The sequence below is a fragment of the Lysinibacillus sp. FSL K6-0075 genome (assembly GCF_038592945.1).
Lineage (GTDB): Bacteria > Bacillota > Bacilli > Bacillales_A > Planococcaceae > Lysinibacillus > Lysinibacillus fusiformis_F.
This window is the reverse complement of sequence record NZ_CP151947.1, coordinates 1,958,143-2,015,813: the sequence shown is the minus strand read 5'-3', so window position 1 is coordinate 2,015,813 and position 57,671 is coordinate 1,958,143. Positions and strand designations below refer to the sequence as shown.

The 57,671-nt window shown below is 40.4% G+C and carries 58 protein-coding genes and 1 riboswitch (2 of these 59 only partly in view); of the genes, 14 read left to right on the top strand and 44 right to left on the bottom strand.

Translation table 11 applies throughout. The features are described from left to right. Nucleotides 1-389, top strand: partial view of a sporulation protein gene (locus MHB65_RS09680; protein WP_342443273.1) — the 3' portion only. The gene continues 379 nt to the left of window position 1, outside the view; 389 of the gene's 768 nt are visible here — the last part of the coding sequence; its start codon lies off the left edge, out of view; its stop codon occupies nt 387-389. A 234-nt stretch (nt 390-623) separates the two neighbouring features. Here MHB65_RS09680 and MHB65_RS09675 read toward each other — a convergent pair whose 3' ends face one another. Next, a complete protein-coding gene (locus tag MHB65_RS09675) occupies nt 624-812 on the bottom strand; it encodes a hypothetical protein (RefSeq protein ID WP_205442804.1) in 189 nt (62 codons plus the stop codon). A 209-nt stretch (nt 813-1,021) separates the two neighbouring features. On the opposite strand from MHB65_RS09675, the gene MHB65_RS09670 reads away from it, so the two are divergent. After that, a complete protein-coding gene (locus MHB65_RS09670) occupies nt 1,022-1,687 on the top strand; it encodes an HAD family hydrolase (protein WP_342443717.1) in 666 nt (221 codons plus the stop codon). Between the two features lie 48 nt (nt 1,688-1,735). Here the strand turns inward: MHB65_RS09670 and ptsP are convergent, their stop codons facing one another. From ptsP to MHB65_RS09615, 11 genes are all read right to left on the bottom strand, one after another. After that, nucleotides 1,736-3,448, bottom strand: coding sequence for a phosphoenolpyruvate--protein phosphotransferase (gene ptsP, locus MHB65_RS09665; protein ID WP_342443272.1), 1,713 nt, complete (start codon nt 3,446-3,448; stop codon nt 1,736-1,738). Next, nucleotides 3,445-3,711 carry an HPr family phosphocarrier protein gene (locus MHB65_RS09660; RefSeq protein WP_205442799.1) on the bottom strand — a complete coding sequence of 89 codons (267 nt, stop codon included), beginning with the start codon at nt 3,709-3,711 and terminating at the stop codon, nt 3,445-3,447. The genes ptsP and MHB65_RS09660 overlap by 4 nt, the downstream gene beginning before the upstream one ends. Further along, nucleotides 3,708-4,412 (bottom strand): glucosamine-6-phosphate deaminase, encoded by a 705-nt coding sequence (locus tag MHB65_RS09655; RefSeq protein ID WP_205442798.1) that lies wholly within the window; start codon nt 4,410-4,412, stop codon nt 3,708-3,710. Before MHB65_RS09655 ends, MHB65_RS09660 begins: the two co-directional genes overlap by 4 nt. A 20-nt stretch (nt 4,413-4,432) precedes the next feature. Next, entirely contained in the window at nt 4,433-5,143 is a 711-nt protein-coding gene (locus MHB65_RS09650; protein ID WP_342443271.1) for an SIS domain-containing protein, read from the bottom strand. 58 nt (nt 5,144-5,201) lie between these two features. Then, a complete protein-coding gene (gene nagA / locus MHB65_RS09645; protein ID WP_342443716.1) occupies nt 5,202-6,377 on the bottom strand; it encodes an N-acetylglucosamine-6-phosphate deacetylase in 1,176 nt (391 codons plus the stop codon). An 88-nt stretch (nt 6,378-6,465) separates the two neighbouring features. After that, nucleotides 6,466-8,412 carry an N-acetylglucosamine-specific PTS transporter subunit IIBC gene (gene nagE, locus MHB65_RS09640; protein ID WP_342443270.1) on the bottom strand — a complete coding sequence of 649 codons (1,947 nt, stop codon included), beginning with the start codon at nt 8,410-8,412 and terminating at the stop codon, nt 6,466-6,468. Between the two features lie 178 nt (nt 8,413-8,590). Beyond that, a complete protein-coding gene (locus MHB65_RS09635) occupies nt 8,591-9,532 on the bottom strand; it encodes an ABC transporter permease (RefSeq protein WP_342443269.1) in 942 nt (313 codons plus the stop codon). Further along, the gene (locus MHB65_RS09630) at nt 9,510-10,430 is read right to left on the bottom strand and encodes an ABC transporter ATP-binding protein (protein WP_205442789.1); all 921 of its coding nucleotides are present in this window, start codon (nt 10,428-10,430) and stop codon (nt 9,510-9,512) included. The genes MHB65_RS09635 and MHB65_RS09630 overlap by 23 nt, the downstream gene beginning before the upstream one ends. A 60-nt stretch (nt 10,431-10,490) precedes the next feature. Further along, entirely contained in the window at nt 10,491-11,210 is a 720-nt protein-coding gene (locus MHB65_RS09625) for an ABC transporter ATP-binding protein (RefSeq protein WP_342443268.1), read from the bottom strand. A gap of 9 nt (nt 11,211-11,219) precedes the next feature. Then, on the bottom strand, nt 11,220-11,576 hold the full coding sequence (locus MHB65_RS09620) for a GntR family transcriptional regulator (protein ID WP_342443267.1): 357 nt from the start codon (nt 11,574-11,576) through the stop codon (nt 11,220-11,222). Further along, a complete protein-coding gene (locus tag MHB65_RS09615; RefSeq protein WP_342443266.1) occupies nt 11,573-12,349 on the bottom strand; it encodes a hypothetical protein in 777 nt (258 codons plus the stop codon). Before MHB65_RS09615 ends, MHB65_RS09620 begins: the two co-directional genes overlap by 4 nt. A gap of 184 nt (nt 12,350-12,533) precedes the next feature. Between MHB65_RS09615 and MHB65_RS09610 the strand changes: the two genes are divergently transcribed. From MHB65_RS09610 to MHB65_RS09600, 3 genes are all read left to right on the top strand, one after another. Beyond that, nucleotides 12,534-13,094 carry an AAA family ATPase gene (locus tag MHB65_RS09610; RefSeq protein WP_342443265.1) on the top strand — a complete coding sequence of 187 codons (561 nt, stop codon included), beginning with the start codon at nt 12,534-12,536 and terminating at the stop codon, nt 13,092-13,094. A gap of 118 nt (nt 13,095-13,212) precedes the next feature. Beyond that, the gene (locus tag MHB65_RS09605) at nt 13,213-13,446 is read left to right on the top strand and encodes a cyclase (RefSeq protein ID WP_342443264.1); all 234 of its coding nucleotides are present in this window, start codon (nt 13,213-13,215) and stop codon (nt 13,444-13,446) included. After that, complete coding sequence (locus MHB65_RS09600) at nt 13,443-14,126, top strand: HAD family hydrolase (protein WP_342443263.1); 684 nt, start codon at nt 13,443-13,445, stop codon at nt 14,124-14,126. The genes MHB65_RS09605 and MHB65_RS09600 overlap by 4 nt, the downstream gene beginning before the upstream one ends. Before the next feature lie 17 nt (nt 14,127-14,143). On the opposite strand, the gene MHB65_RS09595 is transcribed toward MHB65_RS09600, so the two are convergent. The 4 genes from MHB65_RS09595 to MHB65_RS09580 all read right to left on the bottom strand — a co-directional run bounded on the left by MHB65_RS09595 (nt 14,144) and on the right by MHB65_RS09580 (nt 19,784). Beyond that, nucleotides 14,144-15,694, bottom strand: a complete 1,551-nt coding sequence (locus MHB65_RS09595; protein WP_342443262.1) for a hydantoinase/oxoprolinase family protein — start codon at nt 15,692-15,694, stop codon at nt 14,144-14,146. Beyond that, nucleotides 15,687-16,790: a DUF917 domain-containing protein gene (locus MHB65_RS09590; protein WP_205442780.1), complete on the bottom strand. Its 1,104-nt coding sequence runs from the start codon at nt 16,788-16,790 to the stop codon at nt 15,687-15,689. The genes MHB65_RS09595 and MHB65_RS09590 overlap by 8 nt, the downstream gene beginning before the upstream one ends. Beyond that, on the bottom strand, nt 16,787-18,055 hold the full coding sequence (locus tag MHB65_RS09585) for a cytosine permease (RefSeq protein ID WP_342443261.1): 1,269 nt from the start codon (nt 18,053-18,055) through the stop codon (nt 16,787-16,789). The genes MHB65_RS09590 and MHB65_RS09585 overlap by 4 nt, the downstream gene beginning before the upstream one ends. Before the next feature lie 124 nt (nt 18,056-18,179). Continuing rightward, the gene (locus tag MHB65_RS09580; protein WP_342443260.1) at nt 18,180-19,784 is read right to left on the bottom strand and encodes a PucR family transcriptional regulator ligand-binding domain-containing protein; all 1,605 of its coding nucleotides are present in this window, start codon (nt 19,782-19,784) and stop codon (nt 18,180-18,182) included. 138 nt (nt 19,785-19,922) lie between these two features. Here MHB65_RS09580 and MHB65_RS09575 point away from each other — a divergent pair, with 138 nt between their 5' ends. Then, on the top strand, nt 19,923-20,777 hold the full coding sequence (locus tag MHB65_RS09575) for a pentapeptide repeat-containing protein (RefSeq protein ID WP_342443259.1): 855 nt from the start codon (nt 19,923-19,925) through the stop codon (nt 20,775-20,777). 40 nt (nt 20,778-20,817) lie between these two features. Here MHB65_RS09575 and MHB65_RS09570 read toward each other — a convergent pair whose 3' ends face one another. The 10 genes from MHB65_RS09570 to MHB65_RS09525 form a co-directional block, all read right to left on the bottom strand. Next, the gene (locus tag MHB65_RS09570) at nt 20,818-22,533 is read right to left on the bottom strand and encodes an FTR1 family protein (RefSeq protein ID WP_342443258.1); all 1,716 of its coding nucleotides are present in this window, start codon (nt 22,531-22,533) and stop codon (nt 20,818-20,820) included. Next, nucleotides 22,508-23,767 (bottom strand): iron uptake transporter deferrochelatase/peroxidase subunit, encoded by a 1,260-nt coding sequence (gene efeB / locus MHB65_RS09565; protein WP_342443257.1) that lies wholly within the window; start codon nt 23,765-23,767, stop codon nt 22,508-22,510. The genes MHB65_RS09570 and efeB overlap by 26 nt, the downstream gene beginning before the upstream one ends. 9 nt (nt 23,768-23,776) lie before the next feature. Continuing rightward, complete coding sequence (gene efeO, locus MHB65_RS09560; RefSeq protein WP_342443256.1) at nt 23,777-24,646, bottom strand: iron uptake system protein EfeO; 870 nt, start codon at nt 24,644-24,646, stop codon at nt 23,777-23,779. A gap of 162 nt (nt 24,647-24,808) precedes the next feature. Continuing rightward, nucleotides 24,809-26,008 (bottom strand): MFS transporter, encoded by a 1,200-nt coding sequence (locus tag MHB65_RS09555; protein WP_342443255.1) that lies wholly within the window; start codon nt 26,006-26,008, stop codon nt 24,809-24,811. An 11-nt stretch (nt 26,009-26,019) separates the two neighbouring features. Continuing rightward, nucleotides 26,020-26,439 carry a MarR family transcriptional regulator gene (locus MHB65_RS09550; protein ID WP_342443254.1) on the bottom strand — a complete coding sequence of 140 codons (420 nt, stop codon included), beginning with the start codon at nt 26,437-26,439 and terminating at the stop codon, nt 26,020-26,022. Nucleotides 26,440-27,108: 669 nt separating this feature from the next. Next, complete coding sequence (locus tag MHB65_RS09545; protein ID WP_342443253.1) at nt 27,109-28,050, bottom strand: nuclease-related domain-containing protein; 942 nt, start codon at nt 28,048-28,050, stop codon at nt 27,109-27,111. A gap of 157 nt (nt 28,051-28,207) precedes the next feature. Continuing rightward, nucleotides 28,208-29,215 carry an iron ABC transporter permease gene (locus MHB65_RS09540; protein ID WP_342443252.1) on the bottom strand — a complete coding sequence of 336 codons (1,008 nt, stop codon included), beginning with the start codon at nt 29,213-29,215 and terminating at the stop codon, nt 28,208-28,210. Next, nucleotides 29,208-30,209, bottom strand: coding sequence for an iron ABC transporter permease (locus MHB65_RS09535; RefSeq protein WP_205442766.1), 1,002 nt, complete (start codon nt 30,207-30,209; stop codon nt 29,208-29,210). The genes MHB65_RS09540 and MHB65_RS09535 overlap by 8 nt, the downstream gene beginning before the upstream one ends. Before the next feature lie 23 nt (nt 30,210-30,232). Then, on the bottom strand, nt 30,233-31,159 hold the full coding sequence (locus MHB65_RS09530; RefSeq protein WP_342443251.1) for an iron-hydroxamate ABC transporter substrate-binding protein: 927 nt from the start codon (nt 31,157-31,159) through the stop codon (nt 30,233-30,235). A 13-nt stretch (nt 31,160-31,172) separates the two neighbouring features. Further along, complete coding sequence (locus MHB65_RS09525; protein ID WP_342443250.1) at nt 31,173-31,961, bottom strand: ABC transporter ATP-binding protein; 789 nt, start codon at nt 31,959-31,961, stop codon at nt 31,173-31,175. Between the two features lie 147 nt (nt 31,962-32,108). On the opposite strand from MHB65_RS09525, the gene MHB65_RS09520 reads away from it, so the two are divergent. After that, entirely contained in the window at nt 32,109-33,158 is a 1,050-nt protein-coding gene (locus MHB65_RS09520; protein ID WP_342443249.1) for an NAD(P)/FAD-dependent oxidoreductase, read from the top strand. A 602-nt stretch (nt 33,159-33,760) separates the two neighbouring features. Here MHB65_RS09520 and MHB65_RS09515 read toward each other — a convergent pair. Continuing rightward, nucleotides 33,761-34,003 (bottom strand): hypothetical protein, encoded by a 243-nt coding sequence (locus MHB65_RS09515; protein ID WP_205442760.1) that lies wholly within the window; start codon nt 34,001-34,003, stop codon nt 33,761-33,763. A gap of 231 nt (nt 34,004-34,234) precedes the next feature. Here MHB65_RS09515 and MHB65_RS09510 point away from each other — a divergent pair, with 231 nt between their 5' ends. From MHB65_RS09510 to MHB65_RS09495, 4 genes are all read left to right on the top strand, one after another. Beyond that, nucleotides 34,235-34,846: a methyltransferase domain-containing protein gene (locus MHB65_RS09510; RefSeq protein ID WP_342443248.1), complete on the top strand. Its 612-nt coding sequence runs from the start codon at nt 34,235-34,237 to the stop codon at nt 34,844-34,846. Between the two features lie 153 nt (nt 34,847-34,999). Then, nucleotides 35,000-36,181, top strand: a complete 1,182-nt coding sequence (locus MHB65_RS09505; protein WP_342443247.1) for a DUF418 domain-containing protein — start codon at nt 35,000-35,002, stop codon at nt 36,179-36,181. Beyond that, nucleotides 36,141-37,253 (top strand): sensor histidine kinase, encoded by a 1,113-nt coding sequence (locus tag MHB65_RS09500; RefSeq protein WP_342443246.1) that lies wholly within the window; start codon nt 36,141-36,143, stop codon nt 37,251-37,253. The genes MHB65_RS09505 and MHB65_RS09500 overlap by 41 nt, the downstream gene beginning before the upstream one ends. Further along, entirely contained in the window at nt 37,250-37,855 is a 606-nt protein-coding gene (locus tag MHB65_RS09495) for a response regulator transcription factor (RefSeq protein WP_342443245.1), read from the top strand. The genes MHB65_RS09500 and MHB65_RS09495 overlap by 4 nt, the downstream gene beginning before the upstream one ends. A gap of 37 nt (nt 37,856-37,892) precedes the next feature. Here the strand turns inward: MHB65_RS09495 and MHB65_RS09490 are convergent, their stop codons facing one another. The 7 genes from MHB65_RS09490 to MHB65_RS09460 form a co-directional block, all read right to left on the bottom strand. Continuing rightward, a complete protein-coding gene (locus MHB65_RS09490; protein ID WP_342443244.1) occupies nt 37,893-38,579 on the bottom strand; it encodes a response regulator transcription factor in 687 nt (228 codons plus the stop codon). Next, entirely contained in the window at nt 38,557-40,035 is a 1,479-nt protein-coding gene (locus MHB65_RS09485) for a HAMP domain-containing sensor histidine kinase (protein WP_342443243.1), read from the bottom strand. Before MHB65_RS09485 ends, MHB65_RS09490 begins: the two co-directional genes overlap by 23 nt. A gap of 167 nt (nt 40,036-40,202) precedes the next feature. Continuing rightward, nucleotides 40,203-41,564 (bottom strand): PepSY domain-containing protein, encoded by a 1,362-nt coding sequence (locus tag MHB65_RS09480; protein WP_342443242.1) that lies wholly within the window; start codon nt 41,562-41,564, stop codon nt 40,203-40,205. A gap of 176 nt (nt 41,565-41,740) precedes the next feature. Beyond that, the gene (locus tag MHB65_RS09475; protein ID WP_342443241.1) at nt 41,741-42,760 is read right to left on the bottom strand and encodes a 2,3-butanediol dehydrogenase; all 1,020 of its coding nucleotides are present in this window, start codon (nt 42,758-42,760) and stop codon (nt 41,741-41,743) included. Between the two features lie 15 nt (nt 42,761-42,775). Beyond that, nucleotides 42,776-43,405, bottom strand: coding sequence for a TetR/AcrR family transcriptional regulator (locus MHB65_RS09470; RefSeq protein ID WP_342443240.1), 630 nt, complete (start codon nt 43,403-43,405; stop codon nt 42,776-42,778). Nucleotides 43,406-43,492: 87 nt separating this feature from the next. Further along, nucleotides 43,493-43,660 carry a hypothetical protein gene (locus MHB65_RS09465; protein WP_205442745.1) on the bottom strand — a complete coding sequence of 56 codons (168 nt, stop codon included), beginning with the start codon at nt 43,658-43,660 and terminating at the stop codon, nt 43,493-43,495. A gap of 62 nt (nt 43,661-43,722) precedes the next feature. Further along, nucleotides 43,723-43,845, bottom strand: a complete 123-nt coding sequence (locus tag MHB65_RS09460; RefSeq protein ID WP_279381284.1) for a hypothetical protein — start codon at nt 43,843-43,845, stop codon at nt 43,723-43,725. 29 nt (nt 43,846-43,874) lie between these two features. Next, a riboswitch (cobalamin riboswitch) is annotated at nt 43,875-44,067 on the bottom strand. Between the two features lie 1,308 nt (nt 44,068-45,375). Between MHB65_RS09460 and MHB65_RS09455 the strand changes: the two genes are divergently transcribed. Beyond that, nucleotides 45,376-45,741, top strand: a complete 366-nt coding sequence (locus MHB65_RS09455) for a VOC family protein (RefSeq protein WP_342443239.1) — start codon at nt 45,376-45,378, stop codon at nt 45,739-45,741. Between the two features lie 243 nt (nt 45,742-45,984). Further along, entirely contained in the window at nt 45,985-47,340 is a 1,356-nt protein-coding gene (locus MHB65_RS09450; RefSeq protein ID WP_205442740.1) for an NlpC/P60 family protein, read from the top strand. 39 nt (nt 47,341-47,379) lie between these two features. On the opposite strand, the gene murF (MHB65_RS09445) is transcribed toward MHB65_RS09450, so the two are convergent. Beyond that, nucleotides 47,380-48,765: a UDP-N-acetylmuramoyl-tripeptide--D-alanyl-D-alanine ligase gene (gene murF / locus MHB65_RS09445; RefSeq protein WP_342443238.1), complete on the bottom strand. Its 1,386-nt coding sequence runs from the start codon at nt 48,763-48,765 to the stop codon at nt 47,380-47,382. A 142-nt stretch (nt 48,766-48,907) separates the two neighbouring features. Beyond that, entirely contained in the window at nt 48,908-50,302 is a 1,395-nt protein-coding gene (murF, locus tag MHB65_RS09440) for a UDP-N-acetylmuramoyl-tripeptide--D-alanyl-D-alanine ligase (RefSeq protein ID WP_205442737.1), read from the bottom strand. A gap of 140 nt (nt 50,303-50,442) precedes the next feature. On the opposite strand from murF (MHB65_RS09440), the gene MHB65_RS09435 reads away from it, so the two are divergent. Beyond that, a complete protein-coding gene (locus MHB65_RS09435; protein WP_342443237.1) occupies nt 50,443-51,654 on the top strand; it encodes an ATP-grasp domain-containing protein in 1,212 nt (403 codons plus the stop codon). Between the two features lie 75 nt (nt 51,655-51,729). Here MHB65_RS09435 and MHB65_RS09430 read toward each other — a convergent pair whose 3' ends face one another. The 8 genes from MHB65_RS09430 to opuFB form a co-directional block, all read right to left on the bottom strand. Next, on the bottom strand, nt 51,730-53,922 hold the full coding sequence (locus tag MHB65_RS09430; protein ID WP_342443236.1) for a YheC/YheD family protein: 2,193 nt from the start codon (nt 53,920-53,922) through the stop codon (nt 51,730-51,732). Nucleotides 53,923-54,001: 79 nt separating this feature from the next. Next, nucleotides 54,002-54,433: a hypothetical protein gene (locus tag MHB65_RS09425; protein WP_342443235.1), complete on the bottom strand. Its 432-nt coding sequence runs from the start codon at nt 54,431-54,433 to the stop codon at nt 54,002-54,004. Nucleotides 54,434-54,583: 150 nt separating this feature from the next. Then, nucleotides 54,584-55,243, bottom strand: a complete 660-nt coding sequence (locus tag MHB65_RS09420; RefSeq protein ID WP_342443234.1) for an HAD family hydrolase — start codon at nt 55,241-55,243, stop codon at nt 54,584-54,586. Between the two features lie 537 nt (nt 55,244-55,780). Beyond that, nucleotides 55,781-56,122, bottom strand: coding sequence for a multidrug efflux SMR transporter (locus MHB65_RS09415; RefSeq protein ID WP_342443233.1), 342 nt, complete (start codon nt 56,120-56,122; stop codon nt 55,781-55,783). Nucleotides 56,123-56,136: 14 nt separating this feature from the next. Beyond that, nucleotides 56,137-56,460, bottom strand: a complete 324-nt coding sequence (locus MHB65_RS09410) for a multidrug efflux SMR transporter (protein WP_342443232.1) — start codon at nt 56,458-56,460, stop codon at nt 56,137-56,139. Nucleotides 56,461-56,485: 25 nt separating this feature from the next. Beyond that, entirely contained in the window at nt 56,486-56,704 is a 219-nt protein-coding gene (locus MHB65_RS09405) for a helix-turn-helix transcriptional regulator (protein ID WP_205442729.1), read from the bottom strand. 11 nt (nt 56,705-56,715) lie between these two features. Beyond that, nucleotides 56,716-57,354, bottom strand: coding sequence for a DUF2975 domain-containing protein (locus tag MHB65_RS09400; protein ID WP_342443231.1), 639 nt, complete (start codon nt 57,352-57,354; stop codon nt 56,716-56,718). Nucleotides 57,355-57,472: 118 nt separating this feature from the next. Next, nucleotides 57,473-57,671, bottom strand: partial view of an osmoprotectant update ABC transporter permease/substrate-binding subunit OpuFB gene (gene opuFB, locus MHB65_RS09395; protein ID WP_342443230.1) — the end only. The gene runs 1,322 nt beyond the window's last position; the window shows 199 of its 1,521 coding nt (coding positions 1,323-1,521); its start codon lies beyond the right edge, outside the window; it ends in the stop codon at nt 57,473-57,475.

Here is a 57,671-nt window from a genome sequence, read left to right as displayed (position 1 = left end):
GTGATAAGGATTATATTCGTGTTGAGCCAACAGCGCTTGCAGGACATATATTAGATGCGATTCGTGGATTGGGTTTCCGTTTACGTGAAGCTGAATGTGAACAAGCCCCTTCACGCTTCCGTGGCTACTATCCATTTGTCCAGGAATTTGAATTTGTACCAACTGGACAATTTAGAGGTCATTTAGATGAGCTAGAAGTAGTTTTCCTCTCTCAGTCCAACCATTCTGCAGAGATTTTAATGCAAATTGACCGCAAAGTCAAAGGCATTGGTAGCTTTTTTGCCGAGGCATTAGATATGGATGAAAGCTATGTTCGCACAACGATTACGATGCACGACCTACCAACACTGCAGGCGAAGCTTCAGCAAATCATTTCAAAACATGCCTAATAAACTAAAACTTCAGACGTTCACTTTTGAAGCACAAAAATTTAATTTCAACATAAATAGGGTACGAAATCACATTGATTTTCGTACCCTATTTAATAGAATTAGTTTATAAAATCACATAGCATTTGTCGTGCCTTTTTTAGAACGGGCATGTTTCTAATTCCCATTTAGAGGAACTATCAATGACGAAGAACCGAAACTAATTAATTTAATTTCTTCACTCAAGCAGTAAAATCACTTAATTAATTTTTCTGGTTTTTTTACTTTTATTGAAGCAACTTCTCCACAATCCAAACAAACCGTAAAGATTCTCTCAGAACCTATAGCAATTTTCTTATCAACTGGACGAAGATTTATGAAATCCATCGCTTCTACAAATGAATCTCCTCCACAACTTTTACATTTCATTTCCTTAATATCCATTTAAATTTTCCCCCTGCTATATCTTGTTTTTAGTACATTTATCATGAGTATTGATTTCCTTAATTGTCTATACATCGTATGCAAATATACAAAATTTTACTTAATGTATATATTTAACTCGTAAATAAGTATGTAAATTCTCTATAAATAAGCAACCCTTTTATAATTCAGCTACTTTTTTACAATCAAAAAGGATGGTGAAATGGATGGTGATTAAAGCGGCATTATTTGATTTAGACGGAACATTATTAAATAGAGATGCATCTGTCCAACTGTTCATCGAGCAGCAATATGAGCGATTAAAGGCGGTTCTCGGTTGCATTCCAAAGGAACAGTATATAACTCGTTTTATCCAATTAGATAAGCGAGGCTACGTTTGGAAGGATCGCGTCTATCAGCAATTAGTGGAGGAATTTCATCTTGTTCATATAACGTGGGAAGCACTTCTGCAAGATTACCTAAATGAATTCAAATATAGCTGTGTCCCGTTTCCTAACCTTATTTCTATGCTAGAGCAATTGAAAAGGGATCAGTTGATTTTAGGCATGATTACAAATGGCTATGGGCAATTTCAGATGGGCAATATAAAGGCATTAGCAATTGAGCAGTATTTTGATGTCATTTTAGTTTCTGAATGGGCAGGAATGAAAAAACCCAATCCTCAACTATTTTTGAACGCAATCGAAAACCTGAATGTGCTGCCTCATGAATGTGTTTTTATCGGCGATCATCCTGAAAATGATGTCAAAGCTGCTCAGCATGTAGGAATGAAGGGCATTTGGAAAAAGGATAAACAATGGGACGATGTTGAAGCGGATGCCCTCGTGGAGGATTTATTAGAAATACCTATAATCATCAACTCTTTCAGCCAGTGATGCCAAAAAAGCCCATCTACTTGTTGGTAGATGGGCTATCGTTCTATCTTATTTCAATGCTTGCTTTACTTTTTCTAGCACTTCCTCAGCTGTGGCTAACTGTAAAGCCTCCGTTGCTAAAGTCTGCATCTCTGGGACAGATAATTGCTTCAGCAAGGCGCGTGTTTTTAAAATCGATGTGGCACTCATAGAGAACTCATCTAAGCCTAAGCCTAGTAATAGAGGAACAGCTAGCTCATCGCCTGCCATTTCTCCACACATCCCTACCCATTTCTGTTCTTGATGGGCAGCATTAATGACCATTTGAATTAAACGTAAAATGGCTGGATTATACGGTTGATATAAATAGGCAACTTTTTCATTCATGCGATCTGCAGCCATTGTATATTGAATTAAATCATTTGTGCCAATGGAGAAGAAATCCACTTCTTTTGCAAAAATATCGGCCATTACGGCTGTCGATGGAATTTCAACCATCATCCCGACCTCTATAGACGAGCCTACTGCAATACCTGCCGCTATCAGCCTTTCCTCTTCTTCAAGCAAAATCGCTTTAGCCTCACGGAATTCTTGAATGGTCGCAATCATGGGGAACATAATTTTTAAGTTTCCGTAGACAGATGCTCGAAGGAGGGCACGCAATTGTGTGCGGAATAGCTCCTGCTGGTCTAGACATAGACGAATGGCACGATGACCAAGGAATGGGTTCATTTCTTCCTGCAAAGGTAAGTATGGCAAGTGTTTGTCGCCACCGATATCCAGTGTTCGAATAACAACTGGCTTGCCCTTCATTCCTTCCATGACAGTTTTATACGCTATAAATTGTTCTTCCTCTGATGGCAAATTTTCTCGGCCCATATATAAAAACTCTGTACGATACAGGCCAATTCCTTCTGCCCCATGACGTAATACACCATCCAAATCACTTGGTGATCCAATATTAGCCGCTAGCTCCACATGCACGCCATCTTTAGAAACAGTTTGCTCATTCACTAAAGTAGACCATTCTGCCTGCTGTGCACGATAGTTTTGTGCCTTTTCCTGGTAGTCCGCAATCACATCGGCTGTTGGATTTACTAGGACTTGACCCGCTAAGCCATCCACGATTAATTGATCGCCATTCTGAATCGTTGTCGTAGCTGTCCCTGCCCCTACTACTGCTGGGATTTCTAAGCTCCGAGCCATGATGGCCGAATGGGATGTACGCCCACCAATATCAGTAATAAAACCGAGCACATAGTTGCGATCTAATTGGGCTGTCTCTGAAGGTGTCAAATCATTCGCTACGATAATGACCTGTTCGTTGATATTGCTTGGATTTGGAATATGTACACCGAGTAAATGTGCTAATATGCGATTTGTCACATCTTTAATATCTGATGCACGTGCACTCATGTATTCGTCATCCATACCTTCAAATAATGCCACAAACATAGAGGACACTTCATGCAATGCATACTCTGCGTTGACCGCTTCGTCAGCAATTTTTTGATTGATGGGGCCAATTAATTCGGGATCATTGACCACTAATAAATGCGCCTCAAAAATCGCTGCTTCTTCCGCACTAAATTTTTTCAATGTTTGCTGTTGAATGACAGCCAGTTCTTGCTCCGCTTTGGCAAGAGCGGCTGTTAAACGTTGCTGCTCTGCCTCGATATCAGGAACAGTTGTTTTAGCAAATGTTAAATCTGGTTGGACGAAACGATATGCTTTCGCAATGGCAATGCCGTCTGAAGCGGCAATACCAGTGAGTTGTGTCATTGTGCAAGCCCCATTTCTGTAATGAGTGTCGTTAATGCTGCTAATGCTTGCTCTTCGTCTTCCCCCTCTACAGCAAGTGTAAATTGTGAACCTTGCTTTAAGGCTAATCCCATCACACCTAAAATCGATTTTAAATTAGCTGCTTTTTCTTCTGTGCGTATTTCAATAGATGAAGTAAACGGTGTTGCTTTTGCCACAAGCTGGCTTGCTGGTCGTGCATGAATACCTAAAGGATCGACTACTGTAAATTGTTGTGTTTTCATAATTTATTCTCCTCTTCTTGTAAGTCTGTTAAAACAATAACATTTGGATGTTTGGATAAAACAGTGGCTGGTACATCTTCTGTATAATCAGAAGACAGTAAGCGCTCTAACACCTCACGCTTAGCTTCTCCCACTGCGAGTAACAAAATGCATTTTGCACGCATAATCGATTGAATACCCATTGTATATGCCTGTGTTGGCACTTCGTCAATGGAAGAAAAGAAACGCGCATTGGCTTGACGAGTGGATTCTTCGAGTGTCACAAGATGTGTTAAAGAAGCAAATGGCGTACCAGGCTCATTGAAGCCGATATGACCATTTTGACCGATACCAAGTAATTGGAAGTCTAATGGATATTGTTGCAATAATCCTTCATAGCGAGCTGTTTCCACTAGAGGATCTATTGCTAAACCATCCGGTAAATACGATGCTAGAAATGGTTTTTGGTTAAATAAATGTTTGCTCATATAATAGGCGTAGCTTTGCTTATGTGTTGCCTCAAGCCCGACATATTCATCCAAATTAAAGCTAATGCTCTGTGAAAAATCAATATCTGTTTGACAAATTTTAGCATACAGCGGTTCCATTGTTCCACCAGTAGCTAATCCGAACGTTGTTGCGCCATTATTTTTTGCTTCCACGATGGTTGCTACTGCATGTGTATATAAATCATCCATTGAGGAAAATCTTTTTATTTTCACCACATATCCTCCTTTGTGCCTTAGAAATGAATGCGCTGACCATATTGATCAATGAGCGCATCGTTATTGTTTTCCCCTAAATTACTGCTACCAAACACAGGTATGCTTGCGCCCTGTGCATGCATCAGCTCAATGATTTGAGCGAATAAAGCATTTAATAAAGTTGCACCTAACACTGTTGATACAGGAGCATATTGCAACTGGTCAACGGTTAACACACCGTCGCCTAATGGCACATGCGTATTCAATACTTCATCTACTACTTGCTCTAAACGCTTGCCTGATGAATGGCGTGATGGCTGCTGCTGATATTCGAGAGACTGCAGTGATATGGTCAAAGCGCCCGCTTCCTTTGCAAAAATAGACATATCAATGGGCGCTGGATTATTGGCAGAGGTTGAAATGATGATACAAACATCTTGGTCATCAAATTGCAGCCGATCCTTATAGGAGGCTAAAAAAGCCTGTTTTTTTTCATTTTGTGAGGATTGCCGTGCACCCTGATGTAGCATTAACGATTCAATGTGTATGGGTTTGACAGGCACTAAGCCACCTGCTCGGTAGTAACATTCCTGTGCTAATAGCATGGAATGACCAGAGCCAAAGAGCTGAATGATGCCTCCCTGTGTGAGACGTTTAACAATTTGCTCGGCAATACGCATCAGTTGATTGCTTTCCTGTTGTGCCATCATTGTTAAATATCGATTAACTTGTTGAAAATAGGTATTCATGTTCTATCACCTTTTCATTTCCATCGTTTCATGCTAGATGTTTGCATAACTCCTGACATTATTGCCCATCACCAGCTAGCATTGCATCATAGAAGACCTTGCCCGCCTTAATCGTTTGATGAAGCTTTAAATGTTCATCCAAAATTACCGCATCGGCATCATAGCCTTGCACAAGCTGTCCCTTATTACTTAGCTTCAATTGCTCTGCAGCATTAAAGCTGGACATTTTGACAAGCTCCTCCAGCGTACAATTCGTAATGTGACGCATATTCCGTACAGCTTGATCCATTTTTAAAATACTGCCTGCTAACGAACCGTTCGGTAAATGGGCGCCTGCCTCTGTTACATGTACTGTTTGACCACCTAAATCATACGCTCCAAATGGCATGCCCTTTGCGCGCATCGCATCGGTAATTAAAATCAGTCCGTCTGCTCCCTTTAAACGATAGGCCATTTCCACCGCGCCTTCATGCATATGGATAAAATCAACAATTAGCTCAGCCTTAATCGTATCTAGCAGCAGGACACCACCAACTACACCTGGATCTCGATGGTGGAATGGACGCATTTGATTGTATAAGTGTGTTCCCTGTGTGGCACCTAATTGAACCGCTTGTTGCATTTGCTCAAAGGTAGCATCCGAGTGACCAATCGAAACAATGACACCGCTAGCAGAAATACTTTGCACAGCTGCCATGCCATTCGATTCTTCTGGTGCTAGCGTAATTTGCTTAATTTTATGGCCACTGAGTTCCTGCCATTTTGTCCATCTATCCAAATCTAGCTCGACAATATATTCAAGAGGCTGTGCCCCTGCTCGCTGCTTCGAGACAAATGGCCCTTCGATATGAATACCTAGTACCTCCGCTTCGTCTGGCTGTGGCTGGAACTGCGCCACATTTTCAATAGCTCGCTCAATGTTGTCATAGCTTTGTGTCATCGTTGTGGCTAAAAAGCTTGTCGTCCCTTCTTTTAAAAGGGATTGGGCCATCGTATGAAGCCCTTCATCTGAAGCATCCATTGTATCCATTTGAGCGGACCCATGAATGTGCATATCAATAAATCCTGGCAATAAAAATTTCCCTGATCCATCTAGCTGATCTGCATCATGAATATCGAGATGGGGAGCAATTTGCGCAATTTTACCATCCTTCATCCACACATCTACCTGTTCATCTCGTCCATTGGCATTCACCACTGTGATATTTCGAATGAATAAACTCAAGAAAAACATCTCCTTCTTGAACAAGGGCTGTCGAAAAGGCATCCATTTGCAATAGCTCATTGCCTCTGTGTACCTTCGCTAACAGCCCCATTAGTCGTTACTTCTTCATTGTAATAATATTCGTTGAGCCTGCTCGTTGGTAGCCCGTTTTTTCAAGTGTAATCTCTTGCCCCATTAAGCTTGTAAAGACAACTGGTGTGATGACAGAAGGTACTTGGCCTTCAATCTGTATGATGTCTGCTTTTAATAGCGCATCCCCACGCTTAATTTTTTGACCATCTGTAACGAACAGTTCAAAGCCTTCACCATTTAGTTTGACCGTATCTAAGCCAACATGAATTAATACTTCCATACCTGTATCTGATTTCAAGCCGATTGCATGCTTTGTTGGGAAAATCATTACTACCTGACCATCGAATGGTGCATAAACTGCTCCATCTGTCGGACGAATACCGAAACCTGGGCCCATCAAGCCTGCTGAAAATGCCTCATCTGGCACGTCTGTTAAAGGTAATAAATCACCAGTCATTGGCATCTCGAAATCACGGAATGTCATGGTCTCGTTCTTTACTGCCTCTTCCACGACAGGCTGTGCAGTAGGAAGTTCAGCGTTGGTTGGTGCTGGATTGCCTTTTTTCAAACGCTCTTTCATGGCCTCAGCTAAAAACTCTACAGATGTTCCAATAATTACTTGAACATTCGTTTTACTGATACGCATTACACCTCGTGCACCTGTTTGTTTCAGTGTTTTATCATCTACAACATTCGCATCCTGTACAGACAGACGTAAGCGAGTTGTACAGTAATCCACTTGCTGAATATTGTCTTTTCCACCCAATGCTTCAATTGTATAGTAGGCACGTAAATCGACATCATTAGAAATGGTAGCATTTACTTCGCCATCCTCTTCCTCATCGTCTTCACGTCCAGGTGTTTTTAAATCTAATTTTTTGATTAAGAAATAGAAGACAACAAAGTAAATTGCCCCAAAGCCCAAGCCTAACGGTAATAATAGCAATGGTTTATCTGCTAGACCTAAATTGAGCAAGTAGTCAATTAAACCTGCCGAGAAGCCAAAGCCGTCACGGAACCCAACAATATAGGCAACTGCAAGCGAAATACCTGTTAATACCGCATGGATACCATAAAGAACTGGTGATAAGAACATAAATGAAAATTCAATCGGCTCTGTAACCCCTGTTAAAAAGGCTGTTAAAGCGATAGATACGAACATCCCACCAACGATCGGTCGTTTTTCTTTTTTCGCTGTAAAATACATCGCAAGACATGCTGCTGGTAAACCGAACATCATAATGGGGAAGAAGCCAGCTTGGAAATGTCCAGCTGATGTGTCTCCTGCCAGGAAGCGATTGATGTCCCCTTTCACGATTTCGCCTGCAGCATTCGTAAATTCACCGAAATCAAACCAAATAATGGTATTGATTACATGGTGTAGACCCACTGGAATTAATAGACGGTTGAAGAAACCATACATCCCTACGCCAAGTGATCCTGCCCCAATCATCCAATTGCCGACAGCATCTATGCCACCTTGAATTGGTCCCCATACGATCGCTAAAATACTCCCTAAAATCGCCATGGTGATGGATGTAATAATTGGCACAAAGCGCCGTCCACCAAAGAATGATAACCATTCTGGAAATTTCACATTATAATATTTGTTATACAATAAGCCTGCCGTAATACCAGCAATAATGCCACCAAACACACCCATATTTAATTCTTCATTAACAGTTCCTAAAACGGCTATTAAAACAAGATGCGCAATTGCACCCGCAAGAGCTGCGCCGCCACTGCTATCGTGTGCCAATCCCATCGCAATACCGATGGCAAAAATAATTGGTAAATTCCCTAGTATAGCATTACCAGAAGCGGCCATAATACTAGCAATGTACTGGATCGCTTCATTCGGTACGGCCCCAAGCATATCCCCTGAACCTAAACGCAATAGTAATGCTGCTGCTGGTAATGTAGCAATTGGAAACATGAGCGACTTACCGATTTTTTGTAAGAAAGCAAACATTCATTATCCCCCTTTGGTATAGTTGTCTAGACCACTTTAGTAAAAAAAAAGCGTTTTCACTAAGTTGCTATTATTATAGGCGCAATTCAAAAAAAAATAAATACTTTTTTAATATTTCGTGATGTCAAACAAAAAAACCGCACCCTAATCTGAAATTAGGGCACAGTTCTTATTTAGCTTATGCCGTGACATCACGTTTCATAAAGGTTGAATAACTAATGACAAGGAAAACTAATGCGTAAATAGCAAGTACTGTTAGTGAGAAGGGCATCGTTACATCAGCAATGATAGAGCCTCCACCATGTTCATACTGTGTTAAATCAGAATGTGTTAGCCAAATATATTTGACGATGTCATATCGGCTTAAGAACATGACAATCATGCCGCCTGTAAAGGAAAGGAACATCGTTAAACCGATTGCTAAGGAGCTTGAACGGAACACAGAACCTATCAAAAAGGCAAATAATGTAGACATCACAAAATCGCCACCAGATAATAGGTAATGATAGGCTAAATCACCCCATACGCCCTTTTCAACAACCTGTTCATTGACGATTTCTAATTCGACACCTGTTCCCATGCCGAACAAGACTAAGCCGACGAGCGCACTTACCACCACGTTGACCACATACAATAACAAACCAAAGAGGAATGTTGTCAGTAATTTAGACGTTAACACTTTTGCACGGGACATTGGACGCGTTAAGAGCATTTTAATCGTCCCTGTTGAAAATTCGCTCGATACAATACTCGCTGCGGTAATGACTGTAAATAAAGTGACAAGCGTTAGCATGCCGCTTGTAAAGGACATAAAGCTCACAAGGCTACTATCCTTTTGACTTGGTGCATCATTAGCTAAACGATATTCAGAAATAGCCATCTGCTCTTGAAAGTATGCTTTATCTTCCTCCGTTAAATCTTCACCTGCTAGCCTCTCTTTATACGACTGAATGGCCTCCTGCTCTATGTCCTGCCAAGAGCCTTCAACTGGGGATTTTACTTCATAATATTTTGTGATTCCAGCTGGAACAAGAATGACAAGAATCAGCATGGCCACCATTGCCCATGTTCCTTTTTTATGCCATAATTTCATCCACTCATTTTGAATTAGCTTCAGCAATTTGTCCGCCTCCCGTCATTTCTAAGAATTGATCCTCTAATGTTTTTTGATGTGGCTGTACAGCAAATAATTGAATACCCGCTTGGACTAGTTGTGTTGTCATAGCTGGGACATCCTCTTTCTTCATTTCCACCACATAGCCTTGATTTTCTGCTACAAAGTTAAAGTCACGCTGTTCCAGATAAGCAGACACCTGCTCTTTTGGCTGTGCCTCCACATAATAAAATGATGAGCTTTCATTGTGAATATCACGCAGATCAATTAGCTGCCCATTTTGGATCACGGCCACACGATCACACATCAATTCAATCTCAGATAATAAGTGACTTGAGACAAAGACGGATACGCCCTCTTCAGAAGCAATCTTACGCAGGTACATACGAAACTCACGAATACCAGCAGGGTCTAAGCCATTCGTCGGCTCATCTAAAATCAAAAACTTCGGTCTGTGCAATAGCGCCTGAGCTAACCCTAGTCGTTGTCTCATACCAAGTGAATACGTAGAGACCTTTTCATGGATACGATTTTCGAGCCCAACCTGTTGAATGACCTCCTGAATTCGTTCCTTCGTTACATTTTTATGCATACGTGCAAAATGTAGTAAATTTTTATAGCCTGACATAAATTTATACATTTCTGGATTTTCTACAATGACGCCAACCTTACTAATGGCTTCCTCATAATGATCCTTAAGTGAAAGCCCATCGATGATGACATTGCCCTCTGTTGGATGCATAAGTCCTGTCATCATTCGGATCGTTGTTGTTTTCCCCGCTCCATTCGGTCCTAAAAATCCTGTAATTTGGCCTGGATATAAATCAATGTTTAACTGTTGAATTAATTGCTTTCCTCGAATCGTCTTCGATAAATTTTGCAATTGTACAATTGGTTCAGTCATATTTTTCACCCTTTCTAATCTATTTCGACTTGGCATAATGGCTTACTGACAATTTTTTCTTCACCTTGAGCTGTCGATATCTTTTACTGAAGGACGATAAAATCCTTTCATCCACTCGACCGCATCCTTATTGGCCACATCGCGTAATGTTTCGACTTCCTCATAGGCCGTAATAGAGCCCGCCTGCAATAAAATAATTTGATCTAAAATAGGCTCTACCTCATATAATTCATGTGTGGATAGCAAAATCGTTTGATTTTCGATATCCGTAAATTGAATTAAGCCTTTAATCAGCTGCTCTCTCACTATGGGGTCTAGCCCAGCAAACGGCTCATCCATGACATAATAAGGAACCTCTCGCCCAAGGGTTGCAGCCATTTTCATACGACCACGATTGCCCTTTGACAATTGGCGTAGCTTCGTGCCTTTATCTACCTGTAAAAATTGTGCAACGATACAGGCCTTATCATAGGAAAAATCTGCAAACTGAGAGGCATAATGCTGGAAGAGCTGTTCACCCGTGTAGTACTCAAAAAATAAATCCGTATCGGGCAAATAAGCAATTTGGTCAGCACTTCTACGTGTGACAGGCTCACCATCCAGTGTGACCTCACCAGCAGAGGGTCGCAGTAAGCCAGCTAATACCTTCATTAGCGTCGATTTACCACTCCCATTTTCCCCTACAAGTCCAATGATTTGTCCAATCGGGAAGGAAAAGGATAGATCCTGTAAAATCGGCTTTTTCTTATATTGAAAAGATACATTTGATAGCTGTAACATCCCTTCACCTCACCCTTTATTTTTCAAAACCACAAGCATCTCTTCCTTCGAAAAGCCTAAAGCCTCAATCGAAGTTAAAAAATTTTCAGCTAGCTGGTTTTTCATCTCTTCCCGCAATAATTCAATGCGTTCCTCATTGCTCGTAATAAATGTACCCTGTCCTCGTTTGGTTTCCGTTATATTCATCGCCTCTAACTCCTTATAGACACGTTGCACCGTATTGACATTGACACCTGTTTCTACTGCATATTCTCGAACGGAGGGAAGTCGATCACCTAGATGCAACTTTCCCTTCAAAATGTCCCCACAAATTCGATCGACAAGCTGGCTATAAATGGGTTTATCACGCGAAAAATCCATCGTCATCGTAAAACCACCCTTTCAAGCCACTTCGATGCTGCTAAAAAGAGCAGTAGCAGGAATAACGTAATGGCCACTTCCTCGACAATATAAATCGAGCCCAGCATCCATTCTATTGTCATCCCTTTCGCTTTTGGTAGGTACTGTTCAATATGGTGAAGCGAAACTTCTCCATGGAGGAAAATCGTTCGATACAGCTGACTCTCCGTCACTCGCACCCAACCAGCTGTCGTTAAATAAAACGCAACCATTGTCAACACAATCGAAAAACGACCGATTAGGCGCTTCAATTGCAAATAAAAAGCTAAAAAGAATAAAAGCACGATAAATAGCATTAACTGTAAAATCGTCAATATAATAACAATTATTACTAAAATTAATAAAATTTGTCCAGTGTTCGCAATTAGCTCCTCTTTCATATGGAAAATGGCTATACTCGTGAAAAGGGTATTAAAGAGGATATATCCTACTAACGAACAAACTAACTTTGCCCCGATAAGCTTCGTGATGGAGCTTGTTGAATGGAGCCAGCTCTCCTTTGCTTTAATATCCAATCGCATCGACGCTAAAAATTGTAAGATAGAATAAAATCCACCTAGAAAAAGGACGAGTATCGTAAAGGCAAATGCTAATTGATACTCATGTGCAAAGAAATCGACATACTGATGTAATATATAGGGAACGATCCAAGATAGCATAAGACCCATAAATATCCCTACTAGAAACCATGAGCGATAAAGTACCCATTCTTTTTTTAAAAGTCCTACAAAACTTTTCAATCACAACACCTCGTGTCATAGTGTACTAGTCACATATTACACTATGACTTTTTAGTTGGCAAGTGGCAAATACAAGAAAAAGGAAATTTCTATTGCTCAGGTCTTTCCTTCTAATCGTCTTCCATTATTCCTTTATCTATGCTTTACTCTTTATAGGATAATATTGGATATTAGGAGGGCGTTTATGAAATTTATTCTTATCTTTGGACCACAAGCAGTTGGGAAGATGACTGTTGGACAGGAATTAGCTAAAATAACAAATTTGAAGCTTTTTCATAATCATATGACGATTGATTTAGTGGGACATTTTTTTGATTACAGCACGAAAGAAGGAAAAAGATTAGTAAATTTGTTTCGTCAGGAGATATTTGAAGAAGTATCAAAGAGCGATATGTATGGCATGATTTTTACTTACGTTTGGGCATTGAATCTACAAGCTGACTGGGATTATGTGAATCAAATCTCGCAGTTGTTTGAGTCCAGAGATGGTATTGTTTACTATGTGGAACTTGAGGCTGATTTCGATGAAAGACTTGAGCGTAATAAAAGTGATAACCGACTTGCACATAAGCCATCTAAAAGAGATATAGAATGGTCCGAGGCTGACTTAAAAATATCAATGGAGCAGTATAGGTTGAATTCTTTAGAAGGTGAGATTCCTTATTCAAATTATATCAAAATCAATAATACAAATTTGAGTGCACCAGAAGTGGCGAAAATCATCAAGAAAAGCTTTCATTTCTAAATTGATAAGAAGCCTCTGTTATTTATTTGTATCTACACATTTTTTAAAGGAGGTATTCATCTATACAAAACAGAATATATGGATAGCACTCTAACACTAAGCGTAAGGTGGTACTGGAATGGATAAAAGAGTAGTCTTTGACTTTGAAATTGACTTTACGAATGGTGGTGGCATACAGGGGCAGGAATTCCGCCTTGATATTGAAGGAGATGACATATCGGATGAAGAGCTAGCCAAGTATATTGTGGAAGACATGAGGTTGCTCATGGTTGGCAAGGTAACAATCCTTAACAAGAAAATTATTAAGGAAAAACATAAACGAAAACCGCTTGATGAGCAAGAAAGGACATGAAGCTCGTGAAGGCGATACTATTTGATTTAGATGATACCTTACTTAATCGAGATCATGCTGTCGATAACCTGTTTCATCGTATGCTAGAAAAATACTATGGAGCTGTTGAGCATTCCGTAAAAACAGACATGCTGCAACAATTTAAAGAATACGATAAAAGAGACTATGGCTATGCCGATAAAACAAATGTTTTATCATCGTTTTTTGATGCGTTTCCACCAACCTTTCAACTGCCTCGCCATGACATGCAAGATTTTTGGAATCAGCAGTTTCCATATTGCTTTTCTATTAATCAACATACGCTGAAGGTTATCCAAACAATGAAGAAGCATGTACAGGTTGGCATTATCACAAACGGCTCTACTCAGCGACAAAAGGCTAAAATCACGCATACAGGCTTAGCGAGTTACTTTGATGTTGTCCTTATTTCTGAGGAAGTAGGATTTACTAAGCCTGACAAACGGATATTTGAATTAGCCTTAAATCAGCTTCATGTACAACCAGAAGAAGCCCTATTCGTTGGGGATGACCTAGAAAAGGATATTGCTGGTTGCCAACAGGCAAAGATGAAGGGCATATGGTTCAATCCTCATCAACTCACGAATCCTACTGACATCAAACCAGATGCGGAGATTCATTCATTTGATCAATTAATAAAAGGAAGAGCCCTGTTTAATTAGGACTCTTCCTTTGACTGTTAGACCATTTTCCCTACTACTTTTACCTTTAATCTTGTTGCATTTTCTGGATGATACGCAAGAGGGGTTTCTTCTACTTCCACTAGCTCAATCGTATCCGCAAGAGCACCTGCTAATACGGCTTGTTTCACAGCCTTGTTTTGTGCATCCTTTAAGGACTCCTGACGTGGTTCTTTGGAATAAATATAAATTTGCTCATATTGACCACTAATTTGCGCAATCGAGGCACCGATGGCATTCGCTACACCACCGTATTCAGATTTTACAATAGTAGAAACGCCACGAATTTTGTCTGGCACAATGATTCCACCGCCGCCCACTAAAACCAGTGACACATCCTCTGAGGAAGTTTTCATTTTATCAATCGCCTGCTCCAGTAAGGAAGAAATTTCTTCTTGAACGGCTTTGGCAAATGCTTCATCAATATGGGCAACTAACGTGGAATCGCCTACGTCTGCTAAGCCTAAACGGACAGCGATATCCGTTGTCGTTAAGGTCGAGCCACCAAAGACAAGGGCCTCTTCACTAATTTTATAGCCTACACTATCTGGCCCAACAGTGATTTTGTCATCATTCACACGAACAATACTACCACCGCCAAGTCCTACTGAGATAATATCGGGCATTCTAAAGTTTGTACGGATGTCCCCCACTTCTACCGCAACAGAGGATTCTCGAGGGAAACCATCCTGTAATACGCCAATATCGGAAGTCGTCCCCCCAACGTCCAATACCATTGTGTTTTGTATTTGGGATAAATACGATGCCCCACGAATACTATTCGTTGGTCCACAAGCAATTGTTAAAATCGGGAATTGCTTGGCATAGTCGATAGACATTAATGTACCGTCATTCTGGCATAGATATACTGCTACATCAAAAATACCTTCTGCTTGCAACGCCTGGACAAAGCCCTGTGTTGTTGTCTCGATCACCTTACATAATGCAGCATTTAGAATCGTTGCATTTTCACGTTCGATTAACCCCACAGAACCAATTAATGAGGAGCAGGAAATCGGGAACTCCTCGCCATAGATTTCTTGAATCCATTCACGAACTTGCAATTCTTGATCGTTTTTAATAGAAGAAAAGACGCCGACAATTGCAATCGATTCTACTTGACCACGCCATTCCTCTAATAGCTTTGTAATTTCCTTCTGATCGAGCGCACTTAATAATTGACCATCATATTCATAGCCACCATGTGCAATCGCATAATTACCTGATAATTTATCAATCATATCGTCTGGCCAAGCTGTATAAGGCAGTACAGAGGCCGTTGCTGGATAGCCTAGTCGAATAACACCGACTCTTGCTAGCTTTTTACGTTCAACGATGGCATTGGTGCATTGCGTCGTTCCTAACATTGCATGGGTAATTTTTGCTTTATCGATATTTGCGCCCTCTAGTAATTGTTGCAGAGACTGTTCAATACCCGTTTTAATATCTAAGCTTGTTGGTGATTTCACACTGTAAATGAGCTGACTATTATGGTCTAAAAGGATGGCATCTGTGTTTGTTCCACCTACATCAATCCCAATTTTATACATGCTCCGCTACCTCCTTTTTCACCAATTCCTCAATTGGCGTATACTCATATTCATAGCCAAAGTATTTGGGTCCAGCTGTTTCAATCCCTTTTGCTGTACGCCATTTTTCATGTGCTGGTAAGCCAATTACACGCACACGTTTGCCGTATTTTAGACTTTCTGTTGTAACAGGCAATAAGGTTTCATAATCCACCAAGCAAATTAAGTCTGGTGTCATCGCAACAACCTGTTCATTTTTCTCCGCTAATAAGTTTTCGTTTTGGAAATGAACCTTCATTTGATCATTTTTGTAAGATTCAATACCTTCAAGATTCATTTTACCTAGGTTAAAGCCACCCTTTGTTTCACGAATAACATCTACTATTTTTCCTTGGAAAAGCTCATATCCTTCCACAAGCTTTAAAAGATTTTGTAGCTTATCGTTCACCTCTTGATCTTTTGAGGCAATAATTTCACCGATTTTTTCAGAAAGCGTCACAATATGATGTACACCGCTTTGTTTAATTTGTGCACCTGTTGTTGGGTAGAGGCTCACTAATGAACTAGCGCCCATTTCCACTGTTGCTGTTCGTGCGATACGCTCTGTCCATTTATTATCAATCGTTTCAAAAATACCAATATTCCCTTTTTCATCTGTGATGGCCATTGGCGTTGCCGAAATCCCATCTAAGTGGAATGTCACCATTTGTAATTCTGGGAATGCACGTCCCATACCATCACAATCAATCAATGGTAAGCCAAGCTGTGCAGCAACTACAATGGGAATCATCGAATTGACCCCACCCGCTTCCATTGGATAGGTGCCTGCAATTTTTTCCTTGCCCAAATATTGCGCGAGCTTTTGGAAAACTTTCACGAACTCATCGCCACGTGGGAATTTCTCTACTAAAACTGATGGTGCTCCCATCATCGCGGCTGGAATGAAAAAGTCATCATCTGCAATTTCATCTACAGAATACAGCTTCACAGGCCCATTTTTTTCGATGGCAGAAAGCGCCATTAATTTCCCAATGTAGGGATCGCCTCCCCCACCTGTTCCTAGAAATGCTGCGCCAATGGCAATATGTTCAATAGCGGTTTGATCTAAATATCTCATCTATGTTCCTCCAATATGACCGTTTTTTGTACAGATACACGATCGCCAACATAATAAATCACGAATGAAATAATAATGCCGATCATCGGTTGGTTTGGTAGTGCTGGCAATGCAGGGAATAAGGAGAATACCACTGGCATACAGGCAATCACAGCTCCTACTAGCCAAGAAAATACGCCTAATCGATTGACCCCTTCAACTTCATGCCAGCTATCTGTTTTGCCTTTATGAATGACCCAGTAGGACGCAATCATCACCCCTGCAACAGGTGGAATCATCGCCGATAAAATTGACATAATCGGTGTAAAATAATTTAAAATCCCCACAACAGCTAAGATTGTGCCAAGTGTACCCGCCACACCAATTGCTAATCGTTCTTTGTTTTTGGCAACATCGAATACATTTATTAAGGCAATACCACCTGAAATCGCATTAACCAAGTTGGTTTTCCATGTCGCTAAAATCAGACCAACCCCACCAATAAAGGGTGTTGCGATATGCAGAAAGACTGCAGTAATATCACTTGTTTGATAGGCAATCGTTAATACAGCTCCCACAGCAATCATCAGCACACCTGCTGGAATAATCCCAAATGTAGCGGCTTTGAAAACATCTGAACGTTTTTTGGAAAATTGCGAATAATCACCCGCTATAACAGCCCCTAATGCAAAGGACCCAATCGTTACAGCTAAACCATCCATAAAGCTCATATTGCCTTGTGGGTGATAATCCCGAATGAGCTGCATCTGCTCGCCAGTTAAAGTTTGACCTAAACCGTACAGGCAAATAATGACGAGTAATGGTACAGCAATATAGCTTAAAATACGTAACACTTTCATACCATAAAGAGCCGATACGACCATGACCATACCACTTAGGAATGAAGCAAGAGGAATGGGTATATTCAAATGATAGATAGCTAATAAATTCGCTAAGGCAACGCCACAAACATTGGCCTGAATGCCAAACCACCCTAAGCAAGCAATGGCTAAGATAATGGATAATATTGTACGAGAGCCTTTTTTCCCAAACACCTGCCCTGCGATATGGACAGTGGGTTTTCCTAAATCACTGCTTTGCATGCCTTGCAATACCATGATGAATACGACAATGGCATAGCCTACAAAAGCGACAGCCAGTGCCTTTGATAAACTCATATTGGTAATCAGTGCGTTACCTACTAATAAACTAGGGATACAAATCATGGCACCAGCCCAAATAATGCCTAAGCTATACCAAGATTGACCTTTGTTTTCATTCTGCATGTGACTCCCTCCTTATTGGGGTTTAATGTTTTTAATTATAAAAGAAAGGAAGGGCACGAGTCTTTTGCGTAAATGAAAAAAATAATCTGAAATTTTGTTCAAAATGACAAAATTTCAGATTATTCTAATCATTAATCAATCGATATAGCATGCAAGCCATATAGGCATCATAAAATTCCGAGTACACGGTAACATCCGTGCCAATCAGCTCACTAATTTTTTTAATGCGATATTTCACCGTGTTTTTATGAATATAAAGGAGCTCTGCACAGCGCTCCACACTAGCATTTGCATCTAATAAAAAGGTCACCAATGTCTGCAAGGCATCCTGATCACGTAAAATGGGTTCTATCACAGACAAGTATTCCTCAATCATTTCCTCGCCCTGCTTACTGACATCAATGGCCCTTTTCATAGAGCGAACTTCCGCTGCTGTAAACAATTTTCGCATTGGGTAAATGGTATGAGCCTTGTCCCCCACCTGATTGACCAATTGATACATTTGACGAACAGACTTTGTATTTCTCATTTTAGGTGCATAAACAATTTCTGGGATTTGTGCATCATACTGGGTCGTTTCACTATATTCGATGGCAATTTCAAACTCATGATGCTTATAAAAGCAATTCCCTACCAGCACGATCATACAATGGTCAATGCATTGGATCACCCTTGTTTGATAATACTTGGAAAGCTGTTCTTCCAATTCATCGCGAATTCTTTTTTCATCTGCTAAATCATGCATGTAGACAAGCCACATCATTTGAATGGCGGAAACATCAATATGAAGGAGATTGGCTAACCGTCTCATTTTCTCCCCTTCATCATTAATAATGGCTTTGACTAGGGCGTATTCACTTACCTCATCATGCTTATCTCCCCATAAATTTATGGCTACTTGTACAACCTCACTTACCTTTTCAATCGTCTTAGCGGGCAGTTTTGTATTTTCTTTTATTAAGAATAAAAATAGCGGCTCGCCATTTTTTTGATGCACTCTTTTATAGTCCACGACACAAGAGACATCACTTCTTTGTAGCTCTAGCTTGCCCGTTTCTCGATGGAAATTGGATTGAGAGCATTCTTCAATCACATTCGCCACATCTAATGATGAATTTCGAGGCCACATCACCTGGTTCACAATTTCAAAATGACTATTCGTGAGCACGATATTGGCCTTCAAACGATCCGAAAGCATTTTCAGTGTAATTTCAACACTTCTTAAATGCTCAGGCAGTAACGATACCTTTTCTAATGTCTCTTTGACAAAATGATCATTTACGCCTTGATTACTAACGATGGCTTCCATGACCTCATAAATAACCTCATTATAGCGCAGTGAATAATCATTTCTTGGCATACAAATGATAATAAACCCTTGCGCCTCCGCTAACGTCAGCACTTCTTCTGGAATATCGGGCAATACAATGCCGACATAATACAAAATCAGACCTAGCTCTCCTAAATCATGTAAATGCTGAATCGTTTCACATTGCTGCTCCACGCTATCTCGAATGGAGTAAAAGGAGCTAATGACAAGCTCCTCTGCATACCATTCCTCCTGTACACGGTTAATAATTTTCGAATAAAAATCAACATTCGATACCTCTAGTACAGATAAGGATGATACGGTACGATGCAGATTATCTTTACCCGTTAACACCTCTGCCCCTCGAAAGGATGGCAATTGTAATAATTCATTGACCGTTACCCCATGTTCCACCACCACTTTTCTTTACAACTCTTTTGAAGAAGAATACCATATCCCCTACTATCTTTCAAAATACAGTTTGCTCTCTATTTTAACTGCTAGCCTGATAGTGTTAAAATAATAATTAAATGGAAAAGATTAGAGGGGAAAATGAGAATGTCGAATCAGACAAAGAAAGAGACAACAGTTGGTACAAAAATCCGACAAAGCCTACAGGCAGATTGTCAAAGCTGTTTTGGTTTATGCTGTACCGCTTTAAATATCGTGGCTTCCAGCGATTTTGCGATTAATAAACCAGCAGGCACGCCATGTCCTAATTTGCAGGGTGACTATAGCTGTCACATTCATAGCCAGCTGAGAGAAACAGGCTTTAAGGGCTGTACCGTTTTTGATTGCTTAGGTGCAGGACAGCAGGTTTCACAGGTGACATTTCATGGACAGGATTGGCGACAATCCCGTGAGCATGCTGACAAGATGTTTCGCGTTTTTCCCATCATGGAACAGCTTTACGAAATGATTGCTTATGTAGCGGAGGCATTATCCTATCAGGTGGATAATACGCTTTATGAGCAGCTCCTTGCCCAATTGGAGCAGCTACAGCAGACAACAGCACTAGAGGCTGATGCCTTATTAACACTGGATATGGTAGCGATTCGTATGCCAATCAATGCACTATTGCTCCAAACAAGTGAGCAAATTCGTCAGCATAGCGTAAAGGGAAAGACTGCTAGGAAATTGAATCAGCGTGGAGCTGATTGGATGGGCAAAAATTTAAAAGGCAAGGATTTACGAGCGACTGATCTAAGGGGTAGTTATTTAATTGCAGCTAATCTTCAAAATGCGCATTTACAAGGAGTAGATTTCATCGGGGCCGATTTACGAGATGCCAATTTGCGCGGTGCTGACCTTTCGACAAGTCTGTTTTTAACCCAAATGCAAATCAATGCCGCACAGGGGGATCGTTCGACTAAATTACCTTCCTATATTAAACGACCAGCCCATTGGCATTAAAAAAGGTAGATGGCGTTTTACACTCATCTACCCTTTTTCATTAGGCTTGTTTCTTTTTATAAAGCACAGTCGCTGCCACTAACACGAGTAAAATAGCTTGGCCAATAATCGTTTCCACTGTTGGATAGAAGCCAATGAAGCTAATAACAGGTATGCCATCAACAATGGTTGTGGACAGATTATCTGTGAGTTGCAATGTGTGCAGACTGACACCAATAATTTTAAAGGCTAAAACGTAAATTAAAACGGTTGCTACTGCAAAGAATTTATGAATGGGAATTTTGCCACTTGCTTTAAATAACACGACTGCCAGTACAGCAAGAATGACCAGTGCCACCACAATTCCAAGAATAAACTGCGACGTTTCCATTTTTGGTGCAATCCCCGCATAAAAGACCAGTGTTTCTGCACCTTCACGGAAGACCGATAAAAAACTAATCATAGCCATCGCAAAAATAGAGCCACTCGAAATGGCATTGCCCATTTGTTTGGAAATGTAGCGGTTCCAGCTGACTACACTTGATTTGCTATGCAGCCAGATACCAACACCGATCATCATCGCTGCAGCAACTAACCCTACATACCCTTCCATTAATTCTCGATTCGTATCAATCGTTGCTGAATTCAAAATTGTCGACATAAGGATGGCAGCAACGGCTGATAATAAAACGCCGACAAATGCGCCAACATAGATCCATTTGCGCATCTTGTTCTGTCCTGATTTATTGAGGAATGACACTAAGGCTAAAATAATGAGTAATGCCTCTAGCCCTTCACGTAGTAAAATTAACGCAGCGTCCCAAATAGTGTAATCGGAATCCCCCTGAATCAGCTCAATTTCAGTACGGAAAGCATTTAATTTTTTTGTAATTGCTTGCTGATCGACGTTGGATTTTAATAAGTCGCTCGCGATAATCGGCATATCACTTTCGATTTTCGTATAAAGACTACCATTACGTGTGGAAATTTCAATTTCTACACTTGGCCAAATGGTAATAAACTCTCGTATTTTATCAGAAGCCGCCTGATAATCACCAGCATCTACAAAGTCCTGTGCCTCATCGATACAAGCAATCAATGTTGCTAACGAATAGTCCCCTTCAACCACTTCAGCTGTTTCTTTACCAGCTATAAAATCCTCAATCGTTTGCTGTAAATCTGCAAATTGCGATTGCATCAGGGCGATATCTGGCTCCTCTGCCGAAATGGCAATACGGAGAAACGCCATTTGTGTTTCGATTTGCCCATACATCGCAATACTTTGCTCACGCACAGGTCGTTCATTTTTATTCCATTTACTATTAAAATCCTTGTAGGCTTCCTCAATGGCCTGAATGTCACCACTTGCTAAAGCTTTTTCAAAGTCTGCCATAATCGGCTTAAACTTTTGCCCAAACTCTGCTCGCTGTGCCGCTTCATCCACTGGATTTTCAAGCTTTTCTAAGGCACGCAATGCATTCGACAGTGCTGATAGCGCCTCTAAACGCTCGTCTTTGGATGTCGCTTCAGTAGCTTGCGCAAGGATTTCATCAACCTTTGTTTTGGCTTCTTTTTGCTCTGAAGAAACCTTAGCCCAATCCGCAGCAAATTGTTCAAGTGCCTGCTTGGCCTCCGCCTCTTTATCCTGCTTTGTATTCATCAATGCATCACTAATGGCAATATAGAGATGACTATAGGATTGTGCAGCTTGCACAGGTAGCGCTAAAGTCAGGATTAAGGCGATTATGATACTACAGCGCGTTAAAAAGTGCTTCACCTAAATAACTCCCCTTTTGTACACCAGGGAAGCATGCAAACACGGCACTGCCTCGATGGGTAATGTACTCATTCATTTTATCCATACGCCCTAAGCTATTTTGGATCGTTGTAAATTGGGCTGGGTCTTTTTGAAAAGAGATAAAGATAAGGCCCGCATCATGGGCTCCTGTATTGGACATCACGCCCGATGCATAGGAATAGGAGCGTCGCAAAACACGCGCACCTGATTTCCGTGCCAAATGCACATGTGATGTATCAGGCATAACATAATTGCCCTTATCATCCTTTGCCTCTACATCAAAATCATCGAATTCCTTTGTTTTGCCAAATGCTGCGCCACTATCACGGTAACGACCAAATGTAGCCTCTTGATCTTTCAGTGATGTGCGGTCCCATGTTTCAAGATGCATTTGAACTTTTCGCGCGATTAAATAAGAGCCACCCTTTAGCCAGCCTTTATCCACCCACACGACCTCATTTAAGTCTTTTTCATCTGTAATGGCTGGATTTACCGTACCGTCCTTGAACGCAAAGAGGTTTCGAGGTGTCCCACCACCTGCTGGGAACGAGTTGAAGCCTGCCTGTGACCATTTAATCTCCACTTTACCCGAAGCAGCTCGTACGAGATTACGCACAGCATGGAAGGCCACCTGCGGATCATCTGCACATGCCTGAATACACAAATCACCACCTGTATATTCTTTCTGTAGCTGATCTTTAGGGAAATGTGGTAAATCCTTTAGCTCTGCTGGTTTTACATGCTGCATCCCGAGTTTATCGAATAATGAAGGCCCAACACCAAAGGTAATGGATAGATTAGCAGCATCTAAGCCCTCTGCCTCTCCTGTATCCCCAGTGGGCACTCTTGTATTCGTCGAAACATCGACCATGACTTCACCATTCATTAAACGCACAACAAGAGGTGTCCATTGCTGGAACAACTCTTGTAGTTCCTTCTTCGATGTCACTAGCACATCTAAAGAAGCAAAATAAATATTCGTTTGAACAGGTGTCACGATACCCGACTGATGCTTGCCATAGAAATTGACCTTATTGCTAGCCGTCGTGCTATCTGCTACTGTCTCAAAGACATCGTAGCCCATTGCTTTCATGACACCACCCAAGCCAGAGGCACCGATGGCAACACCTGCCACACCGATGCCTGTTAGCTTTAACATATCACGTCTAGAGATTTTTTTATTAATGAATTTTTCTTCATTTGACGTTGTCATTTTTTATGTTCACTCCAAAATGATCCCCATTTGACTTAATGGTTCTCCAAGCTGATTCACTGCTGCCGCAAGTGCTTTCGTGTTTTCTTCCGTTAATTCCTCGTAGGATACATAACCACCATCAGCCGTTGCATGTTGTGCCAATAAATCGTCCACCGCTTTGAATTTTTCATCAAGTGTTGACACTAATGCTGAATCTTTTGCTTCTAATTTTGAACGTAAAATTTCAAAGATTTTTTCTGCGCCTTCAATATTTGCTTTAAAATCATACAGGTCTGTATGAGAGTAAATTTCTTCCTCACCTGTAATTTTAGATGTCGATACTTCGTTTAATAAATCGACTGCACCTGTAATCATTAAGTCAGGTGTCACTTCAACCGTTTGCACAAGGGCATGTAATTCCTTCGCATCTGCAAGCAGTTGATCTGCTACAGCCTCATAGCCTTTTGTTGTATTCTCTTCCCATAGTGCATACTCAAGTTTATGGTACCCTGACCATTCCTCCTCGCCTTTACCTTCTTCTTGGATGTCTGCTAAACGTCCATCAATACGAGGGTCAAGATCACCAAAGCTTTCCGCGATTGGCTCTGAACGTTCAAAATACATACGCGCTGGCGCATAAGCCGCTTTTGCTCCCTCAATATCGCCTGCCTTAAATAGATTCACAAACTTCTCTGTATCTAGTAAAAATTGATCCATTTGCTCTAACGCAAATTGTTGATAGGCTGATAGTTCAGCAGATAAATCCACCTCTTGTGTTGCTTGCTCTGCCTGCTCTGTTGCTGGCTTGTCCTCTTTTTTGACTTCTTCTGTATTGCCACAGCCAGCCATTAAAATGCCTCCTGCTACTAATACCGACAAAATTGATTTGTTTTTCATACTTCTTACCTACTTCCGAATTAGTTTATATTTGTGATGATAATGATTATCACCATCCATTGCAACAACTATTTTTTTAATTAGAAAAAAACGTCATTTTTCAGTTGATCTGTACAAACAACTAGAAAAAAGACGTTTTTTCCACAATATAATGATTCTAATCTACAAAATTTCTGCTTGTTTCAAATTTTCATGCTTTCCATGTAAGAAGTAATAAAGCACAATCGACACTAAAATGACAAAGACCATCGAAAAGAAAATCGAGCCGTAGCCCATAGAAGGTACAAACAAGCCTAAGAAATAAGGCCCGACACCTAAGCCTAAATCATAAAAAATAAAATACGTAGATGTCGCAAGTCCTAAACGCTCATTTGGTGTTACTTTGATGGCAATCGCCTGCGCCACTGAGTTGAAGTTCCCATAGCCAATTCCGATACAAGCCGCAGCGATTAAAAAGTCCATCGTAGTTGTTGCTGAGCTAAAGGCATACATGCCAATTGCAAACAACACTAAGCAAGGATAAATAATAATATTCGCCCCTCTTGTATCAAGCAATTTCCCTGTAAATGGACGTGTCGCCAAAATAACAATGGCATAGATAATAAAGAAGTAGCTTCCTGCTGATACTAAATCTAGCTCCTTTGCATAAAACGTCATAAATGACATGACACCTGAATACGCAAAGCCAATCACAAGCGCCACAAAGGCAATCGGTACTGCGCGCATTTCAATAAAGTTCGTTACTTTAAAGCCAGCCTTCACAGCTGTATCCTTCGCTTTTTTCGGTGCATCTGGCACGGTCACCATGAAATACATAAAGAAACAAATAATAGCTAAAACAGAATCGACTGCAAAGATCATACGATAATCTTCAAACAGCTGTGTTAATAATATGCCGACAAATGGGCCAATGGCTGTGGCTAAAATCGCACTTAGGCTATAATAACCAATCCCTTCCCCACGACGCTCTGCTGGTAAAATTTGTGCAATAATCGTACCTGTAGCTGTACTGGCAATTCCTAGTGCAATCCCCTGTATTAAACGATTGATCATCAGCAGTGGTAGACTGCCTGCTATAAAATAAGACATCGTTGACAACATAAATAATAGCAGTCCGCAAAATAATGTTTTTTTGCTACCCCAGTCACCAATAATACGCCCTGTCCCAAGACGACCTAATAGTGTCCCGATAATAAAAATGCTCGATACAAGCCCTGCTGTACTTGTAGAGGCATTAAAATGCTCCACCGCATAAGCCGCAATCGTCACCATTAATAAATAAAAGATTAACGTAATGGTAAAATTAATAAGTGAGACAATTAAAAAATCCTTTGTCCATAGTTTCTTTCTGGTTGCTTCCACGTTACTCTCTCCTATTGATTGATATTCATACAAATTCTTGCTAAAACCTGTGTCGCAATGTCAATATCTTCCTTGGGCACACCTGCCAGTGCCTGCTCAAAAAACGGACTCAAATGCGACTTTATTTCCTGCACAAGCTCTTCTCCATGCTTTGATAGGTGTACAAGCTTTTCACGCTTATCCTTACCTGCCATCGTTTCCACATAGCCCAGCTCCACAAGTTTATGTACAAGCTTCGTGACACTTGGCTTCTCTATAGACATGAAGTTCGCGATATCTACAAATGAATGTGGCCCCCTATCATTCAAGAAACGAAGCACTGCCCACTGTGAACTATATAACTGATAGGGTTCAAGCTGTACATTCAGCTGATTAATAAACGGCCGATACATTAAGCGGTACTGATTAAAAAATTCCTGTTCAATTGTCACACTATCACTTCCTTTTAAATTAGTTAGCCTAGCTAACTATATACCTAAAAACTCTATTTGTCTAGTAGGAAATAAGCGAACCCTTGCTCAGAAAGGAGGTGGATTTAGCATACTTTTCGGAGAATCCATCCCTCATCTTGATGCGTGTATCCACTACTTCTCACGTTCTATCCGCTACTTTTCTTGCTCTATCCACTAATTTATTGCGTATCCTCCACTTTCTCTGCTGTATCCTCCACTTCTCACGTTCTATCCGCTACTTTTCCTTTTCTATCCACCTACTTATTCCGTATCCTCCACTTTCTCTGCTGTATCCTCCACTTCTCGCGTTCTATCCGCTACTTTCCCTTTTCTATCCACCTACTTATTGCGTATCCTCCACTTTCTCTGCTGTATCCACCACTTCTCACGTTCTATCCGCTACTTTCCCTTCTCTATCCACCTACTTATTGCGTATCCTCCACTTTCTCTGCTGTATCCTCCACTTCTCACGTTCTATCCGCTACTTTCCCTTTTCTATCCACCTACTTATTGTGTATCCTCCACTTTCTCTGTTGTATCCGCCACTTCTCGTGTTCTATCCGCTACTTTCGCTTCTCTATCCACCTCAAAAACTATGAAAGCAACTCATTCAGACCGCTTGAATGAGTTGCTTAGTTTTTAAAATCCTTATTCCATAATCCAGTACTTCCTATGTTTTTTGACACCTTCTGCTTGCAAAGGGAGTTGCTGTAACAACTTGTACGCTAAATCGGGCGAGTCAATGCCAAAGAATTCGCGGAAGCTTCGATTGGTTACCTGCTGCCCGACTAGTAATCGGTAATCTTCCAATGTTCGCATCAGCGCTTCTCGATCCACCAATCCACAGTGTGGGCAAATCCATTTTTTATAGTGATACTTTAATCGCTGTCCCGTACCACATTGTGGACATAACACACCTTTCACCATTTCCTGAAGCGGTATCTCTACCTCTTTTTTCAACTGCGTGTGTAGGGATAATAGAAGGTTCGCCAATCGTAAAAGATCTACGCTTTCTCTAGGATGATGCCGCTCTATCCATTTTTGGAAATAAAATCGTAACCCTGTCACATGAAATATAGGTTGCCCCTCAAACCCCTTTGTTAAAATGCCATTTTTCGTTGCCAGTACAACCGCATGAACAACAGGTAAATCGATACGTTCTCGCTGGAACAGTTTTTTCATCCAAACCACATGTCGCTCCAGCTGAACAAATGGATTAGCCATTCCTTCCACCGTGCCATCCATGGTCGTACGTGTGAACTGTGCAAAAGAGGCATCATATGAGAGATTTCCTGTTATATTTTTGATTTCTAGGATGAGTAAAAAATGGGGACAGAGAAAAATGGTGTCCATTTGATGGGTAGAGCCGAAGCCATTCGTGGTTTGAAAATCATGGAGAAAATAATGGGGGGTTGGTAAATCGATCTCAAGCCATTCTGCATCGACACGCTGTTCGCCAGCAAGCCCTGCTTGGACACGGCTCAATCGTTCACTATAATAGGCGTAGTCATTTTGCGTCTGCGGCAATCTTCGTAGCATCACCTCTAGTATTTTCTGTGAATCCGATGGTTGTCGTGCTAATAGAATCATGTATTCACCTCCTGCCCTGATTATATAAAAAAAGAACCTCAACAAATGAGGTTCTCAAAAACTTAAAAGATAGATATTGCAAAATCAATTTTTCACAATTTTTAGTAGATCGAAAGACTGTTCTTTGGAGCAACAACTAACGTTTGCTAATACGTTTCTACACATTCTTCCGCAATAAATACAGGAAGTAGGGTGCGCCAATAAACGCAACAACAATACCAGCAGGAACTGTTGCACTTGCAATGGCTACACGCCCAATGGTATCAGCCAGCATTAGCAAGCTTGCACCAATGAATAAGGTCAGTGGTAAAAAGAATTGATAGCGCGGGCCAACAAGCTGTTTCGCAATATGCGGAGCCATCAAACCGATGAAGGCTACACCACCTGTTACCGATACAGCAGCTGCCGCTAGCGCAACGGCGACAATTAATAATCGCAAACGTTCTCGCCCAATATTCATACCGAGGCCGACTGCTGTTTGCTCCGTCATGGCCAAGACATTTAACACATTCGCTTTATAGAAAATGTACGGGATACCCAGTACAAGCCAAGGCACTAACGCCCAGAAAAATGGCCAATCTGTGCCCCACACATTTCCGGCTAGCCATTGTGCAATAAATTGTACATCACTACGCTCAGCAGAGGAAATTAACACCATCATGACCCCTGATAAGGCGGATGCTACGCCAACCCCTACTAAAATAAACTGCACAGGATGTACGCCCTTATTTCGTTGATAAGAGAAAAAGTAAATGCACAGGGCTGTCACTAAGGCACTACAAAAGCCGACAATCGGTAAAATATAGGCAAAGTGAGGAAGGTCGCCATTTACTAGCAAATAAAAGACTGTGATCCCAACACCTGCCCCGGCACTAATGCCAATAATCCCTGGGTCCGCTAAATCATTGCGGGTCACGCCCTGCAATACGGCACCCGCCAGCGCTAATGCCATACCCGCAGCCGCTAGCACAAACATTCTTGGTAAACGAACGGAAAATAGCACGAACGACTCTTTAAAACTACCATCGCCCAACAAGGTCGGGATAATTCGATCAAAAGATACGGATGCGGCACCTAATGAAATCCCCATCACAAAAATGAATAAGGTGACCACTAGCCAAATGAACAACCATTTCCGTTGTTTTTTTCGACCTTCTTTAAACAAATTGACGTCCTCCCTTCCGCACTAAGAGTAGGAAGAATGGAAGACCTATAATCGAAATAATGGCCACAACAGGCGTTTCATAAGGTGCGTTAATCATGCGACCTGCAAAATCAGCCAATACCATAAACCAGCCACCTACAATGGCGCTCATTGGTAAGACAAAGCGATAGTCTGTCCCTACAAACGCACGGACAATATGCGGCACCATTAAGCCAACGAAAGCTAGATTCCCGACAAGGGCCACAGCAGAGCCTGCCAGAATAACCACCACAAACATCATGATGCCTTTTACGAACGTGGTGTTTTGTCCAACCCCCACCGCTACTTCCTCATTTAAGCTTAAAATCGTTAATTGACGACTGAAAGCAAATGATAGGAGTAGACCGATGATAATAACAGGAACGATTAATAATGCCTGCCATGTTGTGCCAATGAAACCGCCACTTGTCCACATCGAAACATCTTTGGAAATTTGAAATAAAATGCCTGTTCCTTCTGCGATTGCCTGTAATAATGCCGTGACAGCCGCACCAGCCAAAACAAGCTTCAACGGAGAAAAGCCTTTTTTAGTAGAGGCACCAATCCCATAAACAATCATCATACCAATACCAGCCCCAACAAAGCAGGCTAAAATTAACGTATAATACGAGAACTTCGGAATAAATGCCATCGTTAAAGCAAGGGCAGCATTTGCCCCTGCTGTTAAACCAAGCAGCCCTGGATCAGCTAATGGATTTCGTGTAACCCCTTGCATAATCGCCCCAGCGACAGCGAGGGCACTCCCAACAAAAATAGCTGCAATGATACGCGGAAATCGAATTTCACGTAAAATCGTGTAATGTTTGCCACCACTTTGTCCAACAATTGCTTGAAAGACATCTTGAATGCTAGTATTCGCTGCCCCTAAGCACAGCGAGATACTAGCAGTGCCAATTAATACAAGCAATGCTAGCAATACTTGAAGCCAAAATGGAAGCTTTCGAAACTTTGTCATTTGCCTTCGCTACTCTCTACTAATTATTGTAAAAATTTCTCTTCAAAGAACTTCAGTTGATGTTCTAATGTGATAGGGTCGTTGAAGTAAAAGGCATTTGCATTCACTTCAAATAAATGACCATTTTTCACTGCTTCTAAATCTTTAAACCATGCTGCATCTGTAAAGGAATTATCTTGATCTTGGAACATACTGAAGATCACATAGTCACCAGCGTATTCCCCTAAAACTTCTTGAGAAATAGCATAGTAGCCAGGCTCTAACGCTGTTTCTTTTACTTTTTCAGGCATTTTCAAGCCCATTTCTTGATATAAAATCTCTGTTCCACGTCCCCAGTTATCGCCATAAATATAGAACTGTTTATTGAAGTTTTCTGCCACTGTTACAGTCGCATCTTCACCGATTTTTTCTTTGATTTTTTTACCAGCTTCTGCTGCGCGTGTTTTAAAATCTTCTACCCATGCAGTTGCTTCTTTTTCTTTATTCACAACTTTACCGATTTCAATGAACTGCTGTAAATAGTCTACTTTACCATACGTAAATAATACTGTTGGCGCGATTTCTGCTAATTTATCAGCATTTTCAATACCATTTAAGCCAATAATTAAATCTGGTTCTAGCTCAAGAATTTTTTCAATATCTGTATTTTCAACTACGACAGCATCTTTAATCCCGTCTTCGAAGTTTGGATTTTTCGCTGCCCATGCATCTACACCAACAACATTCACATCAAGCTGTAATAAGCTTCCTACAAAAGAAGATAGTACAACTACACGTTTCGGATTTGCTGGTACTTCAACAGGACCTGACTCTGATTGATATGTGATTGTTTCTGCTGATGTTTCTTCTTTTGAGCCTTCATCAGCCTTCTCTGTTTTTTCTTCCTTATTGCCACATGCTGCAAGTACTAGGACAAGCATCATAAACATTGGTAATAGCCACTTTTTCATTGTTATTCTCCCTTTAAACGGTTTGTAATAAGTCATATGTAATGCACATTGGTTTGTTTGTTCGTGGATCTTTGCCAATGACTGCATCAATATTAAATACTTTTTTCAAAACTTCTGGAACCATCACTTCTTCAGCCGTTCCGAATTTTACAAGCTCACCCTGTGAAAGCGCTACAATATAATCTGAAAAACGTGCCGCTTGATTTAAATCATGGAGTACCATGACAATGGTGCGCCCCTGTTCTTCATTCAGCTTGTAAAGCAGCTCTAAAACTTCTAGCTGATGAGCCATATCTAAATAAGTTGTCGGTTCATCTAAAAAGATAATGTCGGTTTCTTGGGCCAATGCCATCGCAATCCATACGCGCTGACGTTGTCCACCAGATAAAGCATCTACAGTTTGTAAACGGAATTCTTCTGTTTTGGTTACCTGTAAAGCCCAGCCAATCACATCTTTATCTTTTTGTGATAAATTACCGAAGCCCTTTTGATAAGGAAATCGACCGTAGGATACAAGCTCTTCCACTGTTAAACCATGTGCACTTTCTGGACTCTGTGGTAAGATTGCCAGCTCTTTTGCCAATTCTTTTGTGTTCATCTTGGAAATATTTTGACCATCTAATATGACCTGTCCACTCTCATGCTTTAAAATCCGTGTGATGGCCTTTAATAAGGTTGATTTTCCACAACCATTTGAACCAATGATTGTTGTTATTTTGCCATCGGGAATTTGCAGCGATAAGTCATGCACAATTGTTTTATTCTCATAACCAACACGAATCGATTCAACTTCTAAACGCAAATCGGACCCTCACTTTCTTTTTACTTCTTTCCATGCTATGATATTCAAAGCTTAAAATGATAATCATTATCACTAGAATTAGTCTAGTTTTTTGATAAGATTTTGTCAATTACTTTTTTACTATTTATTAAGGATGTGGCAATAAAAATGCAGCATGTGTATGATGTGACAATTATTGGCGGAGGCCCAGCTGGCTTATATAGTGCCTTTTATAGTGGTTTACGTGGTTTAAAAACAAAATTACTAGAAAGCCAATCACAGCTTGGCGGAAAAGTACTACTTTATCCCGAAAAGCTGATATGGGATATTGGGGGGCATCCTCCTGTGTTAGGCGAACAATTTGTCAAACAATTAATCGAGCAAGCCAAAACATTCGATCCTACTATTTTGACAGATACAAAAGTAGATTTGATTGAACGTCACGATGATATTTTTGTGATACATACAGCAACTGGTGAAAAACATTATTCTAAAACGGTGCTGCTCGCTGTTGGTGGTGGCATTATTAATCCTCAAAAGCTAACACTTGAAGGCGCTGAAAAATATGAAATGTCAAATTTACATTACACTGTGCAATCGTATAAACGTTTTGTCGATAAGGATATCATGATCTCAGGTGGTGGCAATGCAGCCATTGATTGGGCTGTTGAGTTAAGTCCGATTGCCAAAAGCGTGACGGTGGTTTACCGCAAAGAGAATTTATCCGCTCATGAAGCCACTGTACAGGAAGCACTGGATGCAGGTGTGCGTATTGAGTGTAATACATCGATTACAAAGCTTTCCGCGAATGCTGATAAAACCGCTATTCAATTAGTGACATGCGAAAATACGATAACGAAGCAAAGCTATACTCGTCAAATCGATGAGGTAATCGTCAGTCACGGCTATAATCGTGAGGCATCTCTTGCATTTGATGAGGCCATTGCCCTTCCAAAAAAGGATGATTATTATTTTGAAGGAAAAGCAACAGGCGAAACGGCACAGCCTGGTATTTTTGCAGCAGGTGATATTTTATCGTTTGATGGAAAAATCAATTTGCTACTTGGAACATTCCAGGATGCAGCCAATGCGGTCAACTCCATTAAAACGTATTTAGAACCGACCGCCTATCGTCATGGCATGGTGTCCTCACATAATGAACTATTTAAAGAGAAAAATCGCTCTATTATCGAAAAGCAATTGGCCCCAGCCCATTAAACCCAAATATGAACCCTCTTAAGACGATTTTCTTAAGAGGGTTTTAGTGTTACTGTCAATTAAAAGGTAGAAATGGATTTCCGTTGCAGGCTACTTGCTTTCCTGTGGGCGAGCGCCGAATCGCTTCCTCCGCTACCGCTCCGTGCAGGGCTTCGCCTGTCTCGCTATCCCACGGGAGTCAAGTAGCCCTCCACTTCAACCCACTGACTTTTTAGCAAAGGTTTTCAAATAAAGTGAAAGTGTTTACTACTCTTTATGAAGAGGTGTTGTCACTACACATTGAAAATAAGAGCCTATCTAATTATACAAATCATGTGCTATTTTGATTGCTACGGCTAGTATGAAAGATAAGAAAAAGACACTTTTGCACATGGTTGATTGGAGTGGAGCCAGCGTTACTCCTAGGGGATTGAGCGTCACAGAGGAGACCCTGGAGCGAACGCTAGTGAGTGAAGCGGCTCCTCGGACGCCCCCTGGAAAGGACGCTGGCGGAACGGAAATCAACCCCTCACCTTGCCAAGTTGCTTTTTCTGCCGTTGACATCCTCTTTTTTCAACAACATGACCCTCTTAAGACCATTTTCTTAAGAGGGTTTCTAGTTTTTATCTAAATAAACTTAGTAACGATCCCATCTGCCTCAACATATTAACTCCATTTGTAATCGTCCCAGCATGCCCCATAATCGTATTTAAATGATCTGGTAAATTTCCTAGTCTAGGGCCTTGTTGTTGTTGATTGGGAGAATAGTAAGGTTGCACCATTCTACCTCGAAAAGGTGGGCCAAAATATTGCCTATTGTTTGGCGGATATGGGCCCCTTCTAGCATTCGGCTGAAAATATGGCATTTATACACCCCCTATCTGAAAGCTTCTCACTAGTATATGTGCAAATATTAATAGCGAATTAGACTTTTGAAGAAGAGGTTAAAAATAATAAGGGAACCATACTAGTTTCCCTGTCATACTATAAGAAAAAAAGAAGGTGGTACTATTCAAGGCTCTCATTATCTTACCTTTTTAGCTAAATTCGGGGTTGGAGGCGCACATCCAGGGGGCATCAATCTATCAAAGGCTGTCTTGCAAGCAGAGAATATCGAGCATAACGCACATATTTTAGATGTAGGATGTGGTACAGGACAAACGGCTGCTTATTTAGCATCTTCCTATCAAGCAAACGTCACAGGTCTCGATATTCAGCCCATTATGATAGAAAAGGCTCGTCAGCGCATGCAGAAAGCGCGTCTACCTGTCAGTCTTCTGCAAGGCTCTATAGAACAAACCTCGTTAGCGAACGAGTCATTTGACTTGATTCTAGCTGAGTCGGTTCTGGCCTTTGTTAATCTACAGCAAGCTTTGCAGGAAATTTATCGTTTATTGAAAAAAGGTGGCCGCTTCATTGCCATTGAATTCACCATTCCCAAAACACTTCGCACTGAACTTACAGAGGACATCCAACAATTTTACGGCTTTCAGTCTCTCCTCACGAAAAAGGATTGGGTAAGACTACTACAACAGGCTGGTTTTCATGATATCCATATACAAAAAAACAAATCCATCTCATCCAAGCCTGAATTTCAAGTTTCCACAGATATGGAATCCGAGTTCTATGAAATGATGGATCAGCACATCGCCATGAATGAAAAATACGAAAAAATTTTAGACTATCGCATCTATACCTGTACAAAATAATGAGCCAGCATCCAAAGCGTTGCTGGTTTTTTGTGCTGTCACAGCATATTTTATGACACCTGTCATCAAGATCCTTTGACTGGTGTGAATAGGTTTTCTTTTGAGATTTTCTTATCCTTAAGGTAAGAAAACAAAGAAAGAGTGATCGAACTTATGCAAACGCAACAAAGACTTCCTTTTATCGATATGTTAAGAGGCTTTGCCGTTTTAGGAACGCTCGGCACAAATATTTGGATTTTTGCCTATTTAGGAGATTTATCGTATATCACAACAAGTAACTATTCTGGCTGGTGGTCCTTCCATGATTTTTTACGAATGGTCGTATTATTCTTCGTTAATGGTAAGCTGCTTGGACTTTTAACGATTATGTTTGGGGTGGGCTTACAATTAAAATATCAGCAAGCCTTACGTAGAGGCACAGCTTGGCCTGGCGTGTATCTGTGGACTATCGTCTTTTTAGGGTTGGAGGGGCTGCTGCATTACACGCTTGTGATGGAATATGATATTTTAATGAGCTATGCTGTCACAGCTTTCATCGTTGCTTTTATTGTGCGTTTGGGAGACAAGGTCATGACAGGCGCCTTCTATCTTTTTGGTGGCTTTCACGTTCTATTGATTCTGCTTATTTTTATTAGTACCTTACAAGGAGCAGGAGTTTCCTTAAATGGTATGGCGTCCGTTGCCACGCTCTATGAACTTGGCACATGGCTTGCGCAGGTACAGCATCGTCTAACAAACTTTTTATTTTATCGCTCAGAAGCTATTTTTATTATCCCAATGAATGTCTTTTTATTTTTACTTGGCGTGAAGTTCATGCGTAATGAGGTATTTTCACCAACAGACAAAGGACGCCTTGCTCGACAAAAGCTATTTAAGATTGGTGTATTCATTGGCATTCCTATCAATCTGCTTATTTTTATTCCTGGTGGGCTTTTTGATTTACCTGTTCGCTATCTATGTGCCCCTATTCTATCTATTGGCTATATTGGAATTTTAGGTAAACTGGTAGAATATAAGAGGCTAGATTGGCTTTGGCAGCGCTTTGCCTATGTCGGCAAAATGTCTTTAAGCTGCTATGTCCTCCAAAACGTGCTTGCGTCGATCATTTTTTATGGCTGGGGGCTTGGCTTAGGCGGGCAAGTCAATAGCTTCACCGTCATTGGTATTTGGCTATCTCTATCAATCTTACAGCTAGTCATAGCATTCGCTTGGTTACAGCCATTTCAAATGGGTCCGATGGAATGGCTTCGTAAAAAAGCCCTTCAAGCAATGACACAGCAATCAGCAACAAAGGATGGTGCTAGTAATAAAAATATATCCAAGAGAACAAATTAAGCATTATTTAATCATTGATACAGCTTCTGTCATTTTCTTGATCACTATGGTGCTATGGTCTCATTCCCTTCCCTTAACTATGAAAATAGCAGTGCTCCTTTTATACCTAATAGCCTTCTACATTGCTTTATGGCATCGAGATGGGAGGCTACTTGTTGCATCACTAGTAGCCTTTGTCCTTATCACCTTACTTGGCATTTTAGTCGATCCTTTTATGCTTATTTTTGGCTTTACCTTTGCCGATTTACTAGGACGGGCAAAATCAAAAAGGCATATTGCCTGTGGAATCGTAGCCATCGCTGTTATGTTTTTGACGGTCATGTACATAACAACAGATTCATTTTTACAAAAGGAGTCACTGGTGCTAGTACCGATTATGATGTTTCAGCTGGTGCTCCCGATTCTCATTTATTTTGTGGAAAAGTCGAAAAATCTGCAAGCCGAACTGGCTGACGTGAATACACAGCTTGTTCAGCAAGAGGAACGACAGCGAATTGCTAGAGACCTTCACGATACAATTGGCCATACACTCACAATGATTAAAGTGAAAACCGAGCTAACGACAAAACTAATCGACCGAGATCCCTCAAGCGTAAAGCCTGAGCTACATGATATATTAGCCACTACCCGTACGGCCTTAAAACAGGTACGTGAGCTAGTGTCTGAGATGAATTTTATTTCGTTGCAAACGGAGCTTGTCCATTGCCAACAGCTTTTACAAAGCGCGAATATTACAACAAACCTGGACAATCAATGTCCTCAAATCGTTCTTTCTAGTGTGGAAGAAACGATGCTCGCTTTATGTGTACGAGAAGCCACTACGAATATTCTCAAGCATGGTCAGGCAAAAAAATGCCATATCACCATCCATTGTCATACTGGACAATATACCCTTATGATGAAGGACGATGGTATCAGTTTACAGTCACAAGGACGTGGGAATGGCATCCACTCCATAAAAGAAAGAATGCATATGCTGCAAGGCTATGCCATGATTGACAGTGACACACCAACAGGCACAAGCGTCACACTTACTTTACCAATTCAAGATGGAAAGGAGCCTCTAACATGATACGTGTATTACTAGCAGAGGACCAGCAAATGTTACGTGGTGCCTTGACTTCGCTCTTAGCATTTGAACCTGATATTGAGGTCATAGCCGAGGTGGCAAATGGTCAACAAGCATGGGAATTTATCCAGCAGGAGCCACCAGATATTTGCCTCGTCGATATCGAAATGCCCCATCTGTCAGGGCTAGAGCTTGCTGAAAAAATACAACAGGCCAACCTCCCTTGCAAGGTGATGATAGTAACAACCTTTGCACGCCCAGGCTATTTACAGAAGGCAATCGATTGCGAGGTACACGGCTATCTATTGAAAGATGAACCAATTGATTATTTAATCGCTACTATCCGAAAAATCATGCAGGGAGAAAAGGTGGTCAGCAAGGATTTAGCTGCTTCCTTATTTATGAAGGAGCAAAACCCTTTAAATGAACGAGAAATAGCGGTACTTCAGCTAGTCAAAGAAGGCTTGACTACAAACGAAATCAGTAAGCAATTATATTTAACAAAGGGCACAATTCGCAATTATTTATCAACCTCTATCCAAAAGCTACAAGTGGAATCCAGACAGCAAGCCGCTCAGGTAGCAGGTGAAAAAGGCTGGCTTTAAAAAAATCTCGCCACAGCCGTGACGAGGTAGTTTGTACTTAAACATTGAAGCGGTAGCCTGCACCCCATACTGTTTCCAAAAACTTGGGCTGTGCTGGATCTCGTTCAATTTTTTCACGCAGCTTTCGGATATGAACGGTGACAGTCGAAACATCTGCAGCGGATTCATAGCCCCAGTTTCGCTCATAGAGTTGCTCTTTACTTAAAACTTGATTGGGGTGTTTGACAAAAAAGACGAGTAAATCAAATTCCTTTGTTGTAAAGGCAATTTCATCCCCATTGACAAACACCTTTCTAGCCGAAGTATCGATTGTAATGCCATGAATGGACATCATATGATTCGTTTGCTGATTGTTCGCCAGTCGCTCATATCTTGATAAATGGGCCTTGACCCTTGCCACTAATTCACTCGGACTAAATGGTTTCGTAATATAATCATCCGCTCCTAGTCCAAGACCACGAATTTTATCAATATCCTCTTTTTTAGCTGAAACAAATAAAATGGGAATATTGTGTACGGCTCGAATCTGTTTACAAATTTCAAAGCCACTCATCCCAGGCAGCATAATATCCAAAATGATTAAATCATAATTGCCTTCAAGTGCCTGCTTTAGTCCATCCTCTCCATGATGTTGGATAGCTACTGTAAAACCATTAATTTCTAAATAATCTCGTTGAAGCTCTGCTATGCTCACTTCATCTTCAATTAGCAGAATTTTTTTCATGATGATTCACCTTCTCCTCATCTTTTTTCAATGAAATGACTATGCTCGTCCCCTTCGTTAATTCGCTCTTTGCCCAAATATCGCCGCCCATTTCAACAACGATTTGTTTTGCAATGGCTAACCCTAAGCCACTGCCACCTGTTTGCGAATTACGTGAAAGCTCCGCACGGTAAAAACGATCAAAAATATAGGGTAATGCGGCAGGATCAATGCCTGCACCATTATCTGTTACCTGAATAATTGCATCCTCTGCTCGCTCATGCAATGAAATAATAATCTGTTTATACGGCTTATCCATATATTTTTCGCTATTGCTTAATAGGTTCGTCAAGACACGTCTTAATTTATCTCGGTCCGCCATCGCAAAAAGCGGCGAGCCTGCTGATATATATTGTAAATGAATGTCTCGTGCAATAAAATCAAAGCTCGCATCCTCTACATAATCATGCATATATTGCTGGAGATTGACGCTTTCCATTTGGAATGGAATCTTTTTTAAATCCAATTTAGAAAATAAGAATAGCTCATCAATTAATACATCCATATCCTTTGCTTTTGTATAGATAGTTGTTAAATATTTATCCATTTTTTCCTCTGTATTCGCCACACCATCTTTAATGCCCTCCACATAGCCGATAATAGAAGTCATTGGCGTTTTTAAATCATGGGAGATATTGGAGATGAGCTCTTTCCGATTTTCCTCATATTGGAGCTGAAGCTGGATTGATTCTTTTAATTTGACTCTCATTTCCTCGAATGACCGATTCAGCTGTCCAATTTCATCATTCGAGTGGGACGCAATCTCAAAATTCAAGTCGCCCGATTTAATGCGTTCCGCCCCTTTTTTTAATGCTGAGATCGGTTTAATAATACTTCTTGAGACTAAATAATTTAAAAAACCAATAATCATCATAAATAAGACAAATAAAATACCTAAAAGAATTGGTAAAAGTTCTCGCGTTACCTCCGCATGGGAACTAACCTCTCTCAAAACGAAAATACTTCCCGCTGTTTGATCGGGGAAATAAAAATCAAATTTGACATACGTATAAAAGGCCTGATTTATCATAATCGTGTCACGAGAATTAATATTGGTCGCTTCAAAACCAGGTAAACTTTGAAGCAATAATTGTTTATGCTCTCTCTGCGTTGAATAAACAATTTGATGATCTTTTCGTACCACAATCTCAATCGAAGGCGCATTGATTTTTTCTAGTTGTTCGAGATCTAAAAGCTGCTGGGGATTATTTTTAGCTAGCCATTTTAAATCTAGAAAGGCATTTTCCTCCACCGTCGTCAAAGGTTTTTGGACATAGGATTTTTTATAAAAATGCTCAATTGCTTTGACATCGCCCGTAATGGCAAAGGAAAAAAGAAATACGGCTGCTAGTAAAAGCGTGATGGCAATGATAATGACACCCACATATGATAGCAAAAACCTTGTTTTAATTGACATCTACATTCCCCCAATAAGCTGAAACTACTAGCAATGTACCATACAAATCTTAAAACTTTATAAAATCATGCTGAAAAATCTATAAACAATTTATAGTATTGCGCTCATGCTAGTGAAATAAACAAAAAAAGATACGGCACAATCCTGCTATGCCGTATCTCTATGCTTTATTTAGTTTCTTCTGCTCTTAACTTCTTCTTTGTTTGCCAGCCTAAAATGAGGAGTTCAATCAACACTACAGCGATTAATGAAGCACCAAATAGTGGCATTACAATCCCTAAAATCACAAGGAAAATGATGAATGGCATGGACATTTTATGAGAAATTTGCGGTGGTGCAGACAGCTCCCCTTTTTTTCTACGTAAAATCCAAGTGCGAATTCCCCACATTATTACGGCTAAAAAGGCTAGACAAACCACTAAATTTAATAGCTTATTCGGCCAGCCGAATAAATGCCCCTCATGTAATGGGATACCCCATGTAAAGAATTTGGCTAACATGCCATAATCGTCATAATTTACTTGATCGATAAACTTCCCACTATACTGATCAAAATACATTGTGGCTTCGGCTGTAGGCTTCACATCCAGCCCTGTTACACCAGAATTACTAGCCTTCGCCACTGTATAGACGCCCTCACCGTTTGACGGATAAATAATCGAATATGGCTTAGCGATATTCATGGCATTGATTTCTTCTTCAAGTTGAGCAATCGTCATTTGACTGTCGTTCGTATAACGGACAGCGCCACCACCATGATGCTGTGCATGTTCTCCTTCTGATGTGGGTGCCTCTAATTGACGAGTGGCCCATGGCATTTCAGAGACATCAGATGTTGGTGGCTTTTGTTGAAGTAATGGATACCCAAAAGTAGGATTTTCTGAAGCTATATCTGCTAGCATCGAACCTTGAAAAGCAGACCATAATAGCCCTGTAGAAATAAACATCACCATTGGAATCGTAATGATTGTCCCAACAAGTGCATGCAATCTCTTACTTTTTTGTCTCTTATTCTCCGACTTGCCCTTCTTTAGGAGATTTCCTTTGAATGTCATATAAAGCCCTGACAGTAATAAAAAGATCGTCCAACATGCCGCCAGCTCTACTAAATAGTTCACAAAGGTACCACCAATAAAGAGGGAGCTATGCGTATTTCTCATAATATTTGAAAATGTATAATCGGCATCCTGACTACCAACCATTTGATTGTGGTCATCTAAAAATACATATTTTTGTTTAGTGCCATTTGATAAAGTTAAACGCGTATTATAAGGCTCCTCCAACATAATCACTTTTGTAGTAGAATATCCTGCAAATGCCGCCTCCGCTTTTTCCACAGCCTCATCAATTGTTAAGACCTCTTCCTTATGGCTCTCACCAAAGAAATAATCGTCATATAATCGGTTTTCTACATCTGTAAAAAACAAATAACCAATCCCACTTAATGTGAGAGACAGCAATAAAGGCGTAATAAAAAGTGCTGCGAAAAAATGCAGTCGCCAAAACCTTGAATAAAGCAAATTTTTCATATTTGATCTCCAATCTCTCTATTTATAGCAGATTAATTATATAAATAAAAAGTGAAATATGAATGAAGTCCTAAAGGCAGTTTTATGACAAACAAATGTATTCCAATTGGTATTGTTATTAATGTAGCCAAAAAAATCATAGCCAAACCTACAAGTTCGGCTATGATTTCGGTAAATTACAAACTCATATTGACAAGAATTTTACATTGGCTACGGTCTTTCGTTAATGCCTCGAAGCCTTTTTCCACGATATCATCTAAAGCAATTTGGCTTGTGATGACAGCTTGTCCATCAATCACACCACGAGCAAGTAATCGAATCACTTCAGGGAAAATATTCACATAGGCGAACGAGCCACTAATTTTCACTTCTGGTGAAACCACCGCATTTGGGTTAAATTCTACAGGTCTTTCCCAAACACTGACGATTTTAAATTCGCCGCCTGGATGAACAGCACTAACACCGCTTGTAAATGTTGCTTGCACACCTGCTGCATCATACGCAACATCCACCCCACCAGTTGTTTTTTCACGAATAAACGCTACTGCATCTGTGTCGATTGGATTCATGACAAAGGTCGCGCCTAATTCAAGTGCTTTTTGGCGTCGTTCATCCGAAACCTCTACGACAAAAATTTCGCTTGCCCCCGCAGCTTTCACAGCCTGCAAGACTAATAATCCAATAGGGCCTGCGCCAAAAATGGCCGCTGTATCGCCAAGCTTTAATTGACTTTGACGAACTGCGTGAACCGCTACTGCTGTCGGTTCAACAAGTGCGCCTAGCTCTAGGCTCATATTCTCAGGAAGAAGGTGAATATTTTCCTCTTGCACGACTGCATATTCAGCAAATCCTCCAGAAATCGTATAGCCATAAGATTGACCACGCTTACATAAGTTGGAATAGCCACGTCGACAATTATCACATTTACCACATGGGATTGGTGGCTCCACTGCCACACGATCACCTACTTTTGTCTGTGTAACGCCTTCTGCAACCTCTACAACGACACCTGCAAATTCATGACCTAAAACGGGTTGTGTACGGAATGCATAAGCACCACCTACATATTCATGTAAATCACTACCACAAATTCCAGCAAAGGCAACTTTCACTTTCACCATGCCTGGTGCTAGTGCTGGCAGTTGTGCCTCCTCTACTCGAATATCTTTTATTCCGTAAAATTTTGCTGCTTTCATCTTATTACCTTCTTTTTATAATTTTGTTTGAAGACCATGTAACACGAAATTGACTGCAAGCTCCGCAATCTGTTCAGGCGTTGCTTGTAAGGAAGAACGATTTAAAAACGGATTGTTCAAGGAATACATTAAGGTCCCCATAATAAAGTTCAATGCAACATCAAGTGACTCGAAGTGAATGGTCTGCTGCTCCTGACAAGCCAATAAAATTGTCCGAAGCTGCTCCCAGGAAGGTAAAAACACATCCTTTAGCATCTCAAGCCTTGGACTATTCATAACTATTTCTTGCTGTAAAATATCAATTAATTCATGCTCATGGATTCGGTAAAGAACAAAGTTTCGACAAAAGCTACGAAGCGCACCGATTGAATCTTCAACATCATAATGAGCATTCATAAAGGTGTGGCGTAGCGGTTCAAATAATGCATTAAAGACATTTTCCTTACCACCAAAATGATAGGAAACAAGTGCAAGTGACACATCTGCTTCTTCACAAATTTGTCTCACCGTTGTACCATCAAAGCCCCTTGATGAAAACAAGGCTTTTGCCGCTTGTAAAATTTGATCCTTTACCTCTTTATTTTTTTCTTTTTGATCGATCGTACTCACCTCTTTTTTGAACAAGCGTTCAAAACAATTGTTCAACGAAATTGTACGCCTCCTATAAATAATTGTCAAAGCATGCGCTTATTAAAAAAGGCTACTTCGTTTTTCGAAGTAGCCAAACATATTCTATCCTATTAATTCTTTCAAAACATTGGCATACGCTGCTAAAATAGATGGCTCATGTGTAGCATCATGCCCAACATATTGTTCGACAAGCTCCTTTAAAGGTCTAGGCTCTTGCATAATTTCAAATTTAAATAAGCTTTCATAGTACTCAACAACTTGTGGATTCATGTGGACCGCTCCTTTAATTTTTTACATAAAAAAACATCTTTCCCTCATCAGAAAGATGTCTACTATGACAAATACACGACATAATACGATGGCTGCCAACTCGAAAGAAGCTTTCTATTAAACATAGAAGCTACCTTTTTAGCAATCATCGTACTATGAGCATGCAGGAGAAATTCTCTAGTCACACTCAACACCCCCTATCCGCGTAGGTTTTTTGGCTGTACTAGATAAAGGCAGGTCTCCTGGCTCATGTTCATCACACCTTTCACCTTCCCATTACGACTCGTAACAGTGGCCTTTTGAAATGTGCTCCCATTTACAGTTGCGGGACAGCGTCGGATTCACACCGATCTTCCCTTTTAAACAAATCCAAAAATCGGATTTGTACCTCTATCCTATTATTCCGTTTTTATTATTATACCATAGTATTAAATCGAAACAGCATAGAAATGTCGCGCTTTCCTTCACTTTTGAGGTTCTAACCACTAGTTTTGGCGTGCTATCCTTTACTTTTGAGGTTCTAACCACTAGTTTTGGAACGCTTTCCTCTACTTTTGGATTTCTATCCAGCAGTTTAAACTCTATCCTTCTCTTTGATGATTCTATCCACCACTTTTAGAACGCTATCCTCTACTTTTGGATTTCTATCCACCAGTTTAAACTCTATCCTTCTCTTTGATGATTCTATCCACCAGTTTTAGAACGCTATCCTCTACTTTTGGATTTCTATCCACCAGTTTAAACGCTATCCTTCAATTAGAAGATTCTATCCACCACTTTTAGAACGCTATCCTCTACTTTTGGAGTGCTATCCACCTGTTTAAACACTATCCTTCTCTTTAATGATTCTATCCACCACTTTTAGAACGCTATCCTCTACTTTTGAGATTCTATCCACTAGTTTAAACTCTATCCTTCTCTTTGATGATTCTATCCGCCAGTTTTAGAAAGCTTTCCTCTACTTTTGAGATTCTATCCACTAGTTTAAATTCTATCCTTCTCTTTGATGATTCTATCCACCACTTTTGGAGTGCTATCCTCTACTTTCGGAGTTCTATCCTCCTGTTTAAACTCTATCCTTCACTTTTGAGATTCTATCCACCTGTTTAAGCGCTACCCTTCTCTTTGATGATTCTATCCACCACTTTTAGAACGCTATCCTCTACTTTTGAGATTCTATCCACTAGTTTAAACTCTATCCTTCTCTTTGATGATTCTATCCACCACTTTTAGAACGCTATCCTCTACTTTTGAGATTCTATCCACTAGTTTAAACTCTATCCTTCTCTTTGATGATTCTATCCGCCAGTTTTAGAAAGCTTTCCTCTACTTTTGAGATTCTATCCACTAGTTTAAATTCTATCCTTCTCTTTGATGATTCTATCCACCACTTTTGGAGTGCTATCCTCTACTTTCGGAGTTCTATCCTCCTGTTTAAACTCTATCCTTCACTTTTGAGATTCTATCCACCTGTTTAAGCGCTATCCTTCTCTTTGATGATTCTATCCGCCAGTTTTATAAAGCTTTCCTCTACTTTTGAGATTCTATCCACTAGTTTAAATTCTATCCTTCTCTTTGATGATTCTATCCACCACTTTTGGAGTGCTATCCTCTACTTTCGGAGTTCTATCCACCTATTTACCAGCTTTCCTCCTCTTTAATTTCAAATATTTAGAAATTACTCTATAATTAAGGAAAAAAGGGGGCGTTATGAGATGATTATGGGTTTACATCATGTGCAAATTACCATTCCACAAGGATCAGAGGAGCAGGGGAAGGATTTTTATTGCCGTGTCTTAGGACTTCAGGAATTGGAGAAACCGGATTCTCTTAAAGGTCGAGGCGGATTCTGGTTACAGCTTGGTCAGCAGGAGGTTCATGTGGGCACGGAAGATGGCTTTGATCGCTTGACAACAAAGGCGCATATTGCGTATCAAGTAGCGGATATTCAGTATTGGAGGAAGAAACTCGCAGAACATCAAATCGAGATACTCGATTCTGTGCCCATTCCTCATTACGAGCGCTTTGAATTCCGTGATCCCTTTGGCAATCGCGTAGAAATGATACAGGAAATCGAGTAAGCTGCCTCGTTTTAGGGCAGTTTTTTTCATGGAAATGTTCCATATTACATCTTACTGAAACATTTGTAATAAAACTGTAAATTCCCTTGATAAAGCCTATTATAGCAGGTGTTGAAGCCCTCCCTTCAGTTACCCTGGTAACATTTACCGCCCAGAAGCCCTACATTTTCATGCTACGATTATTTCCATGGCAAAGGTATACAGGAGAAATCCTACTAGATGCTTTAGGAGGTTATACACAACATGAATAAACGATTTTTATCTACAACACTTGCATTAACAATTGGATTTAGTTCATTTGGAATGGTGCAAACAGCAATCCAGCCGATACAAGTAGAGGCTGCGACAACCAATGCCCAGAACAACGCACAGGCGGTAGCTGCAAAAGCAGACCAATTAATTCAGACTGGTAAAAGCTTAATGGGGCAAGCAACATACAGCAATTCGGTTTACAAGCCTACATACCCATACAAATTTTCTTGTGCTTCATTTTTAATGTACATCTTCGAGAAAAACGGGGTAGACCTTGGTACGTATAATGAAAATTATATGATTCAGCAAGGGACCTATGTAGCGAGAAACCAATTACAAAAAGGCGATTTAGTGTTCTTTAAAAGTAAAAAAACAGGGACTGATCCCGATCATGTCGGTATGTATATCGGAGACAATAAAATTATCCACATGGCGGATACCAAACAAAATATTGTTATCTCTGATTTAAATAGTAAGCCGTATTATACGGAAAACTATGTATCTGCACGTAGAGTATTACCTACCCTATTATCAGCCAATCCAGCTACAAAAGGCGATAAAATTGTGGAGAATGCCCTCACATATAAAAACAAAGTAACGATTAGCTCAACAACAAATGAGGCTAGTCTACGCTTTACAGCTCCAACTTTTGTTGATTTCATCTATCGTAAAAGTGGTGTGACACTCGGCTCAACTTCATTAAACGATTTAATGAGTCAAGGTTCTACTGTGGCACGTGCTAACTTGAAGAAAGGTGATCTAGTTTTCTTTAATAGTGTCAAAGGCTCTAAAACACCTTCACTTGTTGGAATTTATGCAGGTGATCATCGTATCATTATCCCTAATTCAGATGGTGTGATGACAAGAGTGTTATTTGTAGATTATTATACTGAACATTATATTACAGCGAAGCGCGTTTTCTCTGATAGCACCTCTACACCCAGTGTAAGTGCACCTTCAGCAAGTACATCTGCCGATAAAATTATTGCCACTGCTTCGGGCTTAACAAGCAAAGCAAAATTCGGCTATACGTACAATGAGAGTGCACTGACTTTTACAAGTGCGGGTTTTACTTATTATGTCTTTAAAAAGCATGGTATTGATTTAAAAGATAAACTAGCAAGTAAACAGGCTTTAGTAGGGACACGTATTCAAAAATCACAGCTTCAAAAAGGAGATCTACTGTTCTTCTCTACGAATAATGGTGGACAAGAAATCACTCAAACGGGTATTTATATAGGGAATAACCAATATATTAGTATGACAACTAATAATATTGTAAAACAAAACATATCTTCGACTTGGGCACAAAAGAATTTTGTAACCGCTCGACGTGTTTTAAAATAAATTAATGGGGTGTCTCACTCATGTTGAGACACCCTTTTTCTATGCGTTTTTCAGTTTATTGGCAAATTCAATCATGGATCTACTAGACATTGGTCCTTTTATTAAGACAATCGTGTCTGCATCAAGCTTTGGTTTCAATAACTCTAAAACGCCTGCTACCTCTTTAAACGTATGAACCTCTGCGCTGGTTCCATCCTTTTGTGCTTGATCGGCAATTTTCTCTGCCCTTTTGCCGATGGTAATTAAGGTATCGATCTTTCTTAGTGCTACCATGGAGCCGATTTCGCGATGATATTTTTCTTCAAAATTGCCTAATCGCTTAATATCCCCTAAAACAAGAATGACTTTTTTGTCTTTTCCTACCGTATCTAACACTTTTAAAGCTGCCTCTACAGATGTCGGGTTATTTGTCCAGGTATCATCAATAATCGTACTGTCACCAAGTCCTGTCGTAAATTCTAAATGTCTTGCCATCTGTTTAAACGTTCTTAGCCCTGCTATTGCCTGACGAATGGTCAGACCCATTTCATGACTAGCTGCGATGGCGGCTAAAGCATTATAGACCTGATGCTCGCCATAGCCAGGGACAAATACATTGTACGTTTCATCCGCTACTTCTAAAACAAACTTCATGCCCGTATTGGCAAACTCCACTTTCGAAGCCTTGTAATCAGCTGTATCCTGTAAGCCAAACTTGATAATCTTCCCTTTAAATCTTTTCAAGGAGATTTTTTTGGTATTGGCATCATCAGCATTGATGATTAACGTGCCATCCTCTTTAATACCTTCCACAATTTCTGATTTGGCCTTAATATAACCTTCCAAGTTGAGACAGCCATCTAGATGATGCACACCAATATTTGTAATAATCCCGATAGTCGGTTGATAGATCATACATTGATGTTTAATATTCCCCGTATTCCCTAAGCCTAATTCAAAGATAGCGGCTTGTGTTTTATCATCAATGCCCGTCAAATAAGGTAGTGATTGCCTTGGCTCGTTTTTACTGCTGACAGATGCTTGCACTTGCCAATGCTTACTAGCAATATGTTTTAACATCTCTTTTGTTGTTGTTTTACCACAAGTTCCTGTTAAAGCCACAACGGGAATTTGAAAGAGTCCACGATAATACTCGATAAATGTCCAGTAGGCCTGTGCAACACTTTTTACTTGTAAAACGGTTGTATTCGCTAGTGCATTTTTTAACTCTGTAGACGGTTTATCGGATATGATGAGAGACGGACCTTTCCGATCAATCTCTTGCCAATTGATTTGATCGTTTCGACTAACAAACATAAGTGAATGACTTTTTGTTAAATCATGCCGATTATAGTAGATTGCCTGCTTAACAGACCATTGATCTGATCCGTGAATGAGCTTTCCCTGTAGGACATTCCTAAGTTTTTGCACACTAATAGATTGCAAGTGTACTACGCCTCCTCTCTTTATCAATCTTGTAGATGACTTATTTTTTCTCTTGATCTAGCGTGCTGCCTTTTGATCAATTACTATACCTTATTAGCAAGCTCTTCTATATGGCACAGTCAATATCCTATATGGAAAGAAGCTAATTTGCAGGTGGTGGAGGTTTTAGCTTTAGCTCCGTTGCTAGTGTAGAAACCTGTTTGCTATACATATCTCCCTTAATGAGAATGATGGTATTTTCATCGACAATCTTCTGCAATAACGGATAGACTAGCGTACTATTTTTAAATGTATAAACAGGTGCGCTAAATCCTAGCTTTACTGCATGATCAGCCATAATCCTTGCATGCTCCCCAATGGTAATCAGGACATCCACGCCAATACGTTGGATTAATTCGCCCGCTTGTTCGTGAATAATATAGCCCCACGAACCTAAATCGGTAATCGTACCAATAACAGCAATCTTCTTCTTGCCGTCACCTAGCTCATTCAACACTTTTAAGGCTGCCTCTAAGGAAGTGGTTGTAATACTCCATGTATCATCCAATAACATGGAATGATTAATGCCCTCAAAGAGTTGCAGTTGTTTTTTCAATTGACGGAATGATTGGAGCTGTTTTGCTGCGACTGGAATAGGCATCCCCATATCGTACACTGCGGCAATGGCAGCAAGGGCATTATAAACCTGATGCTCCCCAAATCCTGGCACATGAATGTCATAGCTTTTTCTGTTATGGTGCAGGACAAATTTCATTCCCTTTTGATAATAGTGGATATGGCTCGCTCGAAAATCACAAGAATCATGCATTCCTACCTTAATCAAACGCCCACGAAATCTCGAAACATCTATTTTTTTTGTATTCACATCTTCAGCATTGATTATTAATGTACCTTTTGGATGAATGATATCTAGCATTTCTCCCTTTGCTTGGATATAGCCTTCTAATGTTTTGCAATAATTTAAATGATGGGCTCCGATATTCGTAATAATACCGATTGTCGGTTTGAAATATTTCCCCGCATTCGTGACATCTCCTGGTGAGCCAACTGCTGTTTCAAAAACGGCAGCCTCTGTTTCTTCCTCTATACCTAATAAATATTGCAGGGAAGCGGTTCTAGAATTACTGCTAAGTGTCGTCGCAGTCACTTTCCGATCAGCCGAAAGAATATGTTTAATCATCTCTTTTGTCGTTGTTTTACCTGATGTACCTGTGATGGCGACAATCGGAATATGAAACTGGCTGCGATAAAAATGAACAAATTTCCAGTAGGCCTCTTCTGCATTCGCTACCTGTATCATAATGACATGGTTGGGAATGTCAGTTGGTCGATAAGCTCTATCGGTCACTAGCACCAGAGGAGAAAGTGGCTCTAGACTTTTCCAATTGACAATACGTTTACTTGTAAAAAGGGCCGTATTGGACTTTTTCACTTGTTTTAATCGATAAGCCCCATGCTGAATCAGTGTATCCTCTGACCCGTGCACTAGATAGCCTGCCGTAATCATTGCTAAATTTTTCACCGAAAGAGGCTTCATATCTTTTCTCCCTCCTTTCTTTTCTAGTATATGTAACCTCTTAAAAGTTGCTTGGATGTAGACAAGATACATAACTAGAGGAAATCTATTTCATTGCATATATATAAAGGTGATTAAGTATCTAAGTACCAATAGAAGGAGTGATATACCTGAAAGCCATTGTATTTATCGGTACAAACAAATCTGGGTCTAGTCGTGAAGCAACAAGGGCAGCAGAAAAATTAGGCTACTTCACAGTACTTTTCACAAATAATGAAAAACAACTTCAGCAGCGCAGAGCCTACCCCGACATCCATAAAATGATACTCATTGATACTTTTGATATCGAGAGCATGAAAGATGAAATAGAGAAACTAGGAAAAACCGGATTAAATATTAAAAGTATCGTTAGTTTTGTAGATCCCTTTGTCCATGTTGCTTCAATGTTATGTGATGAATTTTGTCAAAACTACACATCCTCCAGCGCGATTGAAACCATGGAGGATAAAGAAAAAACAAGAAAGTTTTTACAAGACCAGCCATACTCGCCAAAGTTCTCGCTCATGAAACCTAACGAACCCATTGCAAAAAATTTGACCTTCCCATTAATCGTAAAATCTCCTAAATCAACAGGCTCAAAAGATGTTTTACTAGCAACGGATGCCGATCAGCTCAATAACCACCTCAAAGCACTACGCAGTAAAAATCCCTATGAAACCATCATGATTGAAGAATATCTAGATGGTCCTCAATATTTAGTGGAGGCGGTTGTCTATCAACGACAACCACATGTCATTGGTATTATTGAGCAGGAAATTACACAAGGAAAACGATTTATTATTACAGGCTATGGTGTACTAGTGAAAGCCCCTCAAAACATCCAATCAGGCATCGAGGAGGTACTTCATTCCATCGTGAAAGCCTTTGGTATTGAGAATGGGGCGCTCCATTTAGAACTTCGATTAACCCAAAATGGTTGGAAACTCATCGAGATCAATCCCCGAATTTCAGGTGGCGCTATGAACAATATGCTACAAGCGGCTCTAGGTTTCAGTTTAGTAGAAGAAACACTGAAGATTTTGCTAGGAGAACAGCCTAATCTGCAACCAAGACACAAAAAATTTGTCTATACAAAATATGTCATTGTGGAAAGTAGAGGGATTTTAGAAAAGGTTATTGGCAAGGCAAAAGCGACAAAATCAACTGGCGTCGTAGAAGTGTATGTCAAACCAAGAAAAGGCACCCTCCTCACCCCACCTTTATCGATGGGTCACCGTTACGCCTATGTCATTGCAGAAGGTGCAACCTTGAAGGAAGCGAGAAATCACGCCATCAATGCAGCAAAAGAAATAAAATTCATTTTGAGAGTTTGAAAAAATATCCCGAATAATTGCCGCTAGTCAGTGGACAGTTACTCGGGCTTTTTTATCTTCATAAGTCGTAATCGTTTATTCTTCTTTAAACGTTTGATCTAAAAATTTCACGGTTTCAAACATATTGGTTTTACTGGCACCTTTTACGAGAATGGTATCATGAGGCTTAATGAGCTTTTCAAGAAGGACATGCAATTGGTCCTTATTAATAAAATGGTGTACTCTGGCTGGGTCCATGCCCTTTGCGATGGCAGCATTACTCATTTCATCGGTCCTAAAGCCATAGGTAATAAATTCATCGATGCCTATTTCATGCACGTACTCCCCGACCTTGCGATACTCCTCTTCTCTCAAGACACCCAGTTCTCGCATTTGCCCAATAATGGCTACCTTGCGATTCGTTGCAATATTCGTCAACACATCAAGCGCAGCACGAACCCCCTGCGGATGAGAGTGAACCGTATCATCAATAACCGTTATATCATCACGGCAATTATAAATCGTTAAGCGTCTTGGCGGTTTTTTAAAGTTGAGCCCTGCCTGAATATCAAGGGGGCTAAACCCTAAAAGATCAGCCACTGCCACTGCATTCAGTGCATTGTAAACATGATGTTCTCCTAATATAGGAATATACAATTCTATTTCTTGCCCATGTAGCTTCATTTTAAAGGACATACCAACATCTTTATATTGCAAATCATACGCACGGTAATCCGCTTCTTTTTTAATGCCCACCGTGATGATTTTCCCTTTGAATTGCTGTGTCTCTAAGTATCTTGAATTGTCATCATCTTGATTGACAATGAGCAAGCCCTGTTGATCCATACCATGAATTAATTCCGATTTCGCCTTGGCAACGCCCCTTACATCTCCATCAAAGTTCCCAACATGCGCTAAGCCAATATTCGTCACAATACTAATATTCGGCTGGATGATGCTACAGTGATTGGTAATAATGCCTGGATAGGCCATACCGTACTCTAATACAACGGCCTGATGCTTATCATTGATCTCTTCCTTATGCTTTTTCGTATGCTCCGTCGTATTCCAATAATCCTTTGATTCAAATACATTCCACTTTTTCGATAAGATGGAGCCAACAAATGCCTTTGTCGTGGTTTTCCCTGCACTTCCCGTAATCGCAATAATTGGCAGGCTTTTCTTTGTCTCCACCTGCTTACTTTTTTGTTGGACAATTTTCTTTTTCAGAGGTTTTTGATTTTTGGCAAGATACATCGCATAGCGAATGGAATGAATGACCACATCTAATTCCAAGTAAAAGGCAGGAGGACAGCCTGGGCGCCAATTGACCTCATACATCCAAATTTTTTGATTTTGATCTAAACCCACATCAATTCCAATTTCATCAATAACTTCCCCAAATTTCGCCATTTGAATTTCATCCAGATGATGCGCCAACGATAGCGAAAAATGCTCAAGCATTCGCCGAATATTATAGGCCTCTTCCTTAAACTCCTGCTCCAAAAAAGGATCTAAATAATTGGTATAGCCGCCATTGTTAATATTCGGTATGATGGAGCCATTTGGTGCAATGCGTGGATACACCGTCGTCACTACCCATTTACCTTCCCCATTTTTTTGGACATGCAGACGGAAATCATAGACCTGACCGGATCTAGTAACGGATTGAATATACGGCTGCATAATAAAGGTGCCAGACGCAAGTTGCTCCTTTATCAATGCATCCAATTGTGGTTTTGTATAGGTTGTCGTGATGCTATCCTTTCGAACCTCAAAATACTTGGCTCCCGCCTTCGTAATAAAATAAATGCCCTTCCCTTTTCGTCCATCAATCGGCTTAAACACAACCCGTTTATAATAATTAACGAACTTATGAAATAAATCGGCATCCTTTACAATTTCAGAGGGAATCAAATACTGTTCAAATTCCTTCGCTTCTTGTAATCGTTTCATCACATTCCATTTGTTCCCGATTGAATGGGTTGTAAATGGAATCTCCTCTTTTAAACGGTCAATAATCTCTTTCGATACAGATAATTTCTCAGGGCTTCCTGCATTATAAATTACATCAGGAAAGGGCATCGTTTTTTCCTGCCATTGCCCATCCTCATAGACCTTTGCTCGAATAGAACGTTTGGCAAAGTCCACACTTTTAGGTGTGAAGTAAAAAAACGTTGCGCCTTCAGCTTTCGCAACTGCTGCAAAGGCATAGGACTTGAGCACTGTTGTTGGATCAAGTCGATGATGCAGCATACCAATAATCGTCATAGCTAAACTTCCTTTCATTAGATTCTCTCTCTATTACATTCACTTTGTATCCCTTGCATATAGACAGATGCTCTAGCTTTAGTAGTTTAATATGGTACTACCATTTTGGCTCTATGATAAATTTCCCCTTCAACATGTCTGGCTTTAAGAGCTGAATGGCCGATATCCCACTGAGTTCAATGGATTTTTCTATACTTGTTTTTTCTAACCTCACCACATCTGCAATCGAATTTGTATCGTTTCCTTCATAATCAAAAGCACGCAACAACGACACTGTGCCACGGCAACGCTCTCTATCAACAGCCTCAATGCGGAAAAACTCTGTCTCAAACTGTTTCACTGTATCCAATAAGCTTAAATGCGCACCACTATGGGTAATTAAAAAAAATGGAATCGTATCACTCCCGACAATTTTAGTAAGTAGCTGACCAAAATATTTAGAATGAAAATTCATCATGATATCCTGAAGATCCTTCAAATCACTTAAAGCTTCACATAAAAAGTGATTTTTTTTCTTATCACTATTCAATTCGTAGCCCCCTCTCTAGTTTGACTATGCGATTTGATCCGTGTAAGTTGCCCTCTCGTTATCATATGTTGCGACAAAAAATATGGCGACTTCTTCACAAAGAAACTAAAAAAACCTCCACCATTGAATGGGGAGGCTTTTGCCATAAGTTTATTTTGAAAAGCATGCTAGGAAATCCTGTATAGTACAATGTTCTAATGTATCCACTGTGTTATGTTTTGTATTGAACGGTAATTGCTTGGTAATCTCGTTCGGCATGACCACTGTATAAAGCCCTGCTGCTACTGCGGCTTGTGCGCCATTCGGTGAATCCTCAATTGCAATAGCCTCGTAAGCCTCTACACCCAATTGTTCAAGTGCCTGCAAGTAAAGCTCTGGATCAGGCTTAACATTTGTCACAGTGTCAGCGGTACAAAAGCAATCAAAGTAATGTCGGATACCCAGTTTATCGACATATAGATCAATCCATTGACGACTTGAGCTACTAGCAAGACCGATTTGTAAACCCGCTTCCTTTGCCTGCTGCAGCAACGTTAAAATACCAGGTCTAAGCGCTTCCGTTTCCATCCATTGTGCATGGCGTTGCTGAATGGATGTTTGAAATGCCTCCACATCCAATTGTATTTGATGATGTGTAACAAGATATGTATAGGGATTAAAAGTTTGAAGATTAGTACCAAGGCACTCAGCATAGGTTGCCAGCGATAAGTCAACACCATATTGTGCATAGGCATCTCTAAAAACGTTATACCACGCCGTTTCTGTATCAATAATTGTACCGTCAAAATCAAAAATTAGAGCTTTTATCATCAAATTCTCTCCATTCCATGCTTTGCGTTTTCATCGGTTGATTGCAGTAAGCTAAGTCTAGGTTTTGACAGTGCTATCCGTTGAATTTGGCCAGCTAACCATTGATCTGCTATTTCTATCCGCTTATCCTCTTGATTCCGACTCCTTTGCGAAGCTATCCGCTACTTTGCTAATCCTATCCTTCAATTTGGACCTGCTATCCACCACTTTGCTAATCCTATCCTTCAATTTAGACCTGCTATCCGCTACTTTCGCATTTCTATCCGCTTATCCTCTTGATTCCTACTCTTTTGCGAAGCTATCCGCTACTTTGCTAATCCTATCCTTCAATTTAGACACGCTATCCGCTACTTTCGCATTTCTATCCGCTTATCCTCTTGATTCCAACTCTTTTGCGAAGCTATCCACCACTTTGCTATCTCTATCCTTCAATTTGGACACGCTATCCGCTACTTTCGCATCTCTATCCGCTTATCCTCTTGATTCCTACTCTTTTGCGAAGCTATCCTTCAATTTAGACCTGCTATCCGCCTACGCTCACGATTCCAACTCTTCTCCACCCTTATCCCCCTGATTCAACAAGATAACGCCTCCAATAATGAGGGCTATGCCGATCGCAGAATAAACAGTAAACATATCGTGCCAAATGACAATGCCTACCAGAACGGTTAAAGCTGTGCCGACACCTGACCAGATGGCGTAGGCTAAGCTTAAGGGCATGGTTTTTAAGCAGAGCGATAAGCTATAAAACGAAATACCATAGCCAATTGCGACCGCCAATGATGGAACTAGTACAGTAAAACCGTCTGAGAACTTCAGCATGGTTGTTGCCAAGACCTCGCTTATAATCGATAGTGTTAAAAATAAATAGCCTTTCACTGCTGTTCAGCCTCCTAATGACCACCCGCAAGATTGAGTACCATGACACCCATAATAATGCATAGAATCCCTAATACCTTCTTGCGATTAAATCGTTCCTTATAGAGGACAACACCTACAATAGCGGTTAGCGCTGTCCCTAAACCTGCCCATATTGCATAGGCTGTGCCAATAGGAATTACTTTTAATGTTAAGGCTAAACAATAAAATGCCGTTCCATAGCCAACTACCACACCGATTGATGGCCCTATTCGTGTGAAGCCTTCCGTACGCTTGAGCATGGAACTGGCAAAAACCTCTGCTATAATAGCGAGCATTAAAAAACTAAAAGCCGTCATTCATAAAATCCTTTCTGCTTTGCTTCTAGATGTGATCTTCTTCCTCTACATATTCCAATATGTCTCCTGGCTGGCAGCCCAAAGCTTTACAAATGGCATTTAATGTAGAAAAACGTACGGCTCTTACCTTGCCCGTTTTTAAATTAGAAAGATTGACAATCGAGACATCAACCTTCTCTGCAAGTTCACTCAGCTGCATTTTACGATCCGCTAGCATGCGATCTAAACGAATAATTATAGTCATGTTCTCACTTCCTAAGCTGTTGCATCATATTCATCCTGGAGAAATGCACCGTATCGGAAAATACGTGCAATGGTCCAAATCACCACACCACATAGTAATAGAGTCCAATGAATGCCTGTAAAATGATAGCTAATCCCCTTAATCAAACCCGACTCTACAAATCGGGACTCCAGTTGGAATTGCTGCATAATTAGATAGACGGTATATGTACGAAATGCATTCACTGTCAAGCTCAATACCATCACACAGTAGGCAATTCTCTCCATTTTTTTACTATTAGCGAGTGAAAATACAATACCTTTTGATAAATTACTTAAAATATTCCTTACTTGTACAATAATAATTAATAAAATAGCTATGTATATTGTAGCAGTAAAGAGGAAGGTCACGACATCTTTTTTTGAATAGTGAATGTCCCTTGTCACATGGTCTGCCAGCTTCATTTCCAATCCTTCTAACTGAACGGCAGCTGTCACACTCCCCTTCGCTAATAAATGATTCACTTGTTGCTCTGATACTACCATTGCCCCCACCATAAAAATCGCAAGCATCGTCAAGGCAAAAATCATCATCACCATGATGATGGTAAAAACGGTACGAAGCCCCTTTGTCATCCATCGAAATTCTTTACTTTGAATTGTTTGCCCCATTGTCAACATCTCCCTCCCTTCTTTCTATTATACATCCCTTTTTATTCCTATCAATAATTTTTTAACGTTTATCATTAATAAATTATTGATAAAAATAAACCCTCTACAGCTAGAGGGCTTATTTTAGTAATTCTACCTTTACTAAATATTCTTTTGCTACTTCTGCTGCAAGCTTTCCTTCTACATTCACCTGATAATTCATTTCTCGCATTTCATCATCAGTAATGCGATCAGCTAGTTGATTTAATGCTTTTCCAATCTCTGGATAGTCAGTCAGCGTTTCTTTCCTTAGTAAAGGCGCTCCCTGGTATGGTGGA

Coding starts and splice junctions, on each gene's coding strand:
- nagE (WP_342443270.1), bottom strand. CDS start 8,412: ATGTTTGCTTTCTTACAAAAAATCGGTAAGTCGCTCATGTTTCCAATT.
- MHB65_RS09605 (WP_342443264.1), top strand. CDS start 13,213: ATGGATAAAAGAGTAGTCTTTGACTTTGAAATTGACTTTACGAATGGT.
- MHB65_RS09625 (WP_342443268.1), bottom strand. CDS start 11,210: ATGTTACAGCTATCAAATGTATCTTTTCAATATAAGAAAAAGCCGATT.
- MHB65_RS09405 (WP_205442729.1), bottom strand. CDS start 56,704: ATGACTATAATTATTCGTTTAGATCGCATGCTAGCGGATCGTAAAATG.
- MHB65_RS09520 (WP_342443249.1), top strand. CDS start 32,109: ATGCAGCATGTGTATGATGTGACAATTATTGGCGGAGGCCCAGCTGGC.
- MHB65_RS09475 (WP_342443241.1), bottom strand. CDS start 42,760: ATGAAAGCAGCAAAATTTTACGGAATAAAAGATATTCGAGTAGAGGAG.
- efeO (WP_342443256.1), bottom strand. CDS start 24,646: ATGAAAAACAAATCAATTTTGTCGGTATTAGTAGCAGGAGGCATTTTA.
- efeB (WP_342443257.1), bottom strand. CDS start 23,767: ATGACAACGTCAAATGAAGAAAAATTCATTAATAAAAAAATCTCTAGA.
- MHB65_RS09545 (WP_342443253.1), bottom strand. CDS start 28,050: ATGATTCTATTAGCACGACAACCATCGGATTCACAGAAAATACTAGAG.
- MHB65_RS09420 (WP_342443234.1), bottom strand. CDS start 55,243: ATGATAAAAGCTCTAATTTTTGATTTTGACGGTACAATTATTGATACA.
- murF (WP_205442737.1), bottom strand. CDS start 50,302: ATGAAGCCTCTTTCGGTGAAAAATTTAGCAATGATTACGGCAGGCTAT.
- MHB65_RS09620 (WP_342443267.1), bottom strand. CDS start 11,576: ATGACGATGGATTTTTCGCGTGATAAACCCATTTATAGCCAGCTTGTC.
- MHB65_RS09650 (WP_342443271.1), bottom strand. CDS start 5,143: ATGAATACCTATTTTCAACAAGTTAATCGATATTTAACAATGATGGCA.
- MHB65_RS09430 (WP_342443236.1), bottom strand. CDS start 53,922: ATGAAAGGAAGTTTAGCTATGACGATTATTGGTATGCTGCATCATCGA.
- MHB65_RS09400 (WP_342443231.1), bottom strand. CDS start 57,354: ATGGGGCAAACAATTCAAAGTAAAGAATTTCGATGGATGACAAAGGGG.
- MHB65_RS09490 (WP_342443244.1), bottom strand. CDS start 38,579: ATGAAAAAAATTCTGCTAATTGAAGATGAAGTGAGCATAGCAGAGCTT.
- MHB65_RS09595 (WP_342443262.1), bottom strand. CDS start 15,694: ATGTATAAAATTGGGATTGATGTAGGTGGAACAAACACAGATGCCATC.
- MHB65_RS09455 (WP_342443239.1), top strand. CDS start 45,376: ATGATTATGGGTTTACATCATGTGCAAATTACCATTCCACAAGGATCA.
- MHB65_RS09610 (WP_342443265.1), top strand. CDS start 12,534: ATGAAATTTATTCTTATCTTTGGACCACAAGCAGTTGGGAAGATGACT.
- MHB65_RS09500 (WP_342443246.1), top strand. CDS start 36,141: ATGGTGCTAGTAATAAAAATATATCCAAGAGAACAAATTAAGCATTAT.
- MHB65_RS09530 (WP_342443251.1), bottom strand. CDS start 31,159: ATGAAAAAGTGGCTATTACCAATGTTTATGATGCTTGTCCTAGTACTT.
- MHB65_RS09585 (WP_342443261.1), bottom strand. CDS start 18,055: ATGCAGAATGAAAACAAAGGTCAATCTTGGTATAGCTTAGGCATTATT.
- MHB65_RS09465 (WP_205442745.1), bottom strand. CDS start 43,660: ATGAATCCACAAGTTGTTGAGTACTATGAAAGCTTATTTAAATTTGAA.
- MHB65_RS09485 (WP_342443243.1), bottom strand. CDS start 40,035: ATGTCAATTAAAACAAGGTTTTTGCTATCATATGTGGGTGTCATTATC.
- MHB65_RS09600 (WP_342443263.1), top strand. CDS start 13,443: ATGAAGCTCGTGAAGGCGATACTATTTGATTTAGATGATACCTTACTT.
- MHB65_RS09675 (WP_205442804.1), bottom strand. CDS start 812: ATGGATATTAAGGAAATGAAATGTAAAAGTTGTGGAGGAGATTCATTT.
- MHB65_RS09410 (WP_342443232.1), bottom strand. CDS start 56,460: ATGACGGCTTTTAGTTTTTTAATGCTCGCTATTATAGCAGAGGTTTTT.
- MHB65_RS09505 (WP_342443247.1), top strand. CDS start 35,000: ATGCAAACGCAACAAAGACTTCCTTTTATCGATATGTTAAGAGGCTTT.
- MHB65_RS09535 (WP_205442766.1), bottom strand. CDS start 30,209: ATGACAAAGTTTCGAAAGCTTCCATTTTGGCTTCAAGTATTGCTAGCA.
- MHB65_RS09495 (WP_342443245.1), top strand. CDS start 37,250: ATGATACGTGTATTACTAGCAGAGGACCAGCAAATGTTACGTGGTGCC.
- MHB65_RS09575 (WP_342443259.1), top strand. CDS start 19,923: ATGTCGAATCAGACAAAGAAAGAGACAACAGTTGGTACAAAAATCCGA.
- MHB65_RS09590 (WP_205442780.1), bottom strand. CDS start 16,790: ATGAGATATTTAGATCAAACCGCTATTGAACATATTGCCATTGGCGCA.
- MHB65_RS09450 (WP_205442740.1), top strand. CDS start 45,985: ATGAATAAACGATTTTTATCTACAACACTTGCATTAACAATTGGATTT.
- MHB65_RS09630 (WP_205442789.1), bottom strand. CDS start 10,430: ATGACTGAACCAATTGTACAATTGCAAAATTTATCGAAGACGATTCGA.
- MHB65_RS09480 (WP_342443242.1), bottom strand. CDS start 41,564: ATGAAAAATTTGCTTTATTCAAGGTTTTGGCGACTGCATTTTTTCGCA.
- MHB65_RS09515 (WP_205442760.1), bottom strand. CDS start 34,003: ATGCCATATTTTCAGCCGAATGCTAGAAGGGGCCCATATCCGCCAAAC.
- ptsP (WP_342443272.1), bottom strand. CDS start 3,448: ATGACACAACTCACTGGTATTGCCGCTTCAGACGGCATTGCCATTGCG.
- nagA (WP_342443716.1), bottom strand. CDS start 6,377: ATGTTTTTCTTGAGTTTATTCATTCGAAATATCACAGTGGTGAATGCC.
- MHB65_RS09660 (WP_205442799.1), bottom strand. CDS start 3,711: ATGAAAACACAACAATTTACAGTAGTCGATCCTTTAGGTATTCATGCA.